Origin of the sequence: Mesorhizobium sp. M0292 (assembly GCF_040321695.1) — a bacterium.
GTDB lineage: Bacteria > Pseudomonadota > Alphaproteobacteria > Rhizobiales > Rhizobiaceae > Mesorhizobium.
In genome coordinates this window covers 1-55,114 of sequence record NZ_JAMYSB010000032.1, presented here as the reverse complement: position 1 = coordinate 55,114, position 55,114 = coordinate 1, and the positions used below count along the sequence as shown (strand labels likewise).

The following is a 55,114-nucleotide window of genomic DNA, read 5'->3' as shown; positions in this document are numbered from 1 at the left end:
AATTCTGAGGCGCTGCATTCTCTCGCAATCGTCGCGGCATCCGCACCGGCTATCGCGCAAACAAAACCCGCCTGGTGGCGGGTCACTGGCGCAAATCAGCACCATGGATAGAAGTATACCATTGCTGCCCTCACCCGTCAACGGATTTAAGAATAAAATCCTACTGCCCGTCGACAGGAGGCATCGCCCTTGTGAATGCTCAGTCCTTGTTCGGTTTCGCCGCCATCCGGCTGTCGATCTCGCTCAACTTGGCCAGGATGCCTTCCTGCGCGCGCACCATCTGCTGCTGAACGCGGATGAGTTTGAATGCGAGCCAGATGCTCACCCACAGCTGCGCCACCAGATAAACCAGCAATGGCAGGTAGGAAATAATGTATGCGAGAATGCTGGTTTCCGCTTCCATGATGATGCCTCAGGTTGCTGATGCCGAACGCATCGTAAGGTCATTCCGCAAAAACCGATGATTGGCGAGCCACGGTGAACAGTACAGAGGCTCTCGCCTCACTCGCCTCCCCCGCAGCCGGTTCCGATGCACGTCAAGCCGTATTCTTTCATCAGCCGGCGGGTGACCAAATCCCTGATCCGCTCCTTCTGCGCGTCACTCAGCCCTCCGTGGGACACTCTTCGATAGCGTAGCCGGCAGCGACGTCCGGGTTACCCTGATCGCGTGCCTTGCTTAGAACGCAGGAGAATGCCCTCCATTCTTTCTTTGAAGGGTGATTGCCGACGCGGGCACGGCGTAGACAAGGCCAAGGGAAAGGCTCGCGAGCAGGACTGAACGTGCCTTCCACAAACTCCCAGATTGCTCCCTCACTCGCCGTCCCCGCAGCCGGTTCCGATGCATTTCAAACCGCTCTCCCTCATCAAGCGGCCAATAACCAGGTCCGGCGTCGGGCACTCATCTATGACAAAGTTTGCTGCACCTCTGGATTACCCATAGTGCGCGCTTTTTTCAATCCTATCCCATATCCTTCCCAGCGATGTCAGCACTTGCTACAACCAAAATGGCGCTATAGCTTGCAACATACAATTTAAGAGAGCACCCTTGCGATCACTCATTCTCGCCCCAGTTGTCGCTCCAAGAGCCAACGTCATGAGAGCATTTGGCTTCGCCTTCGGCCTCCTGGCGCTGTCGGCGCTGCCTGCGGTGGCCAAAGAGCCAATCAAATGGACCGTTTCAGTAAGCGGCGGGAGCGAAATCGAGATCCCCGTCTTCTTCAAGGACGACGATGGTCGAGAGCTTTTGACGGACGGCGTAAGCCACGGCACAACGTTTTCCTCGAAAGAGTATGGAGTCTATCTTCGTCAATACGGAATATTCGACGAGCCGGACAAGCGTCCGTTCGAATACATCAAGGAAAAGACCTCAAGCGAGGGCAAGGCAACGTATACAATTGACAAGCCATCGCTTGGTGTAATTTCCGGCACCACGCCGGATGGTACAAGGGTCTTCTACGGTATGTGCCAAAAGCGGATTATCGTCACTTGCTTTGACATTGCATATGACAAGAAGAAACAGGCGGTGCTTGATCCAATTGTTGAGCGCATTGCCAGGTCATTTCGCAAAAATGGGTAATCGGCGCACATACAGTTCGGATGCAAATCTCAGAACCAATCACTTGTCGGGCTCGGATGGCCGCTTTGCTGCGTTGGCGGGTAAGGCCACTAGGGTAGTTCCTTCAGATAAGGCTTTAACAGATCGGCGTAGTCCGAAGCTGTCGCATATACCCCATAAGTACCGTGCCGAAGTTCGGCAATCGCGCTATCTATATCCGTGGCATCGTTAGCTTTGGGCCAAGATTGTTTCATGACTGCAATGCGGTCGCGAATGGCGTCTTCAAGGGTGGCGTATTTGCGAAAAGGTAGTTTAACTTTCACACGTTGGCCATTTCTTTCCTCGTGGGTCCAAAGAAGTTGCGTAGCACCCTTCCATGAACTGTTGGCCTTGATGCCAAAATAGTTGAAACCGGGGACACTCCTGCCGTTGCCAGTTTCGTGCGCGGCTTGAGCGGCCATCAGGCGGGCTTGCGTATCGGTTAGGCCAAGGCTCTTGCCAGCCTGACAGAAAACGTTGACGAATTTCTTGCGGCTGCCTTTGGCGGCGAGAATTTCCGCGCTAAAGTTGCCATTCCCTTTCTCGAACTGCTTGATACCCTCGTCAACACCAAAAGCAGCGATGAACGGCTCGGCGCCGGTCTTCGAGTTGAATGCCGTCCCCGGGTCGGCGCCCGCGCTGATTGGACTTTCCGCGTCGGGCTCGCTCGCCGCTTGGTTACGGTTGCCAAAAACATCGGGCGCGCGATTGGCAAGCTGAACATCTATTGGCAGATCATCCTGAAACGGCTGCTTTATTCGTTCATCTGGCGTGAGTTGGGGGGCGCCACTGCTTTTCTCGGTCAACCCATCGGAACTAAACGGCTGCCCAAAGTACATCGGTCTTTCGAGCAAGCCGGCTTCGACGAATTGCCGCGACATCGCCAGCCTGACGTACGGATCGGCGGTTCCCGCAAGCAGATCACCCACTTTTGTCTTCATGTCTTGCGGGGCCAGGCCTCCAAGACCTTTCAGCACGGACCTTGGCACGGGCTGGACTTTCTCGATGCCGAGATACTGCTGGGCCGCGAGACTGAGTGCAATCGCCTCTTGGGCGGCCGCGGGGCTGTATTCGCCTTGACCAAGCAGCGCGCGCCAGGCCGCATTCACTTGCGGAAAGGCTTTGCTGGCCTGGCCGGCCGGATCGTTCCTTCTGGCCTCCAACGCTTGCTGAGCCGCGGCAGCGGTCACCTGATATCGCGACTGGCCATCAGGGGAATGTCCTATGTTAGCCGCCGCTTCGAGAAGCTGAGCCTTTATGTCCCGGTCCGGCATGGCGCGCATTTCAAAGGCTTGCTTGCCTGCTTTTACCTCCTGGTCGAATTTCGCGAATTGCCGGCCGCCCTCCTTCGCTCCATAGACCGACACGAACGCTTCCGGCCCCGGCAAGACGCCGGCATAGTTGCCGTCGCTGGCAAAGGCCTTCGGCCCGTGTTGAGAAGCAAGAGAAATGTCGGCGCCGGCCCCGATCAGTTGGGATGCGTCGGCCGCATGCGCCTGCCGCAGAAGACCGTCGGTGGTCTCGGGTGAAAGGTCGGCAAGCAGGGCAGCGACGGGCCGATCCCCATCCAGCGCCCGCTCTATCTTTTCATAGAGCGGCGCAAGCGCGGCGGACTGGTCCTGAGCGCCGGGCAGTTCGCCGGTGTCGTCGGTTTGCTCATCGGCGCCGTCAAGAATCATGCCTTTGCCGGTCTCCATTATTCCTGCCCTCCATTTTCCCCTGATGTCTGCTGAGCAGCCGGCGGCGCTTTGCCCCGTTGGCCGAGCGCGGCACTCAACATATCCAGCGCGCGCCTGGGGTCCTGCACGATCAGCGTTTCCATCCGCGCCTTTGCCGTGCTCTCTCGCCATGAGGCTTCGGCCCGCAGCCTGGCCTGCGGATCGAGATACATCTTGGAGATAAGATCGAGGCCGGTCCGGCGGGCTGCGTCGAAAGTGGGCTGGTCGTTCGGATCGCTTAGCTTGATCGTGTTGAGCCCGGCAGCCTGGACGCCGGCCAGTTGGTCTTGCTCGTACTGCCTGCGGCGATCAAGTTGCTGCTGTGCCATCCGTAGGGCGCCGGCCTCGCGCAGCGTTGTCTTACGGCTTGCAAGATCGGGACGAATCTCCGCCGGCGCCTGCTTCACAAAATTGTCGAACAGCGTATCGAAGCGGCCCGTCTGCAAAACCCGCCCGGTATGCGGATCGACCTGGCCGTACATTCCATCATGCAGGCCCGCCCCGTCCGCGGACGCATTGGCAACAGCGTCGGCTTCCGCTTTGGCAAGCTCGCCGTCCAGCGCGCGCGTCGCGATTTCCGTGTCGAAAGCATTCTGCTGCGCCAGGCGCTGCTCGTAACGGTCCGCGACAGCCTGCCAGTATTCGTCGAGCGGCTGGACAGCACCCGCCTGCGGGCCGGCCGGGTACTGCTGCTCGTTGCCGGAGGCTTTCCTGCGCCGACCGACGGACAAAGGAATGATGTGAACCATTTGTTTTTCCTGCCTGGCTGGATTTGAAAAAAGGAGGAGATCGCACGCACGATCTGGGGCAGCGGCTTCCAGATGCCTGGAGAAACCGGCCGGTATGCCGCCTCAAGGGCGGAGAATTGCCGAAATGCCGCTACCGAAACGCCTGCAGCGGATCGCTCTGCCCTACCGGCTTGCGGGCACTCTTGAACTCCGCCGGATCGACGACCGCTTCCCGCAGCATCATCAAGCCGTAGCGCGTCGCCGCCATCAAATCGTCGCGCAGCTTGACCACATGGCCGTCCTTGCGGTGGTAGAGGCGAAACTCCTCGAACCAGGGCAGCAAGGTCGAAAACACCTTGAAGCGGCCGGACTGCATGCGGTCGAGCATTTCCATCAGCCCGGCCTCGACCGAGACCGAGCCGTCGGCAAAGCGGGCGTGGCCGGTGAGCATGTTCAAGCCGTGGGCGGCATATTGCCTGGCGAGCGCCGTGCCCGCCCCTTCCAGCGTCTCGCGGCGGCCGTCGCGCGGCCAGGCCCAGGGCAGCCATTCGCCCCATGGCTTCAGCGCCAGCACCTGCATCGCCGGCGTCTGCTGCGAGGCCCTGGCTGCTTTGGTGACGTAAACGATATCAGCCTCCGTATCCCAGGCGAGTTCGACGGCGGCCGAGGGATGGTCCCATCCGAAATCGAGCGCGCCGATCCGCGGCCAGTAGCGCGGCAGCCGGAACGGCTCGCAGGCGATCAGCTCCTCGGCAATGGGAAAGATGCGGCCGGAGCCCAGCACCGGAACGCCGCGCGCCCGCGCCTCGCGCTCATGCTCGGGATAGGCGGCGACGATCGCGGCGCGCTCGTCCGGCGAATAATGTTCGGCGTCATCGATGGTCATGAAGGTGACGTGACGGGTCATGGGGCCTGCCGGATTGATTCGGGATGCCGTGATATGGCTTTGTTCGCACACGATATTTTTGGGCCGGTGCGCGGCGGGTCTTCCCTTCTCCCCTTGTGGGAGAAGGTGTCGCCGAAGGCGACGGATGAGGGGTGTTCCAGGGAACGCCGACGCGTCACTCCGCTGGAACACCCCTCATCCGTCTCGGCGCTATCGCGCCGATCCACCTTCTCCCACAAGGGGGGAAGGAAGAGCGCGCACCTCACCCGTCAAGAACCGCAACACCACGTCGCTCATGCCCAGCAGCGGCGTGAACGTCACGATGGTGATGCCGCCCGTCGCGTTGGTGCGGGTCAGGCCTTCGGAATAGATATCGAGCGGCGGCTCCTCGTCGAACCAGACGCCGTGCAGGGTTTCGCCCTGCCACTTTTCGCGGCCCTTCTCATAGCTCTTGAACGACAGCACCGATTCATCGGCCTGCACGTCGCCGCCGCCGCCCCAGCGCACCACGATGCTGTCGAGCGCGCCCGGCGCGCCGCGGCCCATCGTGGTCTGGCGGATGGCATCGGCGGGGATCATGCCGGTGCCCCATGCCGCCTGCTGCTGCGGCGGGCCGACCAGCACGCGCTGCGGGTTGTCGCGCGTGCCCTCGCCCGTCACGCCGGCAGCCCATAGCCTGACGGCGGCGTCGAAGGTCTTGCCCTGCCACCACGCGGGATAGCGGCCGGTGAGATGCATGGCCCATTCGGCGCCGCCGGCCCTGGTCTTGCCCAGCTGGTTGCCGGCCATGAACAGACGTTCCCGGTTCTGCGCGCCGGCGGCGTGAAACTGCGCCTGCCTGGGATAAGGCCGGTAGGCGGCAAGCTGGTTAGTCCTGCGCCTGCGGTCCAGCTCCTGCAGCAGCGCCAGATAGTGGCGGCGCGTCTTCAGGCTGGTCGCCAAACGGCCCGAGGACGGCTTCGAGGCCACGGATGCGGCGGCGGATCTCGTCATCGCTCAGGGCTTCCAGATTGTCAGATAAAACATGCAAATCCTTGGCCAGATCCTTGGGCAGCACCGATTGCACGATCTTCAGATACTGGTCGGGCTTGTCGGCCCGGACCGCGGCAATCACGCCGGCGCCATGGGCGCGGAAATCGGCGCGAACCGCGTCGAGGAAATCATCGCCAAGCGTCTTCTTCGTCCGCTTCGGCTTGGCAGCGGCGGCAGTCGCCTTGCGGCCAGGACGAGAACGCGGCGCCGTCCGGTCAGCCATGATCCGAGATCCCGGCGGGCTCGGCGGTCGCTGCCTGCTTCGCCTGCTTTGCCGGCCTTGCCCGCTTGATCTTGCCGGACTTGATCTTGCCGGACTTGCGCCGTGCCGATTTTGGCCTTGACCGTTTTGGGGCGGCCTTGCGGGCTGCATCAGCGGCCGGCGCGTGGCGCTTTCCGGCAGACGCGGCTTTCAGGCTTGCCCTGGCGATCGCCCTTGCGTCGTGCGCGCCGCGCGGAAAGCCGAAGCCGCCGATGGCATCGACAGGACCACCGCGAACCATGCCGGTCAGCACGCCCGGCACGACCGGCTCGATACGGCCGATGCGCGCCTGCGGGGCAGCGCCCTCGAACACGCCAATGGCGCTGACGACCTCGCGGCCGTCATCGTCGGTGATGATGGTGGCATAGCGGTTGGACAAGGGAGGCCTCGCGGATAAGGCAGAATGAACCGAGGATAGCGTTCCTTCACGCCCCCCTCTGTCCTGCCGGACATCTCCCCCTCAAGGGGGGAGATTGGCAGCTCCAGGGTCGCGACCAATTTGCAGCGCTGACGATTGGCGAAAGCAAGGCGGCAGTCCGATCTCCCCCCGTGTGGGGGTTGAGGAGTGGTCCGCGCAGCGGACGGAAAGCCAATTGCTTGGCTTTCCGAACGACGAACGGCCGGCAGGCCAGAGGGGGTGCTGTCCCGCCGACATCCGATATCCGCACATTGTGGGCATCAGGAAAACAAAACCCGCCTCGTGGGCGGGTCGGTGGCGCAAATCAGCACCATGGACAAATCATAGCAAAGCTGCCCTCACCCGTCAATGCAGATAAGAAATAATTCCTACTCCGGTCAAAGCCTCGTCCTTGGCGGCGGCGCGCATTGCGCGAGGGCCGCATCGATGGGATGCTGGGTCTCGTCGGAGAGCGCAATGAGCGATGTGACCAGTCACTATGGCAGCGGCGGCATTGTCGAGCGCATCCTGTCGGCTGTGCCGGACGCAAAGGCCGGCAGCCTCGCAGCCAAACAACTCTATCCGTTCGATCAGCTTCATGGCCGCGAGCTGATCGCCACGCAGGACCATGCTGCGCGTCTTGCGCCCTCCGCCGGCGATCGGGTTCTGGACATCGGCAGCGGCATTGGCGGCCCGGCCCGGTTCCTTGCCGCGACCTATGGGTGCAGCGTCGACGGCGTCGACCTGACGCAGGCGTTCGTCGAGGCATCCCGCCGATTGACCGAGCTCTGCGGCCTCGGCGACAAAGTGCGTTTCCATGAGGCCGATGCGACAAGGCTGCCTTTTGCGGACGACACATTCGACGCGGCGATCTGCTTCTATGTCGGCATGAATATCGCCGACAAGGCGGCGGTCATCGGGCAAGCGTGGCGCGTACTGAAGCCGAAGGCCAGGCTTGTCTGGACCGAGGCGGTGCTGGCGGACGGCGAGCCTCACTATCCCTTGCCTTGGGCGGTGTCGGCTGTGGCCAGCCATCTCGTCGACCGCGAAACCCTGAAGGCTCTGTTTGCTTCAGCCGGATTCCAGGTCGACGACGTCATCGACGAAACCGGCGATCACGTCGAGCTGGCGTTGAAACGGGCAAATTCCAGCATGGTTCCGTCGCCCGCCCAGCAGCAGGCCAATGAGATCGTGCTCGGCGCCGAGTTCGTGCATCGGCGAAAAAACTACATAAGCAGCCTGAGCGAGGGAAAACTCGCCTCACTGGCCGTTATTGTTTCCAAGCCGGCATGAAACAAAAACCCGCCTCGGCGGCGGGTTGCTGGCGCAAATCAGCACCATGAAAAAATCTAGCATAGCTGCCCTCACCGGTCAAGATATGTCAGGAAATAATTCCTACATCGACATCGATCGGAGACTCGGCGATGCTAGCGCTACCACATCCGGCGTCAAGTCATATGCATATGTTCTAAAGTGCCATGCCGTCGGCGGATGTTGTCTGATAATTTGCCCTTTGGCATCAAGGGGGCAAAAGAAGCCATGTCTGAGGACAAAATCCGAAATATAAATCTGACCGCCGACATCGTCGCGGCATTCGTGCGCAACAATTCAGTGCCTCCGGATAGCCTGCCGGCGTTGATCGAGAGCGTCAATGCAGCGCTCGCGGCCGTGGACAATCCCGTTGCTCCGCCGCAACCTGCGCCTGAGCCCGCGGTCAACCGCAAGCGCTCGGTAACGCCGAATTTCATTTACTGCCTCGAGGATGGCAAGAAGTTCAGGTCGCTGCGGCGTCATCTCGGCTCCGCCCATGGCATGACGCCGGAAGCCTATCGCGCCAAATGGGACCTGCCCGGCGACTATCCGATGACGGCGCCCAGCTACGCCGCCAAGCGCTCGGAGCTGGCAAAGGAGTTCGGGCTCGGCATCAGGACACCCGAGGCCCCGGCCGCCAAGGCGCCGGCCAAGAGCAAGACCAAGGCGTAAAGGCACGCCCCCTCCGTGCCGTACGCCTGCTGGAGGACGATCGTGGTGGCCGGAGAGCCCAATGACGTTCGCGTGGAACGTGTCGACCGCCGCCAATGGGCGGTGCTGGTTGCCGAGAATGGCACGGTGACCCAGCATCTGTTCATGGCCCAGGAAGCGGCCGAGGAGTTTGCCGACGGCGAGCGGACAAGGCTCGGCCTTCCCGCCAGGCCGCCGGCGGCGGATCCGCTGGCCTGAACAGTTCTTCAACCGGCTGCAGGATACAAGACGCAGCCTTCGACAGGCCGTCTAGCGACTGGTCATTAGCTGGCTCTTATGGAATCATTACACTCCAACTCGGGGAAGAGCGGGATGGACAAACCAGCCATGGCATCCGTGTTCAGGATGCGGCAAGCGCCAGCCACTATTTCGGGCGTTCGCAGCGTCGGCCAGGGCCAGGCCGATCCGGTCATCGGCAGAAGGCCGCTCGGCGACGCGATCCGCTTCGTCATCGACGTCGATCCCCATTACGACATCAGCGGTGTTTCGATCGCCTATGGCGACGGCGCCGCCCCGCGCCTCGGCAGCCGGGAGGTCAAGGCGCTGTGGCCCGAATATGGCCGCCGCTGGATGGAAGAGTAGCGCAGGCCATCGGCCGACGCCTATCGCTTGCATCCCCGTCCGGATCGTAACAGCGGGTCATGCGTTGAGCGTGAGCCAAATGGGAGCAACAGCAATGAACGTCGCCAATCTGCAACTCGAAGGCCTGCTGATGGCCGTCGCTTCGATCAATCAGGTGCTGGTGCGCAAGGGCCTGCTCACGGTCGAGGATATCGACATCGCGCTGCGCAAGGCCGAGGCCATCGAAACCGGCGAGGAGCGGTCCGACGGCATGTCGGAGTCCAACCGCGACGCCGTCAACTTTCCAATCCGACTGCTTGAACTGGCCAATCAATGCCAGCCGGAGGCGGACATGCCGTCCTTCTCGAAACTGGCCCGCATGGTCGGCCAGATGAAGGAACCCTACAACGACCAGATGTGAGGCGGTCTGCCGACGCGGGGCCTCACCCTCGGCCGAGTTTCGAGGCCAGCACGCTGCCCGGTCCATGCACGGCGGCGAACAACAAGCCGGCGGCGAACGGGAAATGGGACATGAAGGCGCCGACCTCGGCCTGGTTGCCGGTCCAGTGCGACGGACCGTGGAAGGCAAAGCCGAGGAAGACCACATAGACGGCGGCGACAAGGGCAGCCGGCGTGAAGAATGCTCCGGTCAGCAAGGCGATCACCAGCAGCGTTTCGAGGATCGCGGCGCACCAGGCCAGAAACAGCGGGAACGGGAAGCCGGCGGCGGCGATGTAGCCGGCAGTCATGCCCATGTCCGTAAACTTGAGGGCTGCCCCCATCGCGAACATGGCGGCCAGGGTCAGGCGGGCGATGAGAAGGGCCGCAGTCTGCCACGGCGATTGAACGGTTTCCATGATGTCCTCCAAGATTTGCTAGGGGTTTCGCCCCAAGGACGGGCGCGACGCCGCCGATCCGACATCGTCCCGCAAAATTCTTTCCCGGCGAAGCAGAACTTCTGAAAAGGCCGCCGCTTGCGGGCAAGCCTGATTGCCGCCCGCTCAGAGCTTCGCCATCAGCTCCCGCCCCAACCGCTTCGGCGGCTCGGCGCGCAGCACCACATTGGTCGTCACCGCGCCGTAGCGGCCGATGGCGTCGACGATGCTTTCGAGGTCGGGCGGCGACGGGACGACGACCTTGACCAGAAAACAATCCTCGCCGGTCACCCGCAGCACCTCAACCACTTCCGGCATGGCCGCGAATTTCTTCAGGCAGGTCTGGATGTGCTCATGCGTGGTGCGCAGGCGGATCATGGCCATGGTGCCGAGACCGAGGGCGGTGGGATCGATCGCGGCCCGGTAGCCGGCGATGATGCCGCGCTCCTCCAGCCGCTTCACCCGCTCCGACGTCGCGGGCTGGGACAGGCCGACGCGGCGGCCGAGTTCGGAAATGCCGATGCGGCCATCCTCCTGCATGATCTCGATGATTGCCATGTCGGTGGGGTCGAGCCGTGGCCGGTAATCGCCGTTTGCCATGAACACCTTCAATCCATCGGAATTCTTCATCGCTTTCCGATGATCTCTCATTCCGCGAACAAGGAGAAGCCCTAGGATTGGGACATCATCTGCGGCGAAGAAACAGGATTTTCCATGACCGACTTCATCATTCTGCCGGGCAGCGGCGGATCGGGCGAGGCCCACTGGCAGACACGCTGGCAACAGGCCGACCCGGCGATGCGCCGCTTCAGCCCGGCAAGCTGGGAGCTGCCGGATTTCGACGACTGGGTGGCGGCGCTGGACGTCGCGGTGTCACAGGCACAGACCCCGCCGGTGCTCGTCGCCCACAGTCTCAGCTGCCTGCTGGTCGCGCATTGGCAGGCGGTGTCGAGCCGTCGGATCGGCGGGGCGTTTCTGGTTGCGGTTCCCGACCCGGCCTCGCCGGTCTATCCCGCTTACGGAATTCCCTTCGCCGATACGCCGCGCGGGCCGCTTCGCTTCCCCTCGCTGATCGTGGCCAGCACCGACGATCCCTATGATCCGAACGGCTATGCCGGTGAGAAAGCCACACAATGGGGCAGCGAACTGCACATCGCCGGGCCGCTTGGTCACATCAACAGCAATAGCGGGCTGGGCGACTGGCCGGCGGGAATGGAGCTGCTGACGGCCTTCGTGAGAGACAAACAGGCCGACCACGCAATCGCACCGTAGGCGCCCGAAGCGTGCGCGCGGGCTTGCCCCGACTTGTCCCGCCAGCTATCTCTCGGGAGGGGCGTTTGTGAGGGAGCCTGCGAATGGTGTCCGTCCGATATCTGGTCCGCGATGTCGATCTGTCCATCGCGTTTTATACGAGCCATCTGGGCTTCGCGCTGAAGCAGCAATTCGGTCCGGCGATGGCCATCCTGACGCGCGGCGACCTCTCGCTCTGGCTCGCCGGTCCCTTGGCGTCGGCAGCCAGGCCGATGCCGGACGGCCGGACACCCGAGCCGGGCGGATGGAACCGCTTCGTGCTCGAGGTCGAGCAATTGCCGTCAATCGTGACTAAGATGCGCGAGGCCGGCGTGGGGTTCCGCAACCAGATCGTCGAAGGTCCGGGCGGGCGACAGATTCTTTGTGAAGACCCGTCCGGCAACGTGATCGAGCTGTTCGAGCCAAGCTAGGCTTCGGCCGTCGCCTCGGATTCGGCGCCGGGCTTTGCCTGGCCTTCCCACTGCCGCTCCGCTTCTGCTTTGCGCTTCGGACAATCCTCGTAGTCATGCTCTCGCGAACCGCAATAGGAGCAGCATTTTGCCGGCGTGTCGGTTCGAAGCATTGTGGCCATGCACAAGAATGCACGAAAATTCATCCGGTTGCAGCAGCGTCTGCGACGTCGCTGCTGGGATGCGTGACCGCCAGCCTGACGCCGCCCTCAATAGCCGCCGCCGAGGATCGGCAGAATCTCGGCGGCAGACATTGCGCGCGGCGCGTATTCGTCCGGCCTATATCAAAGTTAAATGCGGATGCTGGGCGTGAGGTGGTAGGTGATCGCGATGGGGGGACTCTCAACGCGCTCGAGGTGTCCCATGGACGTTCGAAATCTGATTGCCAAATTGTCAGCCGCGGTATTGCACCGCCGCGCCGCGTCTTCGCCGATACTGTTCAGGCCGATCCGCAACTCGCTCGCCGACATCCCGTTGAAGCCGGCGCCGCGGCCGCCTTATCGTCCGCATCGGCCGATCTGGCCGGCAAGCAACATGTAGCTCGCCGGGCTGCAACCAGTTTGTGATTTCCTCGTTTATGGCGATCCCGTTTTCAAGGAGGCAAGTGATGAGATCGATCCGGGCGAGGCGCGAATGGTTTGGATGGTGAGCGCATGAGCCGTTTTCTGCCCCTGACGATCAGATTCGTGGACGGCAGCGCGATGACGGTGTCGTCGATCGCCGACGCCAGGAGGGCGCTAGGCGGAACATGGAAGAACAAGCAGACGGCGGCCTACAAGGCGGCCGACAGGCTGGTGGACGACGCGTTGAACGGCATTTGCCGCCCGGACATCGCCTTTGCCGCTTTCCAGAATGCCGCCGCCCAACAGGGCTTGCTGAAGCCGGCCAAGCCAAGTGCCGCCCTTGCCATGCTCGACGAATTGGCGTCGCTGGATGGGCATCGTTGAAAGACCGGCTGACGGATTGCCGGCGAGGTCATGGCGAACGGCGGATGGCCTATCTCGGCTCGCGGTTCATGCTGAGATAAGTCGGGTCGAACTCGGCGATTTCCACCAGTTGCTGCCAGTCCAGAATGGTCACCATGTAATTCGCCCAGCCGATCACACCGATCTTGCGCAGCGCGCCGATGACCCGGTTCATGTGGACGACCGAAAGCCCAAGCACATCGGCCAGTTCCGCCTGCGACAGGGGAAGCCGGAAACTCATGCCGTTGGTCTGCTTGACGACCTGGAGCCGCACGAACAGCTCGCACACAAGATGCGCCAGATGCGAAGTCTTGGACCGCCGGCCCATGGCCACGATCCATTCCCGATGGATGGCGCCATCGACGAGCGTGTCCAGCCAAAGCAAGCGGCTGAGATGAGGTGCCTGTTCGGTGATCGTCCTTAGCCGACTGTGGTCGGCGGCGATCACCCGGCATGGCGACAATGCGATGATGCCATGGTCCATTGTCTTGAGCAGAAAGGCGTGCAGATCGACAAAATCGCCGGGCACCTGCAACGAGGTGAACTGGCGGCCGCCATCCTCCAGCACCTTGTAGCGCGCCGCCAGACCCTCGATGATGAGCGTGCTGTAGCCTGGCCTCGATCCCTCGGAAACGATGTCCTGACCGGTGGCAAAATCCATCTCGATGGTCATGGCGGCGGCCAGCAGCCCCTTTTCCTGCTCGGACAAAGCGTCATGCTGGCCAAGGTTGAGATAAAGCGGTTCTAGCATCGAGGATCCAGTTCGAGATTTCGTGGACATTCGTGGCCTAGCCAAACGCCGGAGATCGGGTGCGGTTGCAATCGGCCGGCACGGCGACGGCTCCTCGCAGGAAATCTGCTCAGGACACAGTCGCATGGAACCATGGGTGCGGGTTGGGATTTAATCCATGTCGCTCAAAAATGGCCCCGATTTTGAGACAACGACATGCATAAAAACACAGACCTGAAGCGCGTCGCCTGCGTCCTTTCAACCGCGATGCGCCTTAGCGTTCTCACGCAGGGATCCTTGCACACATGGAACGGTTCTACTTCGACTTGTACAACGCCGAGACCCAGATTGACAAAGAGGGGCAGCTTTTTCCCAGCCGGGAGCGCGCGGGAGCCGAAGCGCTGCGCATATTGCACGATGTGGCGCGCGACGAGATACCGGAGGGCGACCACCGGCGGATCACCGTCAAGATGCTGAACGAGAACAGGGAGCAGATATTCGAAGCGTCGCTGACAATGGCGTCGCTGTGGAGTTGAACTCGTCGACCCTGTCGAGGACTGTATGGAACCTCTTGCCCTCCCCTCTGTTTCCTAAGGAGGGGCCAGCGGCAGAAGCTGCACGGCTGATTGACTGGAGGCATCTATGTCCTTGCAAAAGCTTCATCCCGAGCAGGTCGACGACACACGCAGGCTTGCCTATTCGACCTTTGCCCCGGCGCTGCTCGGTTCGCTCACCAAGCGTCTGGCGCGGTGTCAGGGCGTCAAGGAGCTGGGCGCCCTCGAAAAGTCGCTCATCCGCCTGATCGAAGACTCTGATGTCGATGGGCCGCAAGCCGAGGCGATGAAAGAGTTCGCCATCGAGCTGGTGGTGTCGACGATATCGGAAGCCCGCGCTCACCCCGACACCAAGAGCGATGTCGAAGCCGTTGGCGAGCGCCGCGCCGAAGGCCGCTCCGAGAACCCGCAGACGCTCGAGGAGCAGTTGCAATCAGGGCTCGAAGATAGTTTTCCGGCCAGCGATCCGCCCGCCGTCGTCTCGACCGCCATTTCCGGCGCCTCGAAGGACCTTGTCGGTACAGATGAGGTGTTGCGCCGCAAGAAGGAGGCGGCGCAGCGAAAGCAGGAAAAGGCCGACGCCGGTTAGAAGGACAAGTCGCGCGAGCCCGAGGCGATGAGAAGCCGTCAGCCGAAGCGCTTTTCCGGCGACTGTCCGCTGGCCGGTGACTGTTCGCCGGCCCGCGCGACGATCGCCTCAAGCGGCTCCGGCCGGTGCAGCAGAAAACCCTGGCCATAGGCCACGCCCATGCCGCGCAAAATGTCGAGCGCTTCCTGCTGCTCGATCTTTTCAGCCACCACCGCGCAGCCGAGACTTTTGGCGATGCCCGCTATGGCCGAGACGATCTCGCGGTCGAAACGGCTTTCCGCGATATTCTCGATGAACGAGCCGTCGATCTTGATCTGATCGACCGGAAAGCGCCGCAAATATTCGAACGAGCTCATGCCGGCGCCGAAATCGTCGAGGCTGACACGGCATTGCCGCTCGCGCGCCTTGCGCACGAACTGCTCGGCGGCGTCGAAATTGGTTACGGCCGCGGTCTCGGTGATCTCGAACCCGATGCCGGAATGCGGCGCCCCGGTCTCGGCGATGACGGCGTCGACGAAATCCCACAGCAGCGGATCGCTCAGCGTCTGCGCCGACAGGTTGAAGCCGAGCAAGATGGCGCCTGAGCGCATCGCCGCGCCATGCTGCGAAAGCGCTGTCCTGATGATCCAGCGGTCCAGCCGCGAGGCAATGCCGAAGCGCTCGGCGACCGGAATGAATTCGTTGGGCGGGATCAGCTTGCCATTGCGCCCGGCAAGCCGCGCCAGCACCTCGACATGGCGGCTCTCCTGCCAGGGCTGGCCGAGCAGATGGATTTCCTGGCCGAACAGTTTCAGCCGCCCGTCATCCATGGCGTCGACCGTGTCGGCGGCGACACGCGCCGCGTTGAGGCCGCCGGAGCCCGACGCCGCGTCGGCCGAAAACACCGCGAAGCGATTGCGCCCGGCCGCCTTGGCGGCATAGCAGGCGTCGTCGGCGCAGGCCAACGCATCGGCAACCGTGGTGGTGGTGTCCTCGACGAAGGCGATGCCGATGCTGGCCGCGAGCTTTCGCGAGGTCGCCGGCAGTCCGAGGTCGGCGTCACGGACCGCCGCAAGGATGGCGCCCGCCAGCGCCTCGGCTTTGGCCGATTGGCAATTGGGCACCAGCAGCGCGAACTCGTCGCCGCCGAGGCGCGCGGCACGTGCCGATGCCGGCAAGCAGCCCAGAATACCGGCAGCGACACCCTTCAGCGCCAGGTCGCCGGCGGCGTGGCCGGCGAAGTCGTTGAGCGCCTTGAAGTAGTCGAGATCGACATAGAACACCGCCAGCGGCAAAGCCCGCTCGGTGGCGATGTGCACGGCCAGCAGCCGGTCGAAGGCGGCACGATTCAAGAGGCCCGTCAGCGCATCGTGGTGAGCGGCGTAGGCGAGTTCCCGCTCGCGTTTCTTGTCCTCGGTGATATCGCGCACGGTGCCGAGAATCTGGCCCGCTGTCTCAGGCGCCGCGATGAAGCGCACCAGCGATTCGACATGGCGGATTTCGCCGTCGCGCCTGACGATGCGGTATTGCGCGGCGACGACGCCGTCGGTCGAAAGCGGCGCCAGATGAGCGCGCTCTGCGGCATCCTTGTCGTCGGGGTGCAGATAGGAATGCCAGAGGTCGGCGGCCACCTCGTCGGTGTCGGCGACCAGGCCGAATATCTCCCTGGTGCGGGCGTCCCAATAGCTCTTGTTGGCGTCGATATCGTGATGCCAGATGCCGGTGCCGCTGGCCGCCAGCGCCAGGCGAAAGCGCACATTGACCCGCTCCAGTTCGGCTTCCGCCTCTTTCTGCCGGCTGATGTCGGTCTGCACGCCCATCAGCCTGACCGGCCTGCCCGTCTCGTCACGCTCGACAATGCCGCCGCGGTCCAGCACCCAGATCCAGTGGCCGTCCTTGTGCTTGAGGCGTAGCTCGGTCTCGATCGAGGCGGTCAGGCCGGAAATGTGCCGCTCTCCGCTGGCCAGCGCCCGCTGGCGGTCGTCGGGATGCGTCAGCTTCAGCCAGAGGTCGTCGCTGTTGGCAAGCTCGCCATCCTCATAACCCAGCATGTGCGACCAGGTTGGCGAATAGAAACAGTCGCCGCTCAAAATATCCCAGTCCCATACGCCGAGATGAGCGCGTTCGAGCGCAAGCGCCCAGAATTCGCCGTTGCGTATTTTCTCTTCAGCCATGCCCTGGTTTCGCTCACTCCGTCGCCGCCACTATGCACGCAAGCAGAGAAGAAAGCGTTACCGGGTGCGCCGCGCCCACAGTGCGGACAAGGCCTGCAATCGTGCCGGACCATGCCGTAAGGCGTCATCATGCGATTGGGGCTCGTCATGCCATTGGCGCCCTGATTGGAACCGCCCTGGCCGGGCCTGGCTCGACGATCCTTATCGCGCGGCGGCGCGCATTGTCCTCGAGCAGGCCGCGCAGTTCCTCGCGGCCGCGCGCGATGCGCGACATCAGCGTGCCGGCCGGCACGCCGAGCATCTCGGCGGCCTCGGCATAGGAGAAGCCCTCGATGGCGACCATGGTCAGCGCGGCACGGCGGTCCGGGCTGATCGCCTGCAGCGCGTCGATGATCTCGCGCGCGGCGACGTTCTCCAGCTGGTCGGCGGGAGAGGCCTGCACCTCGCCGGCCTCCAGCGGCAGCATCGAGGCCTCGCCACGCCGGTTCACCTTGCGCATCTGGTCAATGAACAGATGATGCATGATCGTGAACAGCCATTTTCGCGGGCTCTCTCCCGTCTGCCAGTTGTCCAGCCGCAGCAGCGCCCGCTCCAGGCAGTCCTGGACGAGATCGTCGGCGGAATCGCGGTCGCGCAGCAGCGAGCGCGCATAGCGGCGCAGGCGCGGGATTTCGTCGAGAATTGCTCTCTGCTTTTCGTCCATGACCTTTTGTCTTCGTTTCGGCATGCCGTTGCCGCAAAACCGCTGCGCCCCCGGGTGAGGACAGCTTTGGCTGATCTGAAAAAATTCCTCTGTTCATGCCTGTCGTCGGCTCCAAAAACGCTGGGCACTTTTGGGCGACAGGCATGACGCGCTAGCGCGGCGTGGCGTCGATGGCGACCCGGTCGGGATAGAAGGCGCCGTGGGCGCGAATCTCGGCCATCTCGTCGAAGGGCTGCTCATAGGCCCACATCGCGTCGTTACCGGTTTCGCCCGCCGGCAGCACGTTCCAGTAGCTGGAGTCGCCCTTGTAGGGGCACAGCGTCGACCGCTCCGTCTTCCTGAGCTTGCGGAAGTCGATGTCCTCGAACGGGATGTAGAAGGAGAAGGGATGGGGCGGCTCGGTCACCATTTTGGCTTTTGCCGAGGAAGCGATGATGGTGCCGTTTGCAAACACGACGACACGCCCGTTGAAGGGCTCGACGGTGATCACCTTGCCCGGATTGCGCCTGAAGCCGGGTGACGGGTTCGCATGCTGATCCATGACTGCTCTCCTTGTCCGCTGGTGGTTCGATGCCGGTCGACGGCGTCAGCTCTCACTGGTCACTGATGGGCCGGCGACAGCGGTCACACGCGACAGCTTCTGGCGCTTTTCGAGCTGTGGCTTTTCATAGGTCTTCTTCATCGTTCTTCCTTTTCTGACGTCTGGCAGCCGGTCCGCGCGGCTGCCGGCCGTGGATCATGGCTCCAAGGGACAACAGGCGCATCTCCCGTCCGGCCGATGCGCCGCCGAAGGAAATCCGGGCCAGCGTGGCAAGAACGATTCGCATGTGTTTCGCCGCGATCCGACGGCGGTGGATTTATCTCAGCCGGGACGGCCATGCTTGGGCCGGGCGGAACACGGTTTTGGCGAATGCGGCCCTGTCAGCACGACCGCAAGGCTAGGACAGGCGCGAACAGCTACCGGCGCGGCTATGGCGATGGCTGCTTGGCGCCGGTGCACGCCGCGAAATATCGATAATAAAGGACGACAGGTGAGACTCTACAAAATCAAGATGATTTGCCGGATATTTTCGCCTTTTCGGCACGAGAAGCAAAATAAATTTTCGACAGACGAACTTTCACTTCGGAAAAATGTCCATTTCATCTCTGTTAACCAAATATTAACCAAAATTATCCGATACATACCGAAGTTATTCGCTGTCGTAATCCGAATCTAAGTTGTAATAATCATTGCACAGTTCGCTTCTGACATTACTGTATCGTTGATGTCTTGCGAAGCATGCAACGGAGGAGCTGTAGGAGTGAAATCCGGGTCAAGACTGTGTTGCGAGGAACGGTCTGCCCGACGGAGGAAACACGCATGAGATTGCTGAAATATGCGCTGCTGGCGGGAGCGTCGCTGCTTCCCATCCTGCCCGCGATCGCCGCGACCGCGACGGGCAGCATGAATGTCCGCATCACGATTACCGACGAATGCAAGGTGCAGACGGCGAGCGATCTCGATTTCGGCTCGCACGGTGTCATTGATGCGAATGTCGACCAGACCAGCACCATCAACGTGCAATGCACGACCGGCAAGTCCTACAATGTTGGTCTGAGCGCCGGAGCGGGCGCGGGCGCAACGGTTGCTGTTCGCAAGATGACCGGGCCGGCGTCGGCGACGATCGACTACACCATCTACAGGGAAAGCACCCGGACGCAGCTTTGGGGCACCACGATCCCCACCGACACGGTCGGCGGAACCGGCAACGGCGCCATTCAGCCGCTGACGGTCTACGGGCGTGTTCCACCGCAGACGACACCGGCGGCGGGCCTCTACACCGACACCGTTGCGATCACCATAACGTACTGACAATCGATACCAACACGAGGACGATCATGCGATCCATGCTTTCATGCATCGGAGCCACGGCTGTTCTGTTGCTGTGCGCCGGTCTCTCACAAGCCGCTTCGCTCAGGGTGGCGCCGACAGGTCTCGAGCTGATCTCGCCCGACGCCTCGGCGGTTCTCAACCTCAGCAACGATGACCCCAAGCGGCCGATCAATGTGCAGATACGCGTCTTCGCCTGGAGCCAGGCTGGCGGGATCGAGACGCTGACGCCGACTACGGACGTCGTCGCCAGCCCGCCATCGACCAAACTCGGACCCAATGCCCAATACGTGGTTCGCGTCGTGCGCGTCAGCAAGGCGCCGGTGCGGGCCGAGGAAAGCTACCGCGTCATCGTCGACGAGTTACCCGACCCGTCGCGCAAGAAGGCCGGTACGGTCGCGCTCGCGCTGCGCTATTCGGTCCCGGTGTTTTTCCGCGACGCCGATGCCGCCGCGCCGGCAGTCGCCTGGAGTGTTTCGCGCAAGGGCGGCAGTCTTGTGCTGACAGCCAGCAATACCGGTGAAAGTCGTCTCCGCTTGTCCAACCTATCCCTGACCCAGAACGGCAAAAAGCTCGGCAACCGAAACGGGCTCGTCGGTTATGTGCTGGGCGGCGCGACCATGCAGTGGCCGATCGGCAGCAGCAAATCCTTGTCCGCTGGCTCCGTGCTTTTGAAGGCACAGAGCGATCTTGGACCCTTCGATGCCAAAGTTGCCGTCAAGGGCAAATAGGATCGCGCTAGTCGTCGCGCTCGCGATTTTCACACCTTTCTCGGCGGTGAACGCGCAAGAATTGCCGGCCGTGACGAACCCTGAAGACCCTGGCCAGCAAGCCGGCCGCAGCCTTTATCTAGAGGTGTTCATCAACGACGTCTCGACCAAACTGATCGGCAGCTTCACCCAGATGCCGGATGGTGGGCTGGCGGCGGCGCCCCAAGAGCTGAAGGAGGTCGGCCTGAAACCGCCGGAGGACATAGCCGACGCCGGCGGCCTGGTCAGGCTCGACCAGTTGGCCGACGTTTCGTTTCGGATCGATGAGGTAGCCCAGCGCCTCTACGTCACCGCCGCCAATGACAGCCGCGAGGCGCGCATGGTGGATCTCGGCTTGCGCTTGCAGGACCGGCCGGCGCCGCAATCGGGCTTGGGCGCGGTTCTCAACTATTCGCTGTTTGCCAGCTCCAACACATTGTTCGACAAGGACGTCGAGCTGTTCCAAGGCGTTTCCGGCGGCTTCGATGCGCGCGTGTTCAGCCCCTATGGAACGCTCAGCCAATCCTTCATCGCCGGCTATTCCGACGGCAGGCTGGGCGGCTTCACGCGGCTCAACACGACATGGAGCTATTCCGACCCCGACCGGCTGATGACCTACCGCGCCGGCGACTTCATCTCCGGTGGATTGTCGTGGACGCGTCCGGTCTATCTCGGCGGCATCCAGGCGCAACGCAACTTCCACCTGCGATCGGACCTGGTGACGCTGCCGCTGCCCTCCTTCGGCGGCACGGCGGCGGTGCCGTCGACGCTCGAGGTCTATACGCAGAACGTGCGCACCTATTCCGGCGACATCCAGCCCGGGCCGTTCCAGGTCACCAATCTGCCGGTGTTCACGGGCGCCGGACAGGCGCAGGTGGTGCTGCGCGACAGCCTCGGCCGCGAGACCACGGCCACCTTGCCGTTCTATGCCTCCAGCATGCTGCTGCGCCAGGGACTGCTCGACTTTTCCGTCGAGGCAGGGATGGCGCGGCGCAATTTCGGCATCTCCTCCGACGATTATGACGGCCGCGTCATAGGGGTCGCCAGCGCGCGTTACGGCGTGACCGACCGGCTGACATTGGAAGCCCATGCCGAGGGCGGCGCCGATCTGATCAATGGCGGCATAGGTGCTGCCTTCCCGCTCGGGGCATATGGCGCGGCTTCGCTGGCGGTCGCCGGCAGCCATCATGACCGGCGCACCGGCTCGCTGGTCGATGCCAGTGTCGAATTCGGCTATGACGGCTGGGCGATCAACGCCCACATGCAGCGGGCCTTTGGCGGCTATGAAGACATCGCCTCGATGACGGCGGAGCCGGTTCTCGACCCCGACGACTTCACCCGTTTCAGCGCCGGCGTGCCGCGCGCGGTCGACCAGGTGACGCTCAGCGTGCCGATGCCGATCGATTTCTCCAGCTTCAACCTGTCCTATACGCATTTAAAGAGCGCCGAGGGCGAAAACAGCCAGATCGTCGGCCTGTCCTACAGCCAGGCGATCTTCAAGCGCAGCACGCTCTATGCCACCGCCTTCGCCGATCTCGACGACGACAGCAGCTATGGCGTGTTCGCCGGGATTTCGATCCCGTTCAACGACGACATCTCGGCGTCGACAGGCGTCGAGCAAGGCCCTGACGGCCTCAATGTCACTGCCGACCTCGCCAAATCGGAGCGGGCCGAGGACGGCAGCATCGGCTGGCGGCTGCGCACCTCGGAGGGCGAGGTCCCCAATCGTTCGGCAGCTGTCAGCTACCGCGCGCCGTTTGCGCGTTTCGAGGCCGGCGCCCAGCAATTCGACAAGGACTTTCGCGTGACCGGTCAGATGGACGGCGCCATTGCGGTCGCAGGCGGCGGGGTGTTCGCCACCAACCGCATCGACGATGCCTTTGCCGTCGTCGATGTCGGCACGCCTGATGTCGAGGTCTTGCATCAGAACCGGCCTGTAGGCAGGACCGACAGCAAAGGCCGCATCCTGGTCACCGGGCTCAACTCCTATGAGCTGAACACGGTCTCCATCGACCCGAAGAATCTACCAGTCGACGCGGATGTCCCTGCTACCAAGGAGACCGTCGTCCCAGCCGACCGCAACGGCGTCGTGCTGAAGTTCGGCGTGTCCGAGGCGGCGCAGGCCGCGCTGGTGACGCTGGTCGACTCGAGCGGAACGCCGCTCGAAGCCGGACTGTCGGGACGCGTCGATGGCGGCACTGAAGACTTTGTCGTCGGCTATGACGGGCAGGCCTACATCAAGGGCCTCGGCAAGCAGAATTCAGTGCAGGTCGAGCGCGCTGACGGCGGTTCATGCCGGGCAGAGTTTCCCTTCGAGGCGGCGCGCGGCCGACAAGTGGTGATCGGGAACGTGGTGTGCCAATGATAGCTGGAGGAAAAATGCTGCGCGCCGTAATCATCGCCCTGCTGCTGGTGCTGCTCCCGTCGCTCGCCCGGGCGCAGAGCTGCAGTTACACCGTCACCAGTTTGAATTTCGGCCTCATCGACACGCTGTCGGGCACCGCGGCGACATCGACAGCCACCTTCACCGCGACTTGCAGCGGCAGTTTGCCATTGCTGCTGCCCGTCCTGGTCTGTCCGCATATTGCCGCCGGCACCGGCGGTGCAACCTCGGCGGCGGCCCGGCAGATGGCGAGCGGCGTCAACAGCCTCAACTATCAACTCTATTCGGACCCCGCAATGAGCGTTGTCTGGGGCACCTATAACTGGGCCTATGCCTCGCGCCCGCCACCGCTGCTGCTGAGCCCCAATCTCTTCGGCAACTCAATCGACACCCTGACGCTCTATGGCCGGGTTCCCGGCGGCCAGGCGACCGTTCCGCCGGGCACTTATCTGTCGACATTTTCGGGCGGGCAACTCGAGTTCCGCTCCCGGACAACCCTGTTGAGCAGCAGCTGCAACACCGGCGCGGGCAACTTGGGCACCAGTCCGACCTTCACCATCAACGCCACGGTCGCGGCAAACTGCCTGGTCGCCACCCAGAACATCGATTTCGGCTCCAAGGGCGTGCTCGACGCCAATGCCGATGCCACCGGCCAGGTTACGGTCACCTGCACCCCGTCGACCGCGTACACGGTTTCCCTCAATGGCGGCACGACAGGGGGCACACCGACCAATCGCAAGATGTCGAAGGGCGCCGAGAGGATCACCTACGGCCTCTACAAGGATCTGGCGCGCTCGCAGCCTTGGGGTGACGCCGGAACGCCGGGAAGCACGGTGGCCGGCACCGGAACCGGTACGGCCCAGGCGCTCACCGTCTATGGCCGCGTGCCGCCGCAGACGACGCCCTCGGCCGGCGTCTACACCGACACGGTGGTGGTGACCATCACCTATTGATCGCGGCCCGCCTCGCCGTTGGCCGGCGCCAGCCAGCGCGCGTAAATCTCGCCGACGATGCCGCGGCGAAAGACCAGCACGCAGATCATGAAGATCAGGCCGGTGGCGATGGTCACCGGGAAGCCTGAGGTGGCGAGCGTGTTTTCCAGGCCGACGACGAGGCCGGCGCCGACGACAGGACCGACCATGGTGCCGATGCCGCCGAGCAGCGTCATCAGGATCACCTCGCCCGACATCTGCCAGGTGACGTCGGTCAGCGTCGCGAACTGGAAGACGATCGCCTTGGTCGCGCCGGCAAGCCCGGCAAGGGCTGCCGACATGACGAAGGCGGCGAGCTTGTAGCGGCCGACCGAATAGCCCAGCGAGATGGCGCGGTTCTCGTTCTCGCGGATCGAACGCAGGATCATGCCGAACGGCGAGTTGACGATGCGCCAGACGGCGAAGACGCCGATGAGGAAGACGGCAAGCACGACGAAATACATGTTGAACGTGACGTTGAGATCGACGATGCCGAACAGATGCCCGCGCGGCACGCCCTGTATGCCGTCCTCGCCTTCGGTGAACGGCGCCTGGACGCAGAAGAAATAAAACATCTGCGCCAGCGCCAGCGTGATCATCGAGAAATAGATGCCTTGCCGGCGGATGGCGAGGAAGCCCATGACCAGGCCGAGCACGGCCGCTCCGGCGGTGCCGAGCAGGATGCCGGCCTCGGGCGGCCAGCCCCATGCCTTGACGGCGTAGGCGCAGAAATAGGCGGCGGCGCCGTAGAAGGTGGCGTGGCCGAACGACAACAGCCCGGTGTAGCCGAGCAGCAGGTTGAAGGCGCAGGCAAACAGCGCGAAGCACAGCATCTTCATCAGGAAGATCGGATAGACGAAGAAGGGCGCGGCTATCAGCGCCAGTATGGCCAATGCCAGCAATACCCGCTCCAGCCGCACGGAGGCGGCGGTGCGATGTTGGTGAAGGGTTGCCTCGCTCATCTCAGGCGTCCCTTCCGAACAGGCCGGCGGGGCGCAGGAGCAGCACGACCGCCATGATGACGAAGACGACGAGGTTCGACGCCTCGGGATAGAACACCTTGGTCAGGCCCTCGGCGAGGCCAAGCATATAGCCGGTGACGATGGCCCCGAGGATCGAACCCATGCCGCCGACCACGACGACGGCAAAGACGACGATGATGATATCGGAGCCCATCAGCGGACTGACCTGGTAGACGGGCGCGGCGAGAATACCGGCAAGGCCGGCGAGCGCCGCGCCGAGCCCATAGGTGAGCGTCAGCAGCAGCGGCACGTTGACGCCGAAGGCCTGCACCAGCTCGGGATTTTCGGTCGCGGCGCGCAGATAGGAGCCGAGCCTGGTCTTTTCGATCAGGAGCCAGGTGCCGATGCAGATAATGAGCGAGGCCACCACCACCCAGCCGCGATAGTTGGGCAGGAACATGAAGCCGAGATTGGTGCCGCCGGCAAGCTGCGCCGGAACGGCATAAGGGTTGCCCGACACGCCGTAGTAGAAACGGAACACGCCTTCGATGACCAGCGCCAGTCCGAAGGTGAACAGCAGCCCGTAGAGCGGATCCAGGCGGTAGAGCCGCGACAGCGCCACGCGCTCGACCGCCATGCCGAAGACGCCGACGATGAGCGGAACCAGGAGCAGCGCCGGCCAGTAGCCGATGCCGAGATGGACGAGCAGCAGGTAACCGATGAAGGCGCCGAGCATATAGAGTGCGCCATGGGCGAAATTGATGATCCGCAGCAGGCCGAAGATGACGGCCAGGCCGAGGCTCAGCATGGCGTAGAAGGAGCCGTTGATCAGCCCGACCAGCATCTGGCCGAGCAAGGCCTGGACGGGGATGCCGAAGATCATGGTCATGGCGTCACCGAGGGTGTTGCAAGCGGGATGCGTCTGTGCGGCACGTACCCCCACCCGGACCTTCGGTCCGACCTCCCCACAAGGGGGAGGTAGGGCGGTGGCCCTCCACCCTCCCCCTTGTGGGGAGGGTCGCTGCGCAGCAGCGGGGTGGGGATACTGCCGTGGGCTGTCGTCATCATACCCCCAGCACCTCGTGCAGCTGTTGCGTGTGAGCGGAAAGCTCGCTTACGGCAAAACCCTCCATCACCTTGCCATGCTCCATCAGGTAGAAGCGGTCGGCGATGCGGGCAGCGAAGCGGAAATTCTGCTCGACGAGCAGGATGGTCATGCCGCGCTTTTTCAAGGTCGCCAGCAGTTCGCCGATGCGCTGGACGATGACCGGCGCCAGGCCCTCGGTCGGCTCGTCGAGCAGCAGCATCTGCACGCCCGTCCGCAGGATGCGGGCGATGGCCAGCATCTGCTGTTCGCCGCCGGAGAGTTTGGTGCCGGGGCTGTTGCGGCGCTCCTTGAGGTTGGGAAAGAGATCGAAGATTTCCTCGACGCTCATGCCGCCCTTGGCCACCACCGGCGGCAGGATCAGGTTTTCGTCGACGGTGAGCGTGGCGAAGATGCCGCGTTCCTCCGGCACGAAGCCGATGCCGCGATGGGCAACACGATGCAGCGGCAGGCGCATCAGGTCGCTGCCGTCGAAGGCGACGCTGCCGCTGCGCTTGCGGACCAGCCCCATGATGGCGCGCAGCGTTGTGGTCTTGCCGACACCGTTGCGGCCGAGCAGCGTCACGGTCTCACCGCGAAAAACGTCGAGGTTGACGCCATGCAGCGCATGGCCCTCGCCATACCAGGCATGGAGATCGCGCACGGCAAGCAGCGGCTCACTCATGCTCGGTCCCCCTGCTCGGTCCCCATGTAGGCGACCCTGACGCGCTCATCGTTGCTCACCGTTGCGTAGTCGCCGGCGGCGAGCACCTGGCCGCGCTGCATGACGGTGATCCAGTCGCAAAGGTCGGCGACGACGGTGAGATTGTGCTCGACCATCAGCACGGCGCGGTCCGTTGCCAGCGAGCGGATGATGCCGGAAATGACGCCGACATCCTCGTGCCCCATGCCGGCCATCGGCTCGTCGAGCAGCAGCACTTTCGGGTCGAGCGCCAGCGTGGTGGCGATCTCGAGCACGCGCTTTCGGCCATAGGAGAGATCGCCGGCCGGACGATGCGCGACATCGTCGAGACCGACGACGGCAAGCAGTTCGCGCGCCCGTGGCGTCAGTTGGTCAAGCGCGGCCAGCGAGCGCCAGAACTGGAAGCCGAGCCCGCTCGGCCGCTGCAAGGCGACGCGGACATTGTCGAGCACGCTCAGATGCGGAAAGATCGCCGATATCTGGAACGAGCGGACGAGACCCATGCGCGCCACCCTGGCCGGCGCGGTGCGGGTGATGTCGTTGCCCAACAGTTCGATCCTGCCGCTGCTCGGCTGCAGGAACTTGGTCAAGAGGTTGAAGATCGTCGTCTTGCCGGCGCCGTTCGGCCCGATCAGCGCATGGATCTGGCCGTGATGGACGTCGAGGTCGACATTGTTGACGGCGATGAAACCGGCAAAGTCGCGCCGCAGGCCGCGGGCGGAGAGCACCACCCGCGGCTTGATTTCGGCACCGTCCGGCTGGACGGCTACGGCTTGCGCCAGCGTCACTTGGTGACGAGCGGGCAGCCGCTGTCTTCGGCCTTGATGAAGGCCTTGTCGCCCGGAATGGTCGCAAGGTAGGTGTAGTAGTCCCAGTCCTTCTTCGACTCCTCGGGCTTCTTGACCTGATAGAGATACATGTCGTGCACCATCGAGCCGTCGGCCTGTACCTTGCCGTTGGCGTTGATGATGTCGTCGACGGGCATTTCATGGAGTTGCTTGGCGACCGCCTCGGTCTCGTCGGTGCCGGCCTTGTCGATGGCCTTGAGATATTGCAGCACCGCCGAATAGGTGCCGGCCTGGATCATGTTGGGCATGCGGTTGGTGCGCTTGAAGAAGCGCCCGGCGAAGTCGCGGCTCTTGTCGTCGCGGTCCCAGTAAAACCCTTCGGTGAGCACCACGCCCTGCGCCGCCTGCAGGCCGAGGCCGTGCACCTCGGCAAGGGTGAACAGAAGGGCTGCCAGCCGCTGGCCGCCAGCGACAATGCCGAACTCGGCCGCCTGCTTGATGCTATTGGAGGTGTCGAGGCCGGCATTGGCAAGGCCGATAACCTTGGCGCCGGAGGACTGCGCCTGCAGCAGGAAGGAGGAATAATCCGTCGATCCCAAGGGGTAACGCACCTCGCCCAGCACTTTGCCGCCGCTTGCCTCAACAACCTTTGAGGTCTGCTCCTTCAGCGAATAGCCGAAGGCATAGTCGACGGTGATGAAATACCAGCTGTCGCCGCCCTGCTGCACCAGCGCGCCGCCGGTGCCGACCGCCTGCGAGTGGGTATCGTAAGCCCAGTGGAAACCGTAGGGCGAGCATTGCTTGCCGGTCAGGTCGGCCGATGCCGCTCCGGTAACGATGTCGATCTTCTTCTTTTCCTTGGACAACCCCTGGACGGCGAGCGCCACCGAGGATGTCGTCAGTTCCATGATCGCGTCGACCTGCTCGGTGTCGTACCACTGGCGCGCAATGTTGGAGGCAATGTCGGGCTTGTTCTGGTGATCGGCGTTGACGATCTCGATCGGCGCGCCCTGCACCTTGCCGCCAAAATCCTCGACCGCCATCTTGGCGGCCTCGACCGACCATTTGCCGCCGAAATCGGCATAGACGCCCGACTGGTCGTTGAGGATGCCGATCTTGACCTTGCCATCGGAAATTTCGCCGGCCGCCGCCGGCATCGCAGTCGCCGCAAGCAGCGCGGCTGAGACGAGATAGGATGCTTTCACAGGTGGTTCCTCCCTTGTGGCCGACGCCGGGAAACGCGGCGGCCTTGCAATGGTTCAACAGTTCCGTCCGGTTCTCGCTGAAATCCGGGCCAGCGCCCGCCACTTCTCCTCTTGGCAACCCCTCCGCCCTGGGTGCGCCGGGAACCGTAGCATCACATTTCGCGAGGCGAGAATGCTATTTTCGTAGCATGGCGTGCTAGCGCGGCCGCTACCAGTCGGGCTCAATTGGAGAGTCTTCGGAAAAGCCGCTCGGGCCAGGCAGAGAGAGCGTTGCGGCCGCAGCGTCCAGCAGTGCCCCCGGAAGCCCTTTGAGATGCTCGCTGTCCAGCGGAAGCGCAAGATAGCCCGTGGCAATGCGTGCAGCTGCTTCCGCCTGTTCACGATCTCTCATTGCCTTGACCGCAGACCGATCAGGCAGAGTGGCCAGCCAAGCCTTGTGCAGAGCGAACATTCGAGGGTCGACCGTCGGCATGCTTACGGGATAGCCACGCTCATCGATCGCCACAGCCTCCACCTTTGGAGCGTTGATGAGCCATTGCAGCCCCTCCATGGGTGCGCTGTCGAGATCGTCGGCAAGCTGTGTAATCGAGGTAGTGGCGTTGTCCTTGAGGACATGTCTTGCCTGCGGACGGATCAGGTCGACCAGATAGCCATCACGGTTCGTTGCCCTGAAGGCTCGGGGCTGGAGCGGCTTAAAGGACCTGTCCACTTTACGCAACACGCCTATCAGACCGGACTGGCTTACCCTCTCGCCAGTCACGAAGCTGATGCGACGGCGAGAATCGAAGAGCAGGTCAATGTCCCCGGTTGCCGTGAGACCGCTGGTGATCTGGACGCCCGCCAGAGCCTCGTAAGCGAACAGCGCATTCGTGCCGACGACCAGCAACTGCTTGCCCAGCAGGTCTGTTTCGGCGCACCGCCGCAATATCCGTGCGGCGATGGCCGGTACCCTGCCCAACCCCATTGCCACATTGACTTTCGCCAGGCCGTTCAGGCGATCGGCCAGACCTGCCAGCAGATCCTTGTTCTGCACCCTGCCCTCGGAAAACGCAGCGAACGCCTTCTCCGTCTGGCTGCTTTTCGGCCCGAGTGAATTCTCGACCTGCCGGACCTTCCGCAGCAGGTATTCAGCACCGCTACGCTCAACCCAGCGCATGCTGCCTGCAAAGCGCCTTTGGCGCTGGTCATCAGCACGCTGCCAGGCCTCGTAGACCTGTTACGTATCTGTGAGTTGGCGCCGCTGCTCGCCGGTCAACTCTCTCAGCATCGTTTTCCACTCTTAAGCCAAGATCAAGTTAACATAGTGGAAAACTCTTAATTAACAATATGTTGCTATGTTTTTTCCACTATCGCAGCTATCACCCACACGCCGAGTGGAAAATACCCTAAAAACAATAGGTTATGTCCAAGAAAGGGAGGCCAGAACCTCACACGCGGGTTTTTAGCTGCGCGCACCATGGCAGCCGCTTGCCGTCGCCTCACCGCTTCTGCGGATAGATCGTCTCGCCGCGCTTCAGCATCTCGACAAAAGCCTCGATCTTCTTCCTGCGCCCCGCCTCCGTCTTCATGTTGTGCGTTCGAAACGCCAGCGCGAACCGGTTCTGGGCGGAAAGCTTTGCCAGCATCTCCTTCGCCTTCGGCTCGGCGTCGATGGCGGCCTGCAGATCGTCAGGGATCTTCATGTCCTTGCCTGAGGCATAGGCGCGGTCCCAGCGGCCGTCGGCCTTGGCCGCCTCGACCTGTTTCAGCCCGTGTTCGGTCATGCGGCCCTCCTCGACCAGGCGGGCGACATTGTCGACGTTGATCTTGCTCCAGATGCTCTTCTTGCCGCGCGGCGTGTAGCGCTGCAGAAAGCTCTTGTCGTCGAGCGGCTTGCGTATGGCGTCGATCCAGCCGAAGCACAGCGCCACGTCGATGGCCTGCTTCGGCGTGATCGAGGCGAGGCCCGAGCCGACCTTGTGGACCTTGATCCAGACCTCGCTCTCGCCGGCATGATTTTCGCGCAGCCAGGCGTAAAAACTGTCGGGATCGGGGAATTCATGAACCTTGTCGGGATCGACCTTGAACGGCGCCATCATCACCTCGTTGTTGCCGGGCTGGCTGTATCGGCTGTCGATGCCAGTTTCCGTCAGCGGCGTCGATACCCCCTAACCTATTGCGAGCCGGCTTGCGCCCAAGCCGGCGCTCATGGCAGTTTCCCGGCTGGTCGAGCCGGGCAAGGCAGACTGCAATTCGGGGGAAATGCCATGCGATCGATGTTACTCGGCCTCATCCTTCTGCTGCCGGCCTCGGCGCTCGCCGAACCCATCGAAACCCAGAAGATCATCACCGCGCTGACCGGCGACTTCAATGGCGACGGCGCCGCCGATCTGGCGATGATCGTCGAGACCGAGCCCGAAGACGATACCATGGACATGCATTTCTTCCTGAGGGACAAAAAGTACAATTTTCTGAAACCCGCCGGCGTCGTGCATGAGCAGGTCTACGGCGAATGGAACGACTACGACCAGCCGCATTATGAGGGCTCCGGCATCGAACCGGAGTTGACCTTGCTGCCCAACGGCTCGATCAAGATCTATCTGCCGGGGCTGATCGGCCCCGGCGAGCGGACCGACATGACGCTGACCATCGCCTGGCGCAACGAGGCCTTCGTCGTCGCCGGCGTTGCCTATGACCATTACAAATACCAGTCCGTTGTCGTCTACAGCAGCTGCGACTACGACGTGCTGACCGGCAAGGGCAAAAGTATGCAGACGCAGGATGATGACAGCAAGGTGAACAGTATCGTGTCTGTCGAAGGCCAGGTCGTGCCCTTCGCGGAGTGGGACACGGGGACGCCTTTTAGGGTATGCGGGGATTGAGGGGGCAGCCAATCTCCCCCCTCGTGGGGGAGATGGCCGGCAGGGGGGCCGCTGTCCCGCCAACGCACCGGCCAGTGTCAGCCACGTTTATCCCGCGATTCTTGTCAGAAAACAGATCGAGAGGTCGCGATCCTTCGCGCCCCCCTCTGCCCTGCCGGGCATCTCCCCCACTTGGGGGGAGATTGGCTTCACTGCAGATGCGGTTTCTTCAAAAAGCTGTTTCGGTCGGCGGATTTCACTCGCAGCCAAGTCTCACGACCGTCACGCACGACCCTGAGAGGAATCTCCGAACCCGCCGGATTCTGCCATAGCTTGCGGTAGAAATCGGCGAGACCGTCGACCTCGCCATCGCGCACGTCGGAGATGATGTCGCCCTGGCGCAGGCCGGCCTTGGCGGCGGGGCCGCCTTCGGCGACGCTCATCACCACGACCGCACCGTTCGACTCGGCCGAGAAGGCGCCGAGCCATGGGCGCGGCGGCTTCGCCACCTGGCCGCGCGTCAGGAGATCGTCGAGGATCGGGGTCAGAAGGTTGATCGGCACGACCATGTTGATGTCGGCGACCTCGCCGTTGCGGCTCATCTGCAAAAGCAGCGAACCGATGCCGAGCAGGCTGCCATCCTGGCCGATGAGCGCCGCGCCGCCCCAGGACGGATGCGCCGGGGCAATGAAGATCGCCTCGTCGAGCAGATATTCCCAATAGCCGGCGAATTCCTGCTTGGTGACGATGTGTGCCTTGACCGAGCGGCCGGTGCCGTCGGCAAACACCACGGGGTCGCCGATCTTCGCCTTCGAGGCGTCACCCAGCGCCACCGCCGGCAGGCCGAGCGGCGCCAGCGCCTGCACTAGGCCGAAGCCTGTCTCCTGGTCATAGGCCAGCGCATGCGCCGGCACGACGCGGCCGTCCTGGTCGGTCAGCCAGACCTCCTCGGCCTCGGTGATGAGATAGCCGATGGTGAGCACCAGCCCGTCGCCGCGGATGACGACGCCGCTGCCTTCCCGGCGCGTGCCCAGGGCATTGGCCGTGAAGGCATCGTCGGGAACCATGGCGCGCACGCCAACGACGGAGCGCAAGAGCGGGGAAACGGGATCGATCGGCATGCGGTCATCCTGGCAGATATGCGTGGGCAGTATCCTCTATAGGTATGCCGCGCTGCACAGGGCGCAAGGGCTTAGGCAACAAGGCAATCATTTCAGAGGCTGGCGCTGCCCCTCATCCGCCTGCCGGCACCTTCTCCCCCGTATAGCGACGGGGAGAAGGGAGATGGCCGCAACATCGGCGCTCTTGGCAACGCTGGCAATTGGCGAAATCAGTAGGCGACAGCGTCCTTCTCGCCGTCACTATACGGGGAGAAGTGCCCGGCAGGGCGATGAGGGGCGGCGCCGACATCGATAATAGTTCAACACAAGTTGAACCTTTCTGAATTGCACCTATGTGTTCCCGTATCTAGGTTCCGCCAACTTTTCCGCCATCAGTCTCGCGCCCTCGCGCAAGTCGTTTTCGCCCCGCCAAACCCAAGGAATTTCCCGCATGACCGAATACACCCCGCCGAAAGTCTGGAGCTGGAAGAAAGCCAATGGCGGTACGTTCGCCAGCATCAACCGGCCTATTGCCGGTCCGACGCATGACAAGGTGCTGCCGGTCGGCAAGCATCCGCTGCAGCTCTATTCGCTGGCGACGCCGAATGGGGTCAAAGTGACTGTCATGCTGGAGGAGCTTCTGGCGCTCGGCCACAAGGGCGCCGAATACGACGCCTGGCTGATCCGCATCAACGATGGCGACCAGTTCGGCTCGGGCTTTGTCGAGGTCAACCCCAACTCCAAGATCCCGGCGCTGCTCGACCGCAGCGGCAAGACGCCTGTCCGCGTCTTCGAGTCCGGCTCGATCCTGCTTTATCTCGCGGAAAAGTTCGGCGAGTTCCTGCCGACCGAACAGCCGGCGCGCGCGGAAACCTTGTCCTGGCTGTTCTGGCAGATGGGCTCGGCGCCCTATCTCGGCGGCGGCTTCGGCCATTTCTACGCCTATGCGCCGGAAAAGTTCGAATACGCCATCGACCGCTTCGCCATGGAGACCAAGCGCCAGCTCGACGTGCTCGACCGGCGGCTGGCAGAGACCGAATATCTCGGCGGCGCCTTCTATTCGATCGCCGACATGGCGGTATGGCCCTGGTATGGCGGCCTTGCGCTCGGCCGCATGTACAATGATTCCGCCGAGTTCCTGTCGGTGCAGGACTACGAGCACGTACAACGCTGGGCCAGGGCGATCGACGCCCGCCCGACCGTGCAACGCGGCCGCATGGTCAACCGCGCCTTCGGCGACCCGGCCATGCAACTGCACGAGCGCCACGACGCCAGCGATTTCGAGACGAAGACGCAGGATAAATTGGTTGTGGCGGAGTGAGCTAATCTCCCCCCTTGAGGGGGAGATGGCCGGCAGGCCAGAGGGGGTCGGCTCGACTGGGCGCGACCTCCTGCGACTGATGAAGGTTAGCGCTCCACGCGCGGCGACCCCCTCTGTCGCCTTCGGCGACATCTCCCCCTCGAGGGGGGAGATTAGCCCATCAATTTCGCCAGCCTCGGCACGCCTTCACCCACCGCGCGTTCATCTGCCAGCGTAAAGCTCATCCGCATCGTGTTGCGGCCCGAACCGTCGGCGTAGAATGCGTTGCCCGGCACGAAGGCGACGCGGGCTTCCTTGACCGAGCGGGCGAGCAGCGCGGTGGCATCCGAACCCTCAGGCAATGTCAGCCAGACGAACATGCCGCCTTCCGGTCGGCTCCAGCTGACGCCATCCGGCATTTCCGCTTCGAGTGCTGCAAGCAAGCCGTCGCGGCGCTGGCGATAGGCGCCGATCAGCTTTTCCACCTGGCTGTCGTACACGGCCTCGGAGACGCGGTGCATGACCAGCTGGTTGATCGACGGGCTGTGCAGGTCCGACGCCTGCTTCATCAGCACCAGCCGCTCGACGACGCGGCGCGGCGCGCAGACCCAGCCGACGCGCATGCCCGGCGACAGAATCTTTGAGAACGAGCCGCAATAGAGCGTGCGGGCATTGTCGATGCCGCCTGAGCGTTCGCAGTCGAGCGCCAGCATCGGCGGCTGGCCCTCGCCGTCATAGCGCAGCGCGCGATAGGCGGCGTCCTCGATGATGGCAATGTCGAGCTCGCCGGCGAGGTCGAGCACCGCCTCGCGCTGCTGGCGATTCAGCGTCTCGCCGGTCGGGTTGGCGAAATCCGGAACGAGATAAGCGAATTTCACCTTGCCGCCTGCAGCGGCAGCAGCGGCCTGGTAGGCGGCAGGCGTCATGTTGCCGCCGTCCGGCGTCAGCCGGTCGTAGCGCGGTTCGTAGGCGTTGAAGGCCTGCAGCGCGCCGAGATAGGTCGGCCATGTTACCAGTGCTGTGTCGCCCGGCGACAGGAAAAGCTTGCCGAGATAGTCCAGCGCCTGCTGCGAGCCGGAGGTGATGAAGATGTTGTGCTCGTCGCAGGCGATGCCAAGCTTGCCCATCTGGCCGGCCAGCCATTTTCTGAGCGGCAGATAGCCTTCGGAGACCTGATACTGAAGTGCTGCGCTCGCCTCCGCGCCGCCCAGCACCGAGGCATAGGCATCGGCGATGGCTTGCGCCGGAAACAAGGCCGGATCGGGGATGCCGCCGGCAAAGGAGATGATATCGGGCTGGTCGAGCAGTTTGAGCAGCTCGCGGATTTCCGACGCCTTCATGCGCGAGGCGCGCGACGCCAACAGGTCCATCAAACTCACGAGCCAACCTCCCGGGATACGGCATCTGGTCCAGCATGACCGTCCCGGCCATGCGAATTTAGGTCAATCTGGCTGACCTATTATCAGGCTCCCCCACCCGCGGGAATAGCCAGACCGTCATTCCGCGTGGCCCAGACGAAAAAGCAAACACATTTCTGCCCTGGACAGGGAAAATTGTTGCGCGCCGAGGGGCGCGGATGCAACCTCATTCCGAGCGGACCGGCATAAAAAGAAAAGCGGTCTCAACAAGGGGGGTTAAAATGACGCTTGAGCTCATCGGGGCCGGATTCGGCCGCACCGGCACATGGTCGACCTTTGCCGCGCTGAACAGGCTGGGCCTTCCCAGCTACCACATGCAGGAAGTCATCCTCAACAAGGCCAACAAGGGCCATCTCGACTTCTGGCGCAAGGTGGCCAACAGCCCGCCCGGCAGCCAGCACGACTGGACCAGAGTCTTTGCCAATTACAAGGCGACGGTCGACAATCCGGGATGCTGCGTGTGGCGCGAATTGATGGCCGCCTATCCCGACGCCAAGGTGCTGCTCACCCTGCATCCGCGCGGCGCCGAGGCCTGGTACGACAGCACCATCGACACCATCCACTTCACCGAGACATTGTGGCAGTTCAAGGTGCTGGAATGGCTGACGCCGTTCGGCCGCAAATTCGGCGACATGTCGCACAGACTGATCTGGGGCCGCACGCTTGCCGGCGTGATGGACGACCGCGCCAAGGCGGTGGCGCGCTACAACGCCTATACCGAGGAGGTGATAGCGGCCGTGCCGCGGGAGAAGCTTCTGGTGTTCAAGGTCAGCGATGGCTGGGCGCCGCTGTGCGGCTTCCTCGGCGTGGCGCTGCCCAACGAGCCTTTCCCCAACCTCAACGACCGCGAAAGCGTCAAGAAGATCATCCGCGACATCATCAACGGCAGCTACATCATGCTGGGGCTGTCGGTGGTGGCGGTGCTTGCGGTGATCGCGGCGCTGTGGTGGTGGCTGGGGTAGCCGCCGGACCGTCAGGGTACCGCTACTTGCGCGTGATCCAGCCGAGGAGATCCGGCTCGACGTCTTCGTGGTCGGTCAGGTCGCGAACCAGGGAAGCGGCGAGCGCGCGCCACCGCTTTTCCGGGACATTGTCTTCCATCACCGATTTGATGAAGGCGGCGCGCAGGATGGCGCAATCGAAGGCGGATACATCGAAAAGCAGTTCTGCCATTTCGGTTTTCCCCGTTCACATGGGGCGGGCGAGCCTGTCGAAGCCTCAGGCGCCAGCGCCCCATATACATGGTCACGACAGCAGATTCATACTCTTGCCGAACCAAGGTTCAACACAATTCGATTGTACGGTTTTTACCAAGCCATTGCGGTTCGTTGCCCGCTTTTGCGCCGATGCTAGATTTGCCGGGCGGCCTCTCCCCAGACGGCCGCAAATGGCCGGCGCGGCTCTGGCAACATGCTTTCACCGGCATTCGCGTCGGCCATTTCCAGCCCGTGCCAGGCTCAGCCCAGCAGGCGTTCGTATTCGGCCTCGGCCTGGCCGTAGAAACCGTCGGCGACGGCGATCAGGCCATCCCGGTCGCGAATGACGATCTCGCCGCGCCGCGACCGGATCAGGCCGCGCCCTTCCAGGATCTGTAGGCCGATGGTGACGCCCGGACGCCTGACGCCGAGCATGACGGACAGGAACTCATGCGTGATCTGGATCTGATGGCCGACCACCCTGTCGTCACACATCAGGAGCCATCGGGCCAGCCGATCCTCGAGCTTGGCGCGGGCATTGCTCAGCGCCGTGGATTTGGTCTGGCCGTGCAGATAATGGGCATAGCGCAGCAGGAAGGCGCGAAGCGTCGGGCTTTTCTGCAGCGCTGCCTTGAACGGCTCGGAATCGATGCACACCGCCTCGCCCGGCATCTGCATGTAGCAGTCATGGGGCGCCCAGTCGGCGCCCATCACCAAAGCGGAGCCCGACATGCCTTCGTGGCCGATGATGCCGACCTCGGTGTCGAGCCCCGGCCGGTTCCTCGCCACCACCGAGGCCAGGCCGCTTTCCAGGAAGCAGACCGAGGCGACCGGCTCGCCCGCCATTTCGAGCGGGGCTTTGAGATCGAGCACACGATGGTGCAAATGCGGCGCAAGCAGTGCGAAGTCGGCCGGGTTCATGCGGCGCAAAAGGCCGCTTTTCTCCTTGCTGACCGACTGGTCCATCGCTCTCTCCCCAAGGGCAAGAGCACATGTCATCTCCCAGCCGTCGGCGCCCTGCCCAAATGCAAACGGTCATTGGACGATAGCTGACTCGGATTCAGCCATTGTACTTCGTACAAAACCGACAAATCAGGGGCGACGCCCCATCAATCAATCCAGCAGCTTTTCCTGGATCAGCGCTTCGGGCGGTCAGCCGCAACCATGCGCGCTTCGCGCACGATGGACGAGCGATCGTTGCCGATCAGCGATGCGATCTCTTGTATCTGCTGCTCGGAGGCCCCGGTTTCCCGCGCCAAAGCCGCGAGCGCCTCGGCGCTCAGACCGGACTGTCTCGGTTGCTCCGCCATGGCTCCAATGCCTCCTGTCGGGGCAGGAGTGCGATGGTCGCTCCCAAGCGTCAGCGCCCATTGATGTGGCTGACGATGCTATACTGTACGCTTCCGAACAATCGATGGCGAGCGATATATTAGCGACGCTGGATGCGGCCCTAGAACGGCAGCCTTATCTCATCGATCGACCTCGACTCCGTCCAGCCAATGTCCTTCTGGATCTCCGTCGGCAGCGCATTCAGTGCGCGCACGGTCTTCCTGTGCTTGCTGGCGCGCGCCAGGGCAGCGCGAATTCTGCTGAGACTTTCAAACATCGGTTACCTCCATGCAGCAGCAGAGCGCTGCCTCAGGCCCGCTCTTGCGCCACCTCTGTAACCGATCGATTGCGCGGCAACGGTGAAGCGCTTCACAAACCGATGCCGCCCAGAAACATTTGTATACAAATTAGTTGCGCTCCCGCGGTGGCGTGATCCGACCTATGGCAGGACGACCGCATATGGCGCTCCCTCGGGTTCGGCGACCCACCTACCCTTCGTCGGCGCAAGGCGATCACATATGAGTTCTTACGAAGAGGACCCCCACCCTAACCCTCCCCACAAGGGGGAGGGAACGCTGCCGCAAGCCACCCATTCTGGCGTGGAACCTAGGCGATTTGCGGCGATCAGCGCCTACCAAGTCTCCCTCCCCCTTGTGGGGAGGGATTAAGGGTGGGGGTATTCGCTGGCGCCGCCTTATGCGATTGCCCTGCCCTCCTCCGCGCCATCGCCGGCATCGGCGTCCGCCAGCCTCGCCTATGGACGAATCCCATCATGCGCAATAAGGATGGGGTCTGCCGTGGCGCTTTCGCGCCGGGGCAGGCGACGTTCGTTCAATGACGCTGCGCCGGGCGCCTTTGACGCCCCGCAAAAGTGTCGATACCGGGGGATCTGGTCATGACCGACAACAAGCCGACCGTAGACGTTACCAAGGACTGGCAGGCAACGCAGGGCCAGAAGTCCGGCGCCACGCGGCTGCGCCTGTTCGCCGTGCTGTCGTGGGTCATCGCCATTGGCGGCGAGATCGCCGGGATCGTCTTGCTCTACAAGCACAAGTTCGACCAGGGCAACCTGCCGCTGCTGATCGGCATCCTGGTCGGGATCGCGATCTTCGCCATCGTCGGCAGCCTGCTCTGGAAGGCGGCCAACCGGAAGGACCCGGCCCGCGAATCCGACACGTTCAGGTTCTTTGTCCAGAACCAGCTCGGCGCGATCATCACGCTGATTGCCTTCCTTCCGCTGGTTCTCTTGATCCTCAACGACAAGAACATGGACCCGAAGAGCAAGAAGGTGGCCGGCGGTATCGGCGCCGTGCTGGCCGTGCTGGCGACGCTGATCGGGGTCAGCTACCAGCCGCCATCGGTCGAGCAGTACACGCAGGACATGAACACCTGCGCGGAACAGATCAAGGCGGGGCAGCCGACCACGGCCTGTTCGCCCGAGGTCGCCGCCCAGGCGCAGGCGATCGCCACCGACTCCACCACGGTGGCCGCGGCGACGAAGGACGCGGCACACCCCAATGGCCAGGATGTCGTCTACTGGATCGCGCCGGAAAACGGCGCCGCCAAGTCCGACACCGAGCATGTCTTCCACCTCTGCGCAGCCGTCAGCCCGCTGAAGGACAAGACCGTCAACAGCGGCTCGGTAACGGAAGCCTACGCCCAGAACGCCATCCGCATCACGAAGCAGATCGAGATGGAACAGAAGCAGTGCGGGTTTACGGCTGCGCCGTGAATCGGCCAGGGTTTGGCGCGCGCAGTGGATCACTGCCAAACCGGTCCAGTTCGTGTTGTCCGCATTAGCGTGCGCGCCAGGACTTCGATCCTACATTTCGGAGCCAGCCGGCGGGCGGCTTGCCAAATCCTGACAGGACGAGACGAAAGTTGAATGTCGCATTTTGGCCGAGAGCGACCGGACCGCTTTCGGTATGCGGGAGCGATAGCGGACATTCACCATGCGATCGCAATGTGTCCGGCCCTCGGTGATCTTTTCTCGTTTCTGATGGCAATACGGCACCCGTATCCACGCTGGATCAGTTGCCTGGGTGTCCCTCACATCGGAAGATCCGGGTTGTTCTCCGCAAAGTATTCATGACTATCGGCATTTTCTGTGGCTTGCGGGGGGTTTTCAACCGCGAGTAGCTTGGCGGTATTTTGACCACCAGAGGAATAGTCGTCTGTGAAGACGACGACCTCAAAGTGACTAATTTCGTGTACAATCGTTCCAGATCTTGAATCCGTTCCTTTCAGAGCGGCTGACCAGAACTTTTGACAAACAAAGATATTATAAGGTTGACCACGGAACACATACGCATAAACTCCCGGTCCGCAGACGCTGCCGTGACATCCAAACGATATTGCTTTGTTTGCAAGAGCATCCGCAATCTTCGAGAAATTTCCAGTGGCCTTCGCGTACAGTCCTACGGTATGCGCCCCAAACCATGTCAGATATCGTTGGGAATTCGGTTGCTGGGCAGAAGGCGTGCCCTGCAAAACCTGCAGGGCAGCCGAGGCTATGTTGTTTGCTTCCGCCAGCGCAGCGCCAATATCGTCCTGTTGAGAGCTGTCACACTGGTCGAATTTGGGTGCCGAGAGCGGTATCCGTTCCGGAGGAATTCGACCGGATAGAAGCCTGAACGTGACGGCGTTGCTCAGAACCTGGGCGCGTCTCAGGGCACCTTGAGGGCCAACCAGCAGACCCACTCTCTCTGTATCATAGGTAACCGCATAGATCCCTGCTTCATAGATGGCGTAGTACAATGACAGATCGACGGGCACCGAAATCGATTGTCCGGGTTCGATATTGATAAAGTCAGCCTCGGTCGGTTCTGCTCGCTTCACCAAAGGGCCAATATACTGAATTGGCTGCGACCCTCTCGCTACTGAAAAAATTTCGCCCGAGACGCCGTCGATCGGCGTGGTCCACCTGAGCAGTCTGATCGGGCTGCGTGACCGGTTCGTGAGAGTAAAGTCAATAATTAGTGGGGTATCGTTTCCAAAAGAAGTCAGGCGCGATTGCAGAACTATCTCAATTTCCTGATTCTGCTGCGCAAACGCCAAAGGAACTATACTAAAAAAGGCTGAAATTAGAAACACCATATTTCGAACAATGTTCGGCATTTTTTGCTCCTGTGTAACCACGATTAGAATCTATTGTTTCGACTACGTGAGCTTTTATTTTGCTAACACATGCCAGATCACCCACAGCTGATCCGGCAATCAGGAATAAAATTGCTGCAGACAGGGGAGTACAACTTACCACAAATTCACAAATTCAGGAATACGACATCCCCGGCCTCCAATGACATCGATTTTCACTGGCGCCTTTTTTGGCGTGGTATAAGATGAACCGCTACTTTCCCATCAAGCTCCATCCGAGGGGGCCATTATGTGCGAGCGTTGGAAAGGCTTAATAACAGTCTGCGCGATTTTGAGGTATTTTGCCCTGGCGTATGGGTTCTGTTTTGCTTTCAGCGGCACTGCTTTGGCTGATTCATGTGGAACAGAGGCTACTCATGGCTGGAACGTCAATAATAATCCTCCGGCCGAAGACCGTCAGGCAATCCAAGATCTTTTGTCCCGCTACGCCTGGACGATCGACGAAAAAAATGCAGCCGCGTTCGCCACCCTCTTTGCGGAACCTAAATCGTCTTACTATGAGATTTGCGATGCAGGCAGCAGTGTCCTCGAGCTGACACTCGACCTTGGCCCAGAGTCGGCACATGATCTTCTCGTGCAAATGAAAATAATAGTTAAGAAACTGGAAACCGATAAACTCCAGACCCGGCATCTCGTGACCAACACCTTGTTCGACGTGGTTGACGACAAGACGGTGAACACCAAATCGATAGTCCTTGTGACAATGCAGGACTCCCACTCTTCGGCACCGAGTCTTGACTATTCGGCGGATGCCCGCGCGTCTGTTGTAAAGGGCGATGACGGCATGTGGCGATTTCAATCGCTTACTGTCCACGCTGACTATGACGCTGGCTCTGTCGCAGCGAAGAAGCGATGACGCCCAGAGATCGGCCATGGGTTCACTGGCACGCTCCAGTGGGCTGAGATGCGTGCTGTTGCGCTGATCGCTGCTGTCCTCGGCGTTGCGTTTCTCCTGTTGTCCGGGACGATCGGACATGAAGCTTTTGTGTCGACGCCGCGAGCCGGCGAGAGGCAAGGCTCCAATCAGGCCGACATGATTTGCAGCAAGGCGGGCAACTGCGCGGCGTCACCATTGCCACGCAGTTCCGCTTTCGAGCCGCTGCGCCCTCGCAGCGTCGCTTTCGCTCCCGCTGAACTCGATGGGAAGGCGTTCGCCGAAGCCGTTACGCGATGGAACCCTGACATCTTTTGGGCGCCAGCCTCAAAGAGCACCGACGTCATAACGAGGTCTGGCGATGAAGCGCGGGCGGTGTTCGGTCCTATTCCAGAGGGCGATTGCGGCAGCCCACAGATGAAGGTCATCCCACTGGAAGTTGATGGCAATGTCGTCGACCTCAAGCCCAATCCGACAAAACCGGGCTCTCCGCTGGAGTTCGAGCACAGCAATGAGAACGGAGAGGTGGTGAAATGGACGGCGACATTGCCCAGATGCGACAAGCCTTCGCTAACTGGCAGCTCAACCTACTGTGGGCTGAACTCACGTGCAGTAAGGGTCGTGCGCGGCAACGTGGAATGGCTGTTCCTCTGCAGAAAGTCCAATATCAGCCACGAGGTCAGCACCGATCCCTACTGGACACGGTCGGATCCGAGATTTTCCGTCTTCGGCACCATCGGGTTCAATCGGAAATCCGGAGAAATCATCTTCTTCGACGGCCGCAAGGACCGGAGCGAGTTCGATTGGTCAAAGCCCTTCGTTCCGCCAGGCGGGCGCAACTATTCCGATGACATCGGAAGGGTTGCGGCGGAGAAAATCTATGACCCGACGTTCCAGATCTCGTGCCATGCATGCCATGACAACAAAAGCCCCTATGTGATAGATCCGCACATTGAACAGAGCAGGGTCGGTTTCCGTTCAGCCCGCGATTCCAAATCGACCGCCTTCAGCCTGGGAGATTTTCTACCGCGCCGACCGCGGTTGCCGGGCGCGCCGTTCCGCGTGGTCGGCTCCGGTTACACCGGCACCTATCCCAATGAACTTAGCCAAGCCAGGACGGTCGAAGATCCGACCGGAAACTGCACAAGCTGCCACACGCTTACCACACAAATCACCGGCCGCCGTTTTGCCGCGGACGCAGTCGGGTACGAACCGGCGGTCACATCGCCAACCTGGGTCCAATTGCTCGAGCTGCACGAGGAACAGACCGTCTACGCCGGCATAGAAGCACATCGCACGGACTGGGCGATCGGCAGCAGCGGCATCCATCCCTGGATGGTGCCGGGGTCCGGCAATGACCTGTCCTCAGGAACGCCTCGATTGAGCTTGGAAGACTGGCGCAAGCTGAGCGACTGTCTGTGGGGAGCCGGCGGTCCTGAGTGTGGCTACCGCCCACTCTACACGCGCTGCCCGGCGCCAGAAGCGCAGGATGAAGGCTCTTCGCTTGCCGATGCCGAGATTCGGGTTTTGCCTCCACCGCCCGGAGAGGACGTCAGGACGCGTGTCCTTCGCTTAAGCTGGACCTTTCGCAACAGCTACGGTGGTGTTCCCGAGCGCGACGATATCAGGATCAATGTGGCAGTCAGCGCGGGCACGATTCCGGCAAACGGGGATCCGCCGCAAAGTGGCGAATATCCAAGCATCGAGCAGGCAAAGGGCATCAGCGTCGAGGCTATCTCCGGTCCAGTCGGTTCAGCCGGCTCCAGCTTGTGGATCGAGAACGTTTCGTTTGCTGGTCACAAGAAATGGAGCGATCCAGCGCCGTCGATGTCGCCGCGCACCTTCCAGATCGATCTGCCCGGTGAATGCAACCGACGCACCTTAGTTCGTTTGGTGCCCAAACGGTTCTGCTTCGACCAGAGCCAAGCGGCATTTAGCGAGGCAGACCATTTGATCTACGCCGATGTTCAGTGTGGCGAGCCTCAATGAACCACCTGACGCGATCGAAAGCGACTGGTGAGCACCGGGATTTGCGATAACATGACTGGGTGCTACATGGTCGCCGCACTAAGGAGGGTCCCGGAGCGTGACCACGCCGGTTCCATTGGCTAGCCCCATTTTGCCCGGCAATCCGGCGAAACCTGTTGCGGAACGGCGTTATCTCACCATCCTGTTCTGCGACATGGTGGGGTCAACCGAATATGCCGACCGCCTGGATCCCGAGGATTTCCAACACCTGATTGAGAGCTTTCTACAGACCTGCAGCAGCGTCGTCCGGCGCCGCAAGGGCGTGACGGCTAGTTACATCGGCGATGCTATTCAGGCCTATTTCGGCTATCCAACAGCTGGTGAGGACGACAGCGAGTTCGCGGTGCTGGCCGCGCTCGAGATCGTTGATGCGGTGGCCACCATCTCCGCAAATCTGGGATATCCGTTGCAAGTGAGGATGGGTATCGCGAGCGGCCAAGTCGTGGTGGGTGAGTTCGTCGGCGCACCGAGCGGTGTATCCACCGTCGCCTTCGGTCACGTCGCGCATCTAGCGGCACGGCTGCAGGTACTGGCCAAGCCGAATACGATCCTTGTCGACGCGGCGACCTTCGAGGCCGCAAGCGGCGCGGTTGATTTCACCGGGTTCGGCAAACATGAGCTGAAGGGATTCGCCGCGCCAGTCCAGGTTTGGCAGGTGCAAAGGGCGCGCATGGTGCCGACCCGCTTTGCAAAGCGGGCGCGTATGACCAAGCTGTGCGGCCGCAACGCCGAATTGCGACTGCTGATGGAGCACTGGGAGACTGTCGTGCGCGACAGGCGTGGCAATGCCGTGTTGGTCTCGGGGGAGTCGGGAATCGGCAAGTCCCGGTTGCTCAACGAAATCCAGCAGCGTCTGCGCAGCTTTCCGCAACTGACCATGCAATGTTCTCCGACCTTTGAGAACAGCACCCTTTATCCATTCCTCGCAGAGTTGCAGAGGATTGCAACGATCGAGGACGGTGACTCAACGGAAGAAAAGCTTCGAAAGCTCCGCAACGGATTGTCGATAGGCTCGGTGTCCAGCGACATCGCGCTGGCGATCTTCTCGGGCCTGCTCGGGATGCCGACGACAATGCCGGACAGGCTTGAAGGGACAAGTGCCGAACGACAGCGCAACATTGCCGAGCAAGCATTCATCGATCTGGTCGGTTATTTGGCGCGAACTACCCCGATCCTGATCTTGTTCGAGGATGAGCAATGGGCCGATGCGACCTCGCGCGACCTTCTCGAAAAAATCGTCGCCAGCCTGGCTTCGACACCCGCCCTCTTGCTTGTGTCGAGCAGGAACAACGCAAGCGTTCCATGGGTCGACGGTCCTGACGGGCACCATATCAGGCTTGAAGCGCTCAGCCGAGCGGACGCTGAAGCGATTGTCCATGACATTAGTCCGAATGCGCTCGCTGCTGACGTAGCAGCGGTGCTCGATCGCGGTGAAGGCGTCCCGCTCTATATCGAAGAGCTTACTCGAAGCGTGGTCGAAACAGGGTTGCGCCTAGACGTATCGCAGCCCAAGCGTCTGTCACTCACGAACAACATTCCAAACTCTCTGCAGTTCTCGTTGCTTGCCCGTCTCGACAGGCTGGGGACCGCCAAGGAAGTCGCGCAGGTCGCGGCGGCGATCGGCCGCGAATTCGATTTCGACATGCTGCGCGAAATTTGTGATTGGCCTGAAGCGGAGTTGCGCGCTGCGGTTGGTGAGCTGATGCGCACAGGGCTGATCGTAGCCGAGCGAGGGACGGCCGGAGCAGGCTTTTCGTTCACCCACGTGCTGCTCCAGCAGGCCGCTAGAGGCACGATGCTGCACGAACGTGCGCAACAGATTCACAAATCGATTGCCGAATGCATCGAGCTGCGCGACCCCAACGCGGGCTTTGCCTATCCCGAAGTGCTCGCTGAGCATTTCGCCGACGCCGGTCTGTTCGATCGCGCCGCTGACTACTGGCTGCAGGCAGGGCTGAAGGCCGCCAAGACTTGGGCGAAAGTTGACGCAGTGCGTATCTTCAGGAAAGGGCTTGAAGCCGCGAAACTCTTGCCTGACTCCGACGATCGTAGCCGCAGGTTGCTTCGCTTCGAACTGGAACTGGGCGACGTTCTGTACGCTGCGCTCGGCTACGTGACGGGCGAAGGCAGTGCCGCGTATCAGCGGGCCATAGCGCTGAGCGGGAAGCTTGGCGAACTGGAGGCGACGATTAGGGCACTCGACGGGCTTTTCGGTACCCATTTCAACTCGGGCCAGTTTGGTAAGGCCCTCGCGGCCAGTGATGAATTAATTCGAGTCGGCGAGGAGGGCGGCTACCTAAACGCGCTCGTTATAGGTCTGCAGTTTAAGGGCATGAGTCTGTTCTGTCAGGGTGAGTTGGCGGAGGCTCGGCAATATCTTGAGCGCGCTCTCAGCCACAAGGGCAGTGCAGACGAGGTCGGCAGCGACTTTCCGAGTATGGCCATGATCTACCTTTCGTGGACCTTGCATATTCTGGGGTATCGCCGTCAAGCGCTGAAACTCTACCTCGAGGCGGAGGCGACCGTTCGGCAGCAATCCGCCTATCGCTTGGCCGCCTGCTTGGGAAACGGGTGTGTGTTGTTCGCCTTCCGCGAAGAGAGCAGGGATATCGCTCGGCTGGCGGATGAACTTCTGCCATTAGCGCAGGAAAACGGTTTCAATCTCTGGACACGGGTGGCGCGCTTTTTTGGTGGCTTGGCTGCATCAAGCCTCGATGACAGTCTGGTGGGAAGCCATATGATGGCATTGACCGAGAGTGACCTTGAAGATCAGGAAGTCGACAAATCGTGTTATTTAGGCTTACTGGCCAAAGCTTTCATTAACTCTGGACAATTCGATATAGCGGCAGAGACCGTCGAGAAAGGTCTGCGCGAGGCCGAAAAGATTGGCGAGCATTACTTTACAGCTGCCTTGCTTCGCATTCGCGGCGAGATCGAACTTGCAAATGGAGTCGGAGACAGAGCGGCAGAGGCTTCTTTCCGCGAGGCTATTGCCTTTGCGCGGCAGCAGCGCGCTAGGAGTTGGGAGTTGCAGGCGACCAATAGTCTGGCAAAGCTATTGCGGTCACAGGGTAGATTCGAAGAGGCGCGTGCGGAATTGCGGGAGATCAACGATTGGTTCATCGCAGCAGACATTGAGTGATTAACGACGCATCACGTTCTGCCGGCAATCTCGACGAGCGCGGATTCGGCAACATCACGATCCCCGCGCAGCCGCAACTTACGGTTTAAAGCAGACCAACGTCCGCTTACGGGTAGCGATGGCATTGATCTGAAGGCCGGCAGCGGCCATTCACCCGTAGCTCGCCGCAACGCAACAAGGCCCCTCCCGGGGCCTTGCTTTCAACCTCAGTGCTGAGCGTCGCCCCCTCACTTCCCCATCAGCTGCTTGGCATTCTCGGCCGTGATCGCGGTGGTCTCCACCGTCACCGTCTTGTCCACCTCGGTCGCGCAATCGAGCAGGATCTTTTTCGACATCTCGATCGCTTCCTTGGCGCCCGTCGGGTAGGTGAAGGTTGCGACCCAGTCGCCCTTGGCCACCGCCTCGATGCCGCCAGCCGGGCCCGGCAGGCCGTCTGTGCCGATGATCTTGACGTCCTTGCCCGCCCCCTTGGCGGCGAGCAGCGCGCCGGCGGCCATCATGTCGTTGGAGGCGTAGAGCACCTTGATGTCGGGGTGCGCCTGCAGCATGGCGGCGAAGGCGACTTGCGCCTTGTCCGGCACCCAGTCGGCGGCCTGCTCGGCGACGATCTGGACCTTCGGGTTGCCTTTCACGCCTTCCTTGAAGCCGTTGAGGCGCTCCACCGCCGGCGTCGAGCTCGGCAGGCCTTGCAGCACCGCCGCCTCGCCGCCGTCGGGCAGCAGCGTCTTGGCGGTGTACTTTCCGGCTTCCTCGGCGATCTTGAAATTGTCGCCGCCGATGAAGGCGGTGTAGTCCTTGCCGGGGTCGCCGACCGTCTTGCGGTCAAGCTCGATGACCGGGATGCCGGCATCCATGGCGCGCTTCACCGCCGGCGTCAGCGGTGCGGCCTCGAAGGGCGAGATCAAAAGGATATCGACCTTCTGGGTGATGAAATTGTCGACCTGCGAGGTCTGCGTGTTGACGTTGCCGGCGCCGTCGGCGATCTGCAGCGTGAAGCCGGGCACTTCCTTGGCCGCCGCCTCAAGCTCGTCATTGACGTGCTGGCGGTAGGGCTCGGCATTGTTGGCCTGCGAAAAGCCGATGACGAACTGGCCGTCCTTGGCGCAGGCTTTCACCAGCGGCTCGGCGGCGTAAGCGGAGCCTGCAATGCACAGGCCAGCGCCTGCCAGCAGGACGGCCTTGAGGGTCGATCCTCTTAGTGTCGTTTTCATAACTCACTCTCCTCCTCGTCTGGCCGGGGGGCCAGACCTTGGTTTGACGTTCACGTGTTGCCGTCTCCTCCTTGTTTGTTGGTGCATGTCGTCATCGCAAAACCTCTTGCGCGACATGCACTAACGACCCAACCCCTCGCGGCGGCGAACGAGGGATTGAAGCACTGCCGCCAAAACGATGATCGCGGCGGTCGCGAGCAGCTGCATGGCGGGCGTGATGTTGTTGAGCTGCAGGATGTTGGCTAGCGCGCCAAGCATGATGGTGCCGGCAACGGTGCCGACCATCGAGCCGGCGCCGCCGAACAGGCTGGTGCCGCCGATGACCACGGCGGCGATGGCCGTCAGCTCATAGCCCATGCCGTCATTGGCGCTGCCGAAATTGAACTGGCCGGCATGCACAATGCCGGCAAGGGCGGCGGCAAAGCCGGTGATGGCATAGACCGATATCTTCACCATCGAGACCGGCACGCCGGATATGCGCGCGGCGCGCTCATTGCCGCCGACGGCAAAAACATAGCGGCCGAAGCGCGTGGTGTTGAGCACGATGGTGGCGATCGCGGCAAAGACGACGAACACAAGCGTTGCCACCGGCACGGTGTTGTTGAACAGCCGCTCGCCCAGCACGGCGAACACCGGCGGCGCCAAGCCCGGCCCTTCGCCGTAGGAAATGTTGATGTACTGGTTGCCGGAGACGACCAGCGCCAGCCCGCGCGCGGCCTGCAGGCCGGCCAGCGTGACGATGAACGGCTCCAGCCGGAAGCGCGTCGAGATGGTGCCCTGGATGGCGCCGAAGACGATGCCCAAAGCGAGCACGGCGAGGATGGTGGGGATCAGGCCGAAGCCGCCGGAGATCATCATCGATGCGGTGACGACGCTGGACAGGCCAAGCACCGCGCCGACGGAGAGGTCGATGCCGGCGGTGATGATGACGAAGGTCATGCCGATGGCGATGATGCCGGTCTCCGACACCGCGCGCACGATGTTGGCGATGTTGTCGGGGTTGAGGAACAGGATCTCGCCGTGGCGGCGCGGCGAGAAGATGATGCCGCCGATCGCCACCAGCACCAGGCCGATCAGGCTCTGGAAGCGCACGATCAGCGCCAGCGGGTCGCGATGCTTTTGAGGCGCCGCCATCACCGGGCTCGCTGCCACTGGGTTGTTGTCCTGAGACATCAGGCCTCCCTGCCGTTAGCCGCGGCCAGCACCGTGTGCTCGTCGACGCCGCCCATGAATTCCGCCACATTGCGCCCCTGGCGCAGCACCACGATGCGGTCGCACAGACCGATCAGTTCAGGCATCTCGCTTGACGCCACCAGAATGCCCAGCCCTTGCGCGGCGAGTGCCCTGAGCCGCTGGTAGATCTCGCCCTTGGCGCCGACATCGACGCCGCGCGTCGGCTCGTCGAGCAGCAACAGGCGCGGATTGCCGAGGATTTCTTTTGCCAGCACCACCTTCTGCTGGTTGCCGCCGGACAGCGCGCCGACGGCGATATCAGGGTTCTTCGGCCGGATGTCGAACTGACCGAAGGATTCCTTCACCGCCTCGGCCTGGCGGCGCGGCGAGACCAGCCAGTTCGGCGATATCCTTGAGATGACCGACATCACCAGATTGAGGCCGACGGCCATGCGCAGCATCAGGCCCGAGCCCCTGCGGTCGTCGGTGACGAAGGCGATGCCGGCGTGGCGGGCAGCGCTGATCGAATCCAGTTTTACCGGCTTGCCCGATATGGCGACCTCGCCCTCCCAGCGGCCCGACAGGCCGGTGCCGTAGAGGGCGGACAGCAGCTCGGTGCGCCCTGCCCCCATGATGCCGGCAAGACCGACGATCTCGCCTTCATGGACATCGAGCGAAACGCCTTGCGGCGCCTGCCAGCCGGCGCTGTCGCGGGCGAGTTTGAAGCTGGCGTTCCTCAGGCTGAGCAGCGGCTTGCCCGCGGCCTTGGCGCGTTGCGGATAGAGTTCGTCGAGCGGACGTCCGACCAGCAGCCTGACCAGCTCGGCCTGCGGCGCGTGCGGCTCGGTGATGCCGGCGACACGGCCGTCGCGCATTACCGTCACCCGGTCGGCAATGCCGGGCACTTCCTCCAGCCGGTGCGAGATGTAGACGATGCCGACGCCGGTGGCGGCAAGCTTGCGCATGATGTCGAACAGCCGCTCGACTTCGCCGACGGTAAGCGCCGCCGTCGGCTCGTCCATGATCAGCACGCGCGAGGCGTAAGACAGCGCCTTGACGATCGCCACCACCTGGCGCTGGCCGATCGACAGGTCGGCGACCATGGCAGCCGGATCGATGGCGATCTCGATGGCTTCCAGCCGCTTCTTGGCCTCGCGGCGCATTGCCGGCACGTCGAGGAAGCCGCCCGGACGCATCAGTTCGCGGCCGAGGAACAGATTGGCGGCGACATCCAGCGACGGCACCAGGTCGAGCTCCTGGAAGATGGTGGCGATGCCGGCCGCTTGCGCCTCACGCGGGTTGTTGAAACGCACGGGTTTGCCGTCGATCTCGATCGTGCCTTCGTCCGGCGTGTAGACGCCCGACAACAGGTTCATCAGCGTCGACTTGCCGGCGCCGTTCTCGCCGAGCAGCGCGTGGATCTCGCCCGCCTTGAGGTCGAAGTCGACACCGCGCAGCGCCTGCACGCCGCCGAAGCGTTTGACGGCGCCGGTCATCACCAGCAGCGGCGCGGTCATGTTAGCCTCGTGTGGGTCGGCCTCCCGCAGGAGGCGCGCGCCCGCAGCGTCGCCTGCAGCCGCACCGAACGTGGCTCTGAACCGGTCGCCGCGATGCGGGCGCTGAGCAGGGCCGCGGCCTGCCTGCCTATCTCGGTGCAGGGCTGGGCAACCAGCGTCAGGCGCGGTTCGAAACAATCGGCCCATTCGAAATCGTCGAAGCCGGCCAGCGACAGATCGCCCGGAATGGTGAGGCCCTTTTCGCGGATGGCGCGGACGGCTCCGATCGTCGTCATGTTGTTGCCGGTGACCAATGCGGTTGGTGGCGACGGCAGCGACAGGATGGCGTGGGTGGATGCGGTCGCCGCCGCCGTGTCGACATTCTCGGCCGAGAGATAGCGCGGCACGCACTCAAGTCCATTGGCGGCGAGCGAAGCCTGGAACGCCTCGATGCGCTCGCGCGTCGTCGTCAGGCCGGGCTGTCCGGCGATATAGCCGATGCGCTTGTGGCCGAAGGAGGCGACATGGTCGATCAGCGCGCGCATCGACGTTTCGTTCTCGACGCCGATCTGGTCGAAGCGCTGGTCGGCGAAACGGTCGATCAGAACGCATGGCATCTTCTTGTCGGCGAGGTAATCGATGGCGCGCTGCGGCGAGCCCGACGGGGCCAGGATGACGCCGTCGACGCGGCGCTGATGGAAAGCGCGCACCACCTGCAGCTCGCGGTCGGGATCCTCCTGGGTATCCGACAGGAAGACCATCAGCCCGAGCCGTGCGCATTCGGCCTCGACCGCGCAGATGATGTCGGTGAAATAAGGGTTGGAGATCGCCGAGATCGCCAGGCCGACGCTGTTGGTGGTTGAGGCCTTCAGCGAGCGCGCCAGCTCGTTGGGCTGGTAGCCCATGGCGGCAATGGCGTCGTTGATCAGCCTCGCCTTTTCCAGCGAAACGAAGCGCGTGTTGTTGACGACATGCGAGACGGTCGACACCGACACGCCGGCGCGCCGCGCCACTTCAGCCATTGTCGGCAAGACATATCAGCGCCTGCAAGCGCTCCTCCCTTATGCGTTTCCCGTCCGCTCTGATGGCGGATTTCAAGGGAGCTTAGGGTGATCGAAACGTTTGCGCAATCGATTCGATGGAAATTTTTAGCGGGGCTTATCTCCCCCCTCGAGGGGGAGATGTCGCCGAAGGCGACAGAGGGGGTCGCCGCGCGTGAAGCGCCAACCTTCCATCTGCAGCAAGGACGTCGAGCCCAGTCGCACCGACCCCCTCTGGCCTGCCGGCCATCTCCCCCTCAAGGGGGGAGATTCGCGGTTTCACCGAACTCCGCCACCAGCCCCTCATATTCCTCAAAGGCCGGCAGCGCCTCGTAACTGTGCACCGCAGGCGTGGTTGCCCAAGGCAGCTTCTCGCTGGTCCATGTCTCGATGAACGGCGTGAACCAGCCGGGCTCGTCGAGCATGGTCGGACGCAGATTGACGAACCAGTCGAGCCCTTCGGGGCGCGTGAACATCCAGCTCATGCAATGTGGGCAGAAGAAATGTTTCGAGGCGCCGTGCAGCCCGCCGATCACCGGCTCGCCTAGCGTGATCTCGAAGCCGTCGGAGGGAATGGCGGCGCTTAGCGAATAGGCGCTGGCCGACATGCGCTGGCAGCCGATGCAATGGCAAGCCATGGTCAAAAGCGGTTTTGCGGAAATCTTTAGCCGCACACGTCCGCAGCGGCATCCGCCTTCGGCCGGCAATTTCAGGGTTGGCACGGCAGTCTCCCACTCTTCGAAGCGCGGTGCTTCAGTCGCCGGTCAGCGCCTTCGTCGTCACCAGCGTGACGCCGGCATCGGTGAAGTCCGCATTGTACCGGGCGATGATCTCGGTCGCGGTTTCGCCTTCAGTGTCCAGCGTCGAGTGCGCATCGGAAACGACAGTGACGCCGAAGCCTTCGGCCAGGGCGCCCTCAACGGTGCCGGCGATGCAGAAATCGGTTTGCGCTCCGGCAAGCACGACTTCGCCGACCCCTTGCCCGGCCACCCAGGCGCCAAGCTCGGCATTCGAGAAGGCGTTGCGGACGGTCTTGGAGAATGGCGGCTCGTCCTTGGCCTGGCCGAGTTCCGGCCATACCGGCCAACCCGGCTCGCCCGGCGCCAGCGGATCGCCGGCCGGCCCGTCATGCCTGATGAAAGCAACCTTGCGCCCCTCGCGCCGCGCCCAGTCGATCAGCGAGCGGGTACGCTCGGCTATGCCCGGCGCATCATGGATCGGCGGCTCGACGCGCCCGTCGAACATGTTGGTCTGGAGATCGATGACGATGAGGGGAGCGAGTTTTGGCATGGCGAGAAGATAACGCGGGCGATGGGAGGGTCAAGACGGCGAAGCTGCTGATCTCCCCCTTGGGGAGATTACATGTACCTCACCCGATTCCACCCGCGACCACGTAAGCACCAGCCGTGCGTCCATCCTCCAGCCGGATGACGGCCGTAACGATCGAGCCGTAAGCGCCTCGCCACACACTGTGCATTCTTTCGTGCTCGCCGGCGGGCACCAGGATGCGACCGTGAAAGCTTGTGCCGCTGCGCCGCAGAGCGACCGGTTCGCCATTGACGTGAACCTTGACGCCAGCGGTCTCCGCATCGAGTTCAACCGTCACGGCGATCTCGGCCTGGTCTCCTCGCCCCATCGTCTCCGCAACAAGCCTGAGTGCCGGCGGCGGCGCATCGCTGGACTTCGATCCACCAGGCCGCCCCGCAAACACATCGTCCGGCAATTCCGGCGTGCGCGGCGGGCTGGTGCGGCGTTGGGTGGCGCGCTCGTAATCGCCGGCGAGCCGCAGCAACTCCGCATCATCATAGGCCTTGCCCGCAAAGGTCAGCCCGACCGGCATGCCGATATCGGCCATCGTTCCCATCGGCACGGTGACGGTCGGGATGCCGAGATGACGCCAGACCAAATTGCCGTTGGCGACCCAGGTGCCGTTGCGCCAGGCGATTGCTGCAGAGGTCTCGTTGACGTCGGCATCGGCCGGGCCGACATCGGCGACCGCCGGCAGCACGACGGCGTCGAGCCTGTGCTCGTCCAGCCAGTCCTCGAAGTCGATGCGCCGCGTCGCCTCCAATCCCTTCAGACCTTCCGCCAGCGTTGGAATATCCAGCAATGCCGTCACGCCCTGTTTGGCGCGTGTGACATAGTCCGCCAGATCGAAACCGTCATCGCCATAGCGGTCCGGCAGCGCGCCCGGCGGCTGCGGGAAAATCTTTGGGCCGTCGACCGCAGCCAGGTCGGGGACCACCGGATCGGCATTTGCGCGCAGGAAATCGTCCCAGCCCCAGATGCAGAGATCCCAGATTTCGCGCTCTGCAAAGGCTTCCGGCACCAGCCCGCGTTCGACCATGGTTTTTGTGCCCGGACGGTCGTGCTCATAGTTCGAGACGACGGGGAAATCGACCTCGACCACCTCCGCGCCGAGCTTTTCCAGGTCACGCGCTGCCTGCCGCCAGAGGTCGAGCACCGAGGCGCGGGTCTCGATCGGGCGTTCAGCGCCGCTATCCCTGCCGATATACATTTTCGGCACGCCGAGGCGTTTGCCTTGTAATGAGCCCTCCAACGCGAGTGTAGTGTAGCTTGGCGGCCTGAGATCAGCGCTTTTCGCGATCGACACCCAAGGCTGCGCGCGCCAGAAATCGCCGCGCGTCTCGGCATCGTCGGCGACGATCACATCCAGCAGTTCCAGCATGTCGGCGATGCCGCGCGTGTGCGGCACCACCACATCCATGGTCGGCACCAGCGGCCAGTTGCCCCTGACCGAAATGACGCCGCGCGACGGCGTGTAGGCGACAAGCGCATTGTTGGACGCCGGCGCGCGGCCGGAAGACCATGTTTCCTCGCCCAGCCCGAAGGCGGCGAAGCCGGCGGCGGTGGCCGTGCCTGAGCCGTTGGACGAGCCGGAAGCGAAGGCGGCGGTCAGATAGTCCGCATTGTAGGGGCTTTCGGCCCGGCCATAGACGCCTCGCTGCATGCCGCCATTGGCCATTGGCGGCATGTTGGTCAGCCCGATCAGCACAGCACCGCCGGCCCGCAGCCGCGCAATAGTGAAGGCGTCCTCATTGGCGACGAGACGCTCGAAGGCGGGCGAGCCGGCGGCCACCCTCAGGCCCTTCACCTTATAGCTGTCCTTGGCGGTGTAGGGGATGCCGTCGAGCGGCCCGAGGGTGGCACCATTGCGCCGCCGCAGGTCGGACGCCGCCGCCTCCTCGAACATTGCCGGGTTAAGCACCGGCACGGCATTGAGCGCAATGCCATGGCGGTCGTAGTGCGCGATGCGCCTGAAATACGCGCCGGCCAGCTCGACGCTGGTGACGGTACCGTCTTCCAACGCGCGCCGCAGATCGGCAATCGAGGCTTCGACGATGTGGAGGTTGGGCATGGGATTCTCGAGGTGCAGCGGCAAATGAGTCTTCGCATCGTGCGATACGAGTGTCACGCCTCAAACGGAAGGCGTGACGGCGACGCTGCTGATCTCCCCCAAGTGGGGACTGTTGCAAAATTGGGTGGATGTGATTCCCTGTTTTTGAAACGGGGATTTTGCGATGACGACAAAGCCGAGCGGTCAGT

The 55,114-nt window shown here is 62.6% G+C and carries 56 protein-coding genes and 2 pseudogenes; 23 read left to right on the top strand and 35 right to left on the bottom strand.

Features of this window, described 5'->3' with window-relative positions:
* Positions 1–199: 199 nt before the first annotated feature.
* Positions 200–403 carry a hypothetical protein gene (locus NKI96_RS29870; protein WP_023693736.1) on the bottom strand — a complete coding sequence of 68 codons (204 nt, stop codon included), beginning with the start codon at positions 401–403 and terminating at the stop codon, positions 200–202.
* Positions 404–1,093: 690 nt separating this feature from the next.
* Here NKI96_RS29870 and NKI96_RS29865 point away from each other — a divergent pair.
* Entirely contained in the window at positions 1,094–1,576 is a 483-nt protein-coding gene (locus NKI96_RS29865) for a hypothetical protein (protein WP_023693737.1), read from the top strand.
* An 89-nt stretch (positions 1,577–1,665) separates the two neighbouring features.
* Here NKI96_RS29865 and NKI96_RS29860 read toward each other — a convergent pair whose 3' ends face one another.
* From NKI96_RS29860 to NKI96_RS29835, 6 genes and pseudogenes are all read right to left on the bottom strand, one after another.
* Positions 1,666–3,291: a glucosaminidase domain-containing protein gene (locus tag NKI96_RS29860; protein ID WP_352807536.1), complete on the bottom strand. Its 1,626-nt coding sequence runs from the start codon at positions 3,289–3,291 to the stop codon at positions 1,666–1,668.
* On the bottom strand, positions 3,291–4,061 hold the full coding sequence (locus tag NKI96_RS29855; protein WP_023693739.1) for a hypothetical protein: 771 nt from the start codon (positions 4,059–4,061) through the stop codon (positions 3,291–3,293). The genes NKI96_RS29860 and NKI96_RS29855 overlap by 1 nt, the downstream gene beginning before the upstream one ends.
* 130 nt (positions 4,062–4,191) lie before the next feature.
* Positions 4,192–4,941, bottom strand: a pseudogene (locus tag NKI96_RS29850) (phage terminase large subunit family protein); the annotation flags it as partial.
* A gap of 255 nt (positions 4,942–5,196) precedes the next feature.
* Positions 5,197–5,856: pseudogene (locus tag NKI96_RS29845) on the bottom strand (terminase large subunit domain-containing protein); the annotation flags it as partial.
* On the bottom strand, positions 5,795–6,181 hold the full coding sequence (locus NKI96_RS29840) for a hypothetical protein (protein WP_023821209.1): 387 nt from the start codon (positions 6,179–6,181) through the stop codon (positions 5,795–5,797). The pseudogene NKI96_RS29845 and the gene NKI96_RS29840, both read right to left, overlap by 62 nt.
* A complete protein-coding gene (locus NKI96_RS29835) occupies positions 6,174–6,599 on the bottom strand; it encodes a hypothetical protein (RefSeq protein WP_023821210.1) in 426 nt (141 codons plus the stop codon). Before NKI96_RS29835 ends, NKI96_RS29840 begins: the two co-directional genes overlap by 8 nt.
* A 495-nt stretch (positions 6,600–7,094) precedes the next feature.
* Between NKI96_RS29835 and NKI96_RS29830 the strand changes: the two genes are divergently transcribed.
* From NKI96_RS29830 to NKI96_RS29810, 5 genes are all read left to right on the top strand, one after another.
* Positions 7,095–7,910, top strand: coding sequence for a class I SAM-dependent methyltransferase (locus NKI96_RS29830; RefSeq protein ID WP_352807534.1), 816 nt, complete (start codon positions 7,095–7,097; stop codon positions 7,908–7,910).
* Between the two features lie 246 nt (positions 7,911–8,156).
* A complete protein-coding gene (locus NKI96_RS29825) occupies positions 8,157–8,600 on the top strand; it encodes a Ros/MucR family transcriptional regulator (protein ID WP_023671447.1) in 444 nt (147 codons plus the stop codon).
* A 42-nt stretch (positions 8,601–8,642) separates the two neighbouring features.
* On the top strand, positions 8,643–8,837 hold the full coding sequence (locus NKI96_RS29820; protein ID WP_023689866.1) for a hypothetical protein: 195 nt from the start codon (positions 8,643–8,645) through the stop codon (positions 8,835–8,837).
* Between the two features lie 114 nt (positions 8,838–8,951).
* A complete protein-coding gene (locus NKI96_RS29815) occupies positions 8,952–9,221 on the top strand; it encodes a hypothetical protein (RefSeq protein WP_352807532.1) in 270 nt (89 codons plus the stop codon).
* Positions 9,222–9,315: 94 nt separating this feature from the next.
* On the top strand, positions 9,316–9,621 hold the full coding sequence (locus NKI96_RS29810; RefSeq protein ID WP_023671444.1) for a hypothetical protein: 306 nt from the start codon (positions 9,316–9,318) through the stop codon (positions 9,619–9,621).
* Between the two features lie 22 nt (positions 9,622–9,643).
* Here NKI96_RS29810 and NKI96_RS29805 read toward each other — a convergent pair whose 3' ends face one another.
* Both NKI96_RS29805 and NKI96_RS29800 read right to left on the bottom strand, forming a co-directional pair.
* Positions 9,644–10,057: a DoxX family protein gene (locus tag NKI96_RS29805; protein ID WP_031203112.1), complete on the bottom strand. Its 414-nt coding sequence runs from the start codon at positions 10,055–10,057 to the stop codon at positions 9,644–9,646.
* A gap of 144 nt (positions 10,058–10,201) precedes the next feature.
* On the bottom strand, positions 10,202–10,705 hold the full coding sequence (locus NKI96_RS29800) for an Lrp/AsnC family transcriptional regulator (protein ID WP_023671442.1): 504 nt from the start codon (positions 10,703–10,705) through the stop codon (positions 10,202–10,204).
* 84 nt (positions 10,706–10,789) lie between these two features.
* Between NKI96_RS29800 and NKI96_RS29795 the strand changes: the two genes are divergently transcribed.
* Together NKI96_RS29795 and NKI96_RS29790 are read left to right on the top strand one after the other, a co-directional pair.
* Positions 10,790–11,347 (top strand): RBBP9/YdeN family alpha/beta hydrolase, encoded by a 558-nt coding sequence (locus tag NKI96_RS29795; protein ID WP_352807530.1) that lies wholly within the window; start codon positions 10,790–10,792, stop codon positions 11,345–11,347.
* Positions 11,348–11,430: 83 nt separating this feature from the next.
* Positions 11,431–11,796 carry a VOC family protein gene (locus NKI96_RS29790; protein WP_352807529.1) on the top strand — a complete coding sequence of 122 codons (366 nt, stop codon included), beginning with the start codon at positions 11,431–11,433 and terminating at the stop codon, positions 11,794–11,796.
* On the opposite strand, the gene NKI96_RS29785 is transcribed toward NKI96_RS29790, so the two are convergent.
* Positions 11,793–11,957, bottom strand: a complete 165-nt coding sequence (locus NKI96_RS29785) for a hypothetical protein (RefSeq protein WP_023671439.1) — start codon at positions 11,955–11,957, stop codon at positions 11,793–11,795. The genes NKI96_RS29790 and NKI96_RS29785 overlap by 4 nt on opposite strands.
* A 241-nt stretch (positions 11,958–12,198) precedes the next feature.
* Here NKI96_RS29785 and NKI96_RS29780 point away from each other — a divergent pair, with 241 nt between their 5' ends.
* A complete protein-coding gene (locus NKI96_RS29780; RefSeq protein WP_023671438.1) occupies positions 12,199–12,375 on the top strand; it encodes a hypothetical protein in 177 nt (58 codons plus the stop codon).
* Positions 12,376–12,488: 113 nt separating this feature from the next.
* On the top strand, positions 12,489–12,782 hold the full coding sequence (locus tag NKI96_RS29775; protein WP_023685943.1) for a DUF982 domain-containing protein: 294 nt from the start codon (positions 12,489–12,491) through the stop codon (positions 12,780–12,782).
* A 49-nt stretch (positions 12,783–12,831) separates the two neighbouring features.
* On the opposite strand, the gene NKI96_RS29770 is transcribed toward NKI96_RS29775, so the two are convergent.
* A complete protein-coding gene (locus NKI96_RS29770; protein WP_023671436.1) occupies positions 12,832–13,551 on the bottom strand; it encodes a Crp/Fnr family transcriptional regulator in 720 nt (239 codons plus the stop codon).
* 284 nt (positions 13,552–13,835) lie between these two features.
* Here NKI96_RS29770 and NKI96_RS29765 point away from each other — a divergent pair, with 284 nt between their 5' ends.
* Together NKI96_RS29765 and NKI96_RS29760 are read left to right on the top strand one after the other, a co-directional pair.
* Complete coding sequence (locus NKI96_RS29765) at positions 13,836–14,066, top strand: DUF6894 family protein (RefSeq protein WP_352807527.1); 231 nt, start codon at positions 13,836–13,838, stop codon at positions 14,064–14,066.
* Positions 14,067–14,172: 106 nt separating this feature from the next.
* On the top strand, positions 14,173–14,673 hold the full coding sequence (locus NKI96_RS29760) for a hypothetical protein (RefSeq protein ID WP_023689858.1): 501 nt from the start codon (positions 14,173–14,175) through the stop codon (positions 14,671–14,673).
* 38 nt (positions 14,674–14,711) lie between these two features.
* On the opposite strand, the gene NKI96_RS29755 is transcribed toward NKI96_RS29760, so the two are convergent.
* The 3 genes from NKI96_RS29755 to NKI96_RS29745 all read right to left on the bottom strand — a co-directional run bounded on the left by NKI96_RS29755 (position 14,712) and on the right by NKI96_RS29745 (position 18,070).
* Entirely contained in the window at positions 14,712–16,826 is a 2,115-nt protein-coding gene (locus NKI96_RS29755; protein ID WP_352807525.1) for an EAL domain-containing protein, read from the bottom strand.
* A 145-nt stretch (positions 16,827–16,971) separates the two neighbouring features.
* Positions 16,972–17,529, bottom strand: a complete 558-nt coding sequence (locus NKI96_RS29750; RefSeq protein WP_352807522.1) for an RNA polymerase sigma factor — start codon at positions 17,527–17,529, stop codon at positions 16,972–16,974.
* 151 nt (positions 17,530–17,680) lie between these two features.
* Positions 17,681–18,070, bottom strand: coding sequence for a DUF427 domain-containing protein (locus NKI96_RS29745; RefSeq protein WP_023697761.1), 390 nt, complete (start codon positions 18,068–18,070; stop codon positions 17,681–17,683).
* An 819-nt stretch (positions 18,071–18,889) separates the two neighbouring features.
* Between NKI96_RS29745 and NKI96_RS29740 the strand changes: the two genes are divergently transcribed.
* The 4 genes from NKI96_RS29740 to NKI96_RS29725 are packed head-to-tail and all read left to right on the top strand — an operon-like array spanning position 18,890 to position 23,484.
* Positions 18,890–19,381: a Csu type fimbrial protein gene (locus NKI96_RS29740; RefSeq protein ID WP_023685937.1), complete on the top strand. Its 492-nt coding sequence runs from the start codon at positions 18,890–18,892 to the stop codon at positions 19,379–19,381.
* A gap of 26 nt (positions 19,382–19,407) precedes the next feature.
* Positions 19,408–20,130 carry a fimbrial biogenesis chaperone gene (locus NKI96_RS29735; protein ID WP_031262512.1) on the top strand — a complete coding sequence of 241 codons (723 nt, stop codon included), beginning with the start codon at positions 19,408–19,410 and terminating at the stop codon, positions 20,128–20,130.
* On the top strand, positions 20,102–22,513 hold the full coding sequence (locus NKI96_RS29730; protein WP_352807518.1) for a fimbria/pilus outer membrane usher protein: 2,412 nt from the start codon (positions 20,102–20,104) through the stop codon (positions 22,511–22,513). Before NKI96_RS29735 ends, NKI96_RS29730 begins: the two co-directional genes overlap by 29 nt.
* A 14-nt stretch (positions 22,514–22,527) precedes the next feature.
* Positions 22,528–23,484 carry a Csu type fimbrial protein gene (locus NKI96_RS29725; protein WP_023712558.1) on the top strand — a complete coding sequence of 319 codons (957 nt, stop codon included), beginning with the start codon at positions 22,528–22,530 and terminating at the stop codon, positions 23,482–23,484.
* Here the strand turns inward: NKI96_RS29725 and NKI96_RS29720 are convergent.
* The 7 genes from NKI96_RS29720 to NKI96_RS29690 all read right to left on the bottom strand — a co-directional run bounded on the left by NKI96_RS29720 (position 23,478) and on the right by NKI96_RS29690 (position 30,319).
* Positions 23,478–24,464, bottom strand: a complete 987-nt coding sequence (locus NKI96_RS29720; protein WP_023712557.1) for a branched-chain amino acid ABC transporter permease — start codon at positions 24,462–24,464, stop codon at positions 23,478–23,480. The genes NKI96_RS29725 and NKI96_RS29720 overlap by 7 nt on opposite strands.
* Before the next feature lies 1 nt (position 24,465).
* Positions 24,466–25,353, bottom strand: a complete 888-nt coding sequence (locus NKI96_RS29715) for a branched-chain amino acid ABC transporter permease (RefSeq protein WP_023671423.1) — start codon at positions 25,351–25,353, stop codon at positions 24,466–24,468.
* A gap of 175 nt (positions 25,354–25,528) precedes the next feature.
* Positions 25,529–26,233 (bottom strand): ABC transporter ATP-binding protein, encoded by a 705-nt coding sequence (locus tag NKI96_RS29710; protein WP_352807514.1) that lies wholly within the window; start codon positions 26,231–26,233, stop codon positions 25,529–25,531.
* Positions 26,230–27,039, bottom strand: a complete 810-nt coding sequence (locus NKI96_RS29705; protein WP_352807511.1) for an ABC transporter ATP-binding protein — start codon at positions 27,037–27,039, stop codon at positions 26,230–26,232. Before NKI96_RS29705 ends, NKI96_RS29710 begins: the two co-directional genes overlap by 4 nt.
* The gene (locus NKI96_RS29700; RefSeq protein ID WP_352807508.1) at positions 27,036–28,244 is read right to left on the bottom strand and encodes an ABC transporter substrate-binding protein; all 1,209 of its coding nucleotides are present in this window, start codon (positions 28,242–28,244) and stop codon (positions 27,036–27,038) included. Before NKI96_RS29700 ends, NKI96_RS29705 begins: the two co-directional genes overlap by 4 nt.
* 208 nt (positions 28,245–28,452) lie before the next feature.
* On the bottom strand, positions 28,453–29,400 hold the full coding sequence (locus NKI96_RS29695) for a GSU2403 family nucleotidyltransferase fold protein (RefSeq protein ID WP_352807505.1): 948 nt from the start codon (positions 29,398–29,400) through the stop codon (positions 28,453–28,455).
* A 322-nt stretch (positions 29,401–29,722) separates the two neighbouring features.
* A complete protein-coding gene (locus tag NKI96_RS29690; protein ID WP_352807503.1) occupies positions 29,723–30,319 on the bottom strand; it encodes a YdeI/OmpD-associated family protein in 597 nt (198 codons plus the stop codon).
* Between the two features lie 171 nt (positions 30,320–30,490).
* Between NKI96_RS29690 and NKI96_RS29685 the strand changes: the two genes are divergently transcribed.
* Positions 30,491–31,105: a hypothetical protein gene (locus tag NKI96_RS29685; RefSeq protein WP_023715162.1), complete on the top strand. Its 615-nt coding sequence runs from the start codon at positions 30,491–30,493 to the stop codon at positions 31,103–31,105.
* 188 nt (positions 31,106–31,293) lie between these two features.
* Here NKI96_RS29685 and NKI96_RS29680 read toward each other — a convergent pair whose 3' ends face one another.
* Complete coding sequence (locus NKI96_RS29680; protein WP_023671416.1) at positions 31,294–32,205, bottom strand: S1C family serine protease; 912 nt, start codon at positions 32,203–32,205, stop codon at positions 31,294–31,296.
* Between the two features lie 430 nt (positions 32,206–32,635).
* On the opposite strand from NKI96_RS29680, the gene yghU reads away from it, so the two are divergent.
* Positions 32,636–33,505, top strand: coding sequence for a glutathione-dependent disulfide-bond oxidoreductase (gene yghU, locus NKI96_RS29675; RefSeq protein WP_023671415.1), 870 nt, complete (start codon positions 32,636–32,638; stop codon positions 33,503–33,505).
* Positions 33,506–33,657: 152 nt separating this feature from the next.
* Here yghU and NKI96_RS29670 read toward each other — a convergent pair whose 3' ends face one another.
* Positions 33,658–34,854, bottom strand: coding sequence for an aminotransferase-like domain-containing protein (locus tag NKI96_RS29670; RefSeq protein WP_352807540.1), 1,197 nt, complete (start codon positions 34,852–34,854; stop codon positions 33,658–33,660).
* 269 nt (positions 34,855–35,123) lie between these two features.
* Here NKI96_RS29670 and NKI96_RS29665 point away from each other — a divergent pair, with 269 nt between their 5' ends.
* Positions 35,124–35,864, top strand: coding sequence for a sulfotransferase family protein (locus NKI96_RS29665; protein ID WP_352807499.1), 741 nt, complete (start codon positions 35,124–35,126; stop codon positions 35,862–35,864).
* Between the two features lie 22 nt (positions 35,865–35,886).
* Here NKI96_RS29665 and NKI96_RS29660 read toward each other — a convergent pair whose 3' ends face one another.
* The 4 genes from NKI96_RS29660 to NKI96_RS29645 form a co-directional block, all read right to left on the bottom strand.
* On the bottom strand, positions 35,887–36,075 hold the full coding sequence (locus NKI96_RS29660; protein WP_023671412.1) for a hypothetical protein: 189 nt from the start codon (positions 36,073–36,075) through the stop codon (positions 35,887–35,889).
* Between the two features lie 284 nt (positions 36,076–36,359).
* Positions 36,360–37,064: a Crp/Fnr family transcriptional regulator gene (locus NKI96_RS29655; protein WP_023685922.1), complete on the bottom strand. Its 705-nt coding sequence runs from the start codon at positions 37,062–37,064 to the stop codon at positions 36,360–36,362.
* Positions 37,065–37,234: 170 nt separating this feature from the next.
* Entirely contained in the window at positions 37,235–37,408 is a 174-nt protein-coding gene (locus NKI96_RS29650; protein WP_023689840.1) for a hypothetical protein, read from the bottom strand.
* Positions 37,409–37,548: 140 nt separating this feature from the next.
* On the bottom strand, positions 37,549–37,704 hold the full coding sequence (locus tag NKI96_RS29645) for a DUF1127 domain-containing protein (RefSeq protein WP_023671409.1): 156 nt from the start codon (positions 37,702–37,704) through the stop codon (positions 37,549–37,551).
* 618 nt (positions 37,705–38,322) lie between these two features.
* Here NKI96_RS29645 and NKI96_RS29640 point away from each other — a divergent pair.
* Positions 38,323–39,159, top strand: coding sequence for an SLC5/6 family protein (locus NKI96_RS29640; protein ID WP_023697775.1), 837 nt, complete (start codon positions 38,323–38,325; stop codon positions 39,157–39,159).
* A 317-nt stretch (positions 39,160–39,476) separates the two neighbouring features.
* Here the strand turns inward: NKI96_RS29640 and NKI96_RS29635 are convergent, their stop codons facing one another.
* Positions 39,477–40,544, bottom strand: coding sequence for a M35 family metallo-endopeptidase (locus NKI96_RS29635; protein WP_023735414.1), 1,068 nt, complete (start codon positions 40,542–40,544; stop codon positions 39,477–39,479).
* Positions 40,545–40,812: 268 nt separating this feature from the next.
* Between NKI96_RS29635 and NKI96_RS29630 the strand changes: the two genes are divergently transcribed.
* The 3 genes from NKI96_RS29630 to NKI96_RS29620 all read left to right on the top strand — a co-directional run bounded on the left by NKI96_RS29630 (position 40,813) and on the right by NKI96_RS29620 (position 46,627).
* Complete coding sequence (locus tag NKI96_RS29630; protein ID WP_023693770.1) at positions 40,813–41,439, top strand: nuclear transport factor 2 family protein; 627 nt, start codon at positions 40,813–40,815, stop codon at positions 41,437–41,439.
* A gap of 48 nt (positions 41,440–41,487) precedes the next feature.
* Positions 41,488–43,446 (top strand): hypothetical protein, encoded by a 1,959-nt coding sequence (locus tag NKI96_RS29625; RefSeq protein ID WP_023693771.1) that lies wholly within the window; start codon positions 41,488–41,490, stop codon positions 43,444–43,446.
* A gap of 97 nt (positions 43,447–43,543) precedes the next feature.
* Positions 43,544–46,627 (top strand): ATP-binding protein, encoded by a 3,084-nt coding sequence (locus NKI96_RS29620; RefSeq protein WP_155927319.1) that lies wholly within the window; start codon positions 43,544–43,546, stop codon positions 46,625–46,627.
* 227 nt (positions 46,628–46,854) lie between these two features.
* On the opposite strand, the gene NKI96_RS29615 is transcribed toward NKI96_RS29620, so the two are convergent.
* From NKI96_RS29615 to NKI96_RS29585, 7 genes are all read right to left on the bottom strand, one after another.
* Positions 46,855–47,838 (bottom strand): substrate-binding domain-containing protein, encoded by a 984-nt coding sequence (locus NKI96_RS29615; RefSeq protein ID WP_023689831.1) that lies wholly within the window; start codon positions 47,836–47,838, stop codon positions 46,855–46,857.
* Positions 47,839–47,958: 120 nt separating this feature from the next.
* The gene (locus NKI96_RS29610; protein ID WP_023705098.1) at positions 47,959–49,011 is read right to left on the bottom strand and encodes an ABC transporter permease; all 1,053 of its coding nucleotides are present in this window, start codon (positions 49,009–49,011) and stop codon (positions 47,959–47,961) included.
* The gene (locus NKI96_RS29605; protein WP_352807495.1) at positions 49,011–50,528 is read right to left on the bottom strand and encodes a sugar ABC transporter ATP-binding protein; all 1,518 of its coding nucleotides are present in this window, start codon (positions 50,526–50,528) and stop codon (positions 49,011–49,013) included. Before NKI96_RS29605 ends, NKI96_RS29610 begins: the two co-directional genes overlap by 1 nt.
* Positions 50,525–51,538, bottom strand: a complete 1,014-nt coding sequence (locus NKI96_RS29600; protein ID WP_023814831.1) for a LacI family DNA-binding transcriptional regulator — start codon at positions 51,536–51,538, stop codon at positions 50,525–50,527. The genes NKI96_RS29605 and NKI96_RS29600 overlap by 4 nt, the downstream gene beginning before the upstream one ends.
* 266 nt (positions 51,539–51,804) lie before the next feature.
* Entirely contained in the window at positions 51,805–52,269 is a 465-nt protein-coding gene (locus NKI96_RS29595) for a GFA family protein (protein ID WP_352807492.1), read from the bottom strand.
* Positions 52,270–52,300: 31 nt separating this feature from the next.
* Complete coding sequence (locus NKI96_RS29590) at positions 52,301–52,837, bottom strand: isochorismatase family protein (protein ID WP_352807490.1); 537 nt, start codon at positions 52,835–52,837, stop codon at positions 52,301–52,303.
* Positions 52,838–52,916: 79 nt separating this feature from the next.
* Complete coding sequence (locus tag NKI96_RS29585; RefSeq protein WP_352807488.1) at positions 52,917–54,926, bottom strand: amidase; 2,010 nt, start codon at positions 54,924–54,926, stop codon at positions 52,917–52,919.
* Between the last annotated feature and the right edge of the window lie 188 nt (positions 54,927–55,114).

What these genes read in the sequence shown, in the direction of transcription:
- NKI96_RS29870 (WP_023693736.1), bottom strand. Translation starts at nt 403, where the DNA reads ATGGAAGCGGAAACCAGCATTCTCGCATACATTATTTCCTACCTGCCA.
- NKI96_RS29865 (WP_023693737.1), top strand. Translation starts at nt 1,094, where the DNA reads ATGAGAGCATTTGGCTTCGCCTTCGGCCTCCTGGCGCTGTCGGCGCTG.
- NKI96_RS29860 (WP_352807536.1), bottom strand. Translation starts at nt 3,291, where the DNA reads ATGGAGACCGGCAAAGGCATGATTCTTGACGGCGCCGATGAGCAAACC.
- NKI96_RS29855 (WP_023693739.1), bottom strand. Translation starts at nt 4,061, where the DNA reads ATGGTTCACATCATTCCTTTGTCCGTCGGTCGGCGCAGGAAAGCCTCC.
- NKI96_RS29840 (WP_023821209.1), bottom strand. Translation starts at nt 6,181, where the DNA reads ATGGCTGACCGGACGGCGCCGCGTTCTCGTCCTGGCCGCAAGGCGACT.
- NKI96_RS29830 (WP_352807534.1), top strand. Translation starts at nt 7,095, where the DNA reads ATGAGCGATGTGACCAGTCACTATGGCAGCGGCGGCATTGTCGAGCGC.
- NKI96_RS29825 (WP_023671447.1), top strand. Translation starts at nt 8,157, where the DNA reads ATGTCTGAGGACAAAATCCGAAATATAAATCTGACCGCCGACATCGTC.
- NKI96_RS29815 (WP_352807532.1), top strand. Translation starts at nt 8,952, where the DNA reads ATGGACAAACCAGCCATGGCATCCGTGTTCAGGATGCGGCAAGCGCCA.
- NKI96_RS29810 (WP_023671444.1), top strand. Translation starts at nt 9,316, where the DNA reads ATGAACGTCGCCAATCTGCAACTCGAAGGCCTGCTGATGGCCGTCGCT.
- NKI96_RS29805 (WP_031203112.1), bottom strand. Translation starts at nt 10,057, where the DNA reads ATGGAAACCGTTCAATCGCCGTGGCAGACTGCGGCCCTTCTCATCGCC.
- NKI96_RS29800 (WP_023671442.1), bottom strand. Translation starts at nt 10,705, where the DNA reads ATGAAGAATTCCGATGGATTGAAGGTGTTCATGGCAAACGGCGATTAC.
- NKI96_RS29795 (WP_352807530.1), top strand. Translation starts at nt 10,790, where the DNA reads ATGACCGACTTCATCATTCTGCCGGGCAGCGGCGGATCGGGCGAGGCC.
- NKI96_RS29790 (WP_352807529.1), top strand. Translation starts at nt 11,431, where the DNA reads ATGGTGTCCGTCCGATATCTGGTCCGCGATGTCGATCTGTCCATCGCG.
- NKI96_RS29785 (WP_023671439.1), bottom strand. Translation starts at nt 11,957, where the DNA reads ATGGCCACAATGCTTCGAACCGACACGCCGGCAAAATGCTGCTCCTAT.
- NKI96_RS29780 (WP_023671438.1), top strand. Translation starts at nt 12,199, where the DNA reads ATGGACGTTCGAAATCTGATTGCCAAATTGTCAGCCGCGGTATTGCAC.
- NKI96_RS29775 (WP_023685943.1), top strand. Translation starts at nt 12,489, where the DNA reads ATGAGCCGTTTTCTGCCCCTGACGATCAGATTCGTGGACGGCAGCGCG.
- NKI96_RS29770 (WP_023671436.1), bottom strand. Translation starts at nt 13,551, where the DNA reads ATGCTAGAACCGCTTTATCTCAACCTTGGCCAGCATGACGCTTTGTCC.
- NKI96_RS29765 (WP_352807527.1), top strand. Translation starts at nt 13,836, where the DNA reads ATGGAACGGTTCTACTTCGACTTGTACAACGCCGAGACCCAGATTGAC.
- NKI96_RS29760 (WP_023689858.1), top strand. Translation starts at nt 14,173, where the DNA reads ATGTCCTTGCAAAAGCTTCATCCCGAGCAGGTCGACGACACACGCAGG.
- NKI96_RS29755 (WP_352807525.1), bottom strand. Translation starts at nt 16,826, where the DNA reads ATGGCTGAAGAGAAAATACGCAACGGCGAATTCTGGGCGCTTGCGCTC.
- NKI96_RS29750 (WP_352807522.1), bottom strand. Translation starts at nt 17,529, where the DNA reads ATGGACGAAAAGCAGAGAGCAATTCTCGACGAAATCCCGCGCCTGCGC.
- NKI96_RS29745 (WP_023697761.1), bottom strand. Translation starts at nt 18,070, where the DNA reads ATGGATCAGCATGCGAACCCGTCACCCGGCTTCAGGCGCAATCCGGGC.
- NKI96_RS29740 (WP_023685937.1), top strand. Translation starts at nt 18,890, where the DNA reads ATGAGATTGCTGAAATATGCGCTGCTGGCGGGAGCGTCGCTGCTTCCC.
- NKI96_RS29735 (WP_031262512.1), top strand. Translation starts at nt 19,408, where the DNA reads ATGCGATCCATGCTTTCATGCATCGGAGCCACGGCTGTTCTGTTGCTG.
- NKI96_RS29730 (WP_352807518.1), top strand. Translation starts at nt 20,102, where the DNA reads ATGCCAAAGTTGCCGTCAAGGGCAAATAGGATCGCGCTAGTCGTCGCG.
- NKI96_RS29725 (WP_023712558.1), top strand. Translation starts at nt 22,528, where the DNA reads ATGCTGCGCGCCGTAATCATCGCCCTGCTGCTGGTGCTGCTCCCGTCG.
- NKI96_RS29720 (WP_023712557.1), bottom strand. Translation starts at nt 24,464, where the DNA reads ATGAGCGAGGCAACCCTTCACCAACATCGCACCGCCGCCTCCGTGCGG.
- NKI96_RS29715 (WP_023671423.1), bottom strand. Translation starts at nt 25,353, where the DNA reads ATGACCATGATCTTCGGCATCCCCGTCCAGGCCTTGCTCGGCCAGATG.
- NKI96_RS29710 (WP_352807514.1), bottom strand. Translation starts at nt 26,233, where the DNA reads ATGAGTGAGCCGCTGCTTGCCGTGCGCGATCTCCATGCCTGGTATGGC.
- NKI96_RS29695 (WP_352807505.1), bottom strand. Translation starts at nt 29,400, where the DNA reads ATGCGCTGGGTTGAGCGTAGCGGTGCTGAATACCTGCTGCGGAAGGTC.
- NKI96_RS29690 (WP_352807503.1), bottom strand. Translation starts at nt 30,319, where the DNA reads ATGGCGCCGTTCAAGGTCGATCCCGACAAGGTTCATGAATTCCCCGAT.
- NKI96_RS29685 (WP_023715162.1), top strand. Translation starts at nt 30,491, where the DNA reads ATGCGATCGATGTTACTCGGCCTCATCCTTCTGCTGCCGGCCTCGGCG.
- NKI96_RS29680 (WP_023671416.1), bottom strand. Translation starts at nt 32,205, where the DNA reads ATGCCGATCGATCCCGTTTCCCCGCTCTTGCGCTCCGTCGTTGGCGTG.
- yghU (WP_023671415.1), top strand. Translation starts at nt 32,636, where the DNA reads ATGACCGAATACACCCCGCCGAAAGTCTGGAGCTGGAAGAAAGCCAAT.
- NKI96_RS29670 (WP_352807540.1), bottom strand. Translation starts at nt 34,854, where the DNA reads ATGGACCTGTTGGCGTCGCGCGCCTCGCGCATGAAGGCGTCGGAAATC.
- NKI96_RS29665 (WP_352807499.1), top strand. Translation starts at nt 35,124, where the DNA reads ATGACGCTTGAGCTCATCGGGGCCGGATTCGGCCGCACCGGCACATGG.
- NKI96_RS29660 (WP_023671412.1), bottom strand. Translation starts at nt 36,075, where the DNA reads ATGGCAGAACTGCTTTTCGATGTATCCGCCTTCGATTGCGCCATCCTG.
- NKI96_RS29655 (WP_023685922.1), bottom strand. Translation starts at nt 37,064, where the DNA reads ATGGACCAGTCGGTCAGCAAGGAGAAAAGCGGCCTTTTGCGCCGCATG.
- NKI96_RS29650 (WP_023689840.1), bottom strand. Translation starts at nt 37,408, where the DNA reads ATGGCGGAGCAACCGAGACAGTCCGGTCTGAGCGCCGAGGCGCTCGCG.
- NKI96_RS29645 (WP_023671409.1), bottom strand. Translation starts at nt 37,704, where the DNA reads ATGTTTGAAAGTCTCAGCAGAATTCGCGCTGCCCTGGCGCGCGCCAGC.
- NKI96_RS29640 (WP_023697775.1), top strand. Translation starts at nt 38,323, where the DNA reads ATGACCGACAACAAGCCGACCGTAGACGTTACCAAGGACTGGCAGGCA.
- NKI96_RS29635 (WP_023735414.1), bottom strand. Translation starts at nt 40,544, where the DNA reads ATGCCGAACATTGTTCGAAATATGGTGTTTCTAATTTCAGCCTTTTTT.
- NKI96_RS29630 (WP_023693770.1), top strand. Translation starts at nt 40,813, where the DNA reads ATGTGCGAGCGTTGGAAAGGCTTAATAACAGTCTGCGCGATTTTGAGG.
- NKI96_RS29625 (WP_023693771.1), top strand. Translation starts at nt 41,488, where the DNA reads ATGCGTGCTGTTGCGCTGATCGCTGCTGTCCTCGGCGTTGCGTTTCTC.
- NKI96_RS29615 (WP_023689831.1), bottom strand. Translation starts at nt 47,838, where the DNA reads ATGAAAACGACACTAAGAGGATCGACCCTCAAGGCCGTCCTGCTGGCA.
- NKI96_RS29610 (WP_023705098.1), bottom strand. Translation starts at nt 49,011, where the DNA reads ATGTCTCAGGACAACAACCCAGTGGCAGCGAGCCCGGTGATGGCGGCG.
- NKI96_RS29605 (WP_352807495.1), bottom strand. Translation starts at nt 50,528, where the DNA reads ATGACCGCGCCGCTGCTGGTGATGACCGGCGCCGTCAAACGCTTCGGC.
- NKI96_RS29590 (WP_352807490.1), bottom strand. Translation starts at nt 52,837, where the DNA reads ATGCCAAAACTCGCTCCCCTCATCGTCATCGATCTCCAGACCAACATG.
- NKI96_RS29585 (WP_352807488.1), bottom strand. Translation starts at nt 54,926, where the DNA reads ATGCCCAACCTCCACATCGTCGAAGCCTCGATTGCCGATCTGCGGCGC.